Consider the following 57671-nt stretch of genomic DNA (forward strand, 5'->3'; position numbering starts at 1 on the left):
AAATGCTGCTGCGGAAGCTTTTAATGCAAAAATTAAAGCATTTAGGGCTTCATTTCGTGGAGTAGTAGATAAGAGGTTCTTTCTGTATAGATTAGAAAAGGTGTATGCATAAAGGGAAATTAACAAATGTTAATCCCCCCAAGAATTACAACTGAGCCTGTAAACCAGCGCAAAACAGGCATAAAAAAAGAGAGCTACTTTTATGTAACTCTCTGATTTCTAAGTGATCCGCCTGGGGCTCGAACCCAGGACCCCAACATTAAAAGTGTTGTGCTCTACCTGCTGAGCTAGCGAATCAATCCTTTGTTATTGCTATTCTTCCGAATTGCGAGTGCAAAGGTAAGGCTTATTTTTGAATTTGCAAACATTTCCCAAACTTTTTTTCTAAAAAGATAGCTTTTATTCTTCGCTTCTCATTTTACAATTATCTCTTCTATCGGCTGTACTAACTCCTTGTCTAAAGGAAAAGCCTGATATTTTACCTTACTGAAATCAATCTGTTTCATATCAATACAACGAATATTACTATTATATGCTGTACGATAATAGACTTTACGATTTGTCAGATCAATGGCAGAAGTCCATTGAGTAGCACTAGGAATCATAGGCGCATGCCCAGCTGCATGTTCTATACCGATAGGGATATCAAAATTATTCAAAATGTGAAAACTTTGCAATACAGCATCATAGGCAGTAGCACACTGTGGAGCAGTTGCTTTATAAAATGCAGCACGAACAAAACGCGAAGGAGGAGTTACATCTCCGGGGATTCCTTGAAACCCACTACCTGCACCAAATGGAAAGATAGTTACACCACCTAATTGATGTGCCTCTGCCCCACCCGGATAAAGATTCACATAATTGTTTAAATTGGTCATCTGCCAAGGGAAACCGGGCGAATTGGTCAATACACCAATTTCATTCTCATAAAAACAAGGGACACCATCTACAAATTCCAACACAACCTGCCGACCGTTTGCATCGCCTATTCGCCAATGTACTGTGGAACTCGCTCCGGTAGTATCTACAGACACTACACGTATATCCTGCATTGCAGCCTTTATTTCCTCTATTGTCGAAAATTGAGAAAGCATCCACGCTACCAACTGTAAATCGGCCACTGTCCGTGTATTCTGCTTTGCGTCATAAACAGGATAATTTCCGTAATGGGGGAAATAAAACAGTCCTGCTGAAAGTCCTGCTTCATTTAAACCCTCAACAACAAAATCCTTCAATACAATGGAAAGTCCCACAACACCATATCGTGCACGAAACTTTGCCCCATTCATTCCTTTGGGAGTATAGGATATCATTTCATGTCCGCATGGAATTACCACATACTGACTAGGCAGATAGCTATCCCCCCACTCTATAGTGCGCGCCTGTACATAACCACCATCCTTTGCAGTCACCGAAATACCGGTACAAGCCATTACCGGCAATGCACATCCTGTCAATAACAGTGCGCCGATCAATATCTTTTTCATAATAGTAAAAACATTTAGTCTTAAAAATAACAATGTTCTGTGAATTTAGTTCTAACTTTGCATTAGAAACTCAATAGACTACAACAATAAAATGCATCCGATTGTTATAGCCATTGTATGAAATATATTATTTTTGTTTTCATGCTTTTTATAAGCCAAATACCAAAAACTAAAATGGAAAAAACGAGTGAAATATACCTGGCAGGAGGTTGTTTTTGGGGAACCGAACATTTCCTAAAACAAATCAGAGGAGTAAAACACACCGAAGTAGGTTATGCCAATGGTAATACTGCAAGCCCGACTTACAAAGAAGTTTGTACGGATAAAACAGGATTTGCCGAAACTGTGAAGGTTGTGTATAATCCGCGAGAGGTCAGTCTTGAACTGTTACTCAATCTTTATTTTCAAACAATTGACCCTACCAGCATCAATAGGCAGGGACACGACCAAGGCACTCAATACCGTACCGGTATCTATTACACCGATAAAGCTGATTTAACCATCATCCAAAATGCCGTCTGCGAATTGGCCAAAGAGTATTCACGTCCGCTCGCCCTTGAAGTAGAACCTTTGAAGAATTTCTATAATGCTGAAGAATATCATCAGAACTATTTGGATAAGAATCCTGATGGATATTGTCACCTTAATCCTAAACTTTTTGAATTGGCACGACGTGCCAATGCCATCCCTTCCTATAAGAAGCCAAGCGATGCCACCCTGCGCAACAAATTGTCACCTGAACAATACGCTGTCACCCAAAATAATGCAACCGAACCCCCATTTCACAATGAATATTGGGACGAAACACGAGAGGGGATTTATGTCGATATTACTACCGGTGAGCCCTTATTTGTGTCTACCGACAAATTTGATTCCGGCTGCGGATGGCCTAGCTTTACCAAACCTATCGACAATACATTAGTTAAAGAACTGACAGACACTACTCACGAGATGATTCGCACCGAAGTAAGAAGCAAAACCGGTAATGCGCATCTAGGGCATGTTTTTCCGGATGGACCTGCCGATAAAGGCGGCTTGCGTTATTGCATCAATAGTGCATCCCTAAAATTCATCCCTAAGGAAAAAATGGCAGCAGAAGGATACGGACACTATCTAAAGTTACTGAATAAATAAAACCCTCTAACGTATCAAAAAGACTGCAAGGAGGAAGAATTACATATTTTCAGGCATATTCTGACAGGACAAGTATTACCTAAAGATAGAAAAAATATGAAAAGATACAGACCGGTCATATTCATATCCTTTTATATGATTATTCTGATTATCATAGCTGCACAGCTATGGGGAGCAAACGGCTTCCTTCATCCCGCCATTGAGAATATCAACCTTTATGTGCGCGGATTACGCAATACACATGCTCCTCTCTTTCATCAAAGCTATGATAATTACCTGCAATTGTTACCGGGTATTCTCCTGATTGGATTAAAACTAGGTGGGGTAAAAGGAAGATTCGAATGGAAACGACTTCTTATTTTTATCGTGCTCTCCATTATCTTCACCCAACTGGTAGTAAATTCTCTGAAATTAGCATGCGGAGTTTTACGTCCTGACGAGTCCAACTTTTTCTCTTTTCCTTCAGGACACACAGCTACTGCATTCATGACAGCCACTCTACTTTACAAAGAATATGGATTTAAAGGAATATGGGTAAGTTTAGTTGCATACGCTTCTGCTATTGTTACCGGCATGACACGTATTCTCAATAATCGCCATTGGATAATAGATGTGATAGTAGGAGCTGCATTGGGCATTCTATTGACAGAAATGGCATATAGGCTGGTAAAAACAATATTTAAAGACAGAGAACTCATTAACACAGACTATAATCACTGATGTATTAATTATAGAAATAACGCAACAATAATTGAAAATACATGAAAAAACTAATGATAACACTTGGGATGTTTGCAACATTTTGTACAACAGAGGCAAAAGTGACATTACCCGCTCTATTTACAGATAACATGGTACTACAACAAAAGTCAGATATAATCCTTCGCGGGCACTCGACGAACCGAAAAGAGGTTATGGTGATAACCGGCTGGGACAAGCATATCTATATGGCCCAAACAGACAAGCAAGGGAATTGGAAAACAGAAATCTCTACCCCCTCTGCCGGCGGACCCTACGAAATTAGTTTTTGTGATGGAGAAGAACTCACCCTACACAACATCATGATAGGTGAACTTTGGCTCTGTTCGGGACAATCCAATATGGAAATGCCGGTCGGCGACTGGGGAAAAGTATTGAACTATGAAAATGAAATAAGAGAAGCGACTTATCCTGACATACGGTTATTTAAAGTAAAAAAAGAGACATCACTGACACCGAAGGAGGACTTAAGTCCCACACAAGGAGAATGGCAGGAATGCACTCCTCAAAGTGTAAATAGCTTTTCTGCTGTGGGATACTTCTTTGCCCGCCAGTTACAACAGAAGTTAAAAACTCCAATTGGTGTTATAGACTGTTCATGGGGAGGAACTCCTGCTGAAGCATGGACTAGTTATAACGGATTGAAGCACTTACAAGAGTTTGAGCACGAAATGGATATGCTGGAATCTTTGGGATTCCAACCCGAAAAGATTGATGCAGAGTATGCCAAGAAGAGAGAAGCATGGTATCAATCTTTGTATGAGCATGATATGGGATGGTGTGATAACCATCAAGTATGGGCTGAACCTGATTATTCAGACGAGAATTGGAAGGAAATGAATCTACCGGGAAGTTGGGAAAGTAATGGAATAAAAGATTTTGATGGTGTAATGTGGTTCAGAAAGACTGTAGATATTCCTCGCACTTGGTACAGAAAACCGATAACAATCAATTTAGGCAAGATAAGCGATGAAGACATAGTCTATTATAACGGCGTGGAAATTGGACGAGGAAGCAACCGTGACGCCGTGCGCCGGTACACTGTCCCCAAAAAGTTAGTAAAACGGGGAAAAGCTGTTCTCACCATACGTGTGACAAACTATGCCGGAGAAGGGGGACTCATCGGGAAACCGGAAAATATGACAATGACAGTCAAGGGTAAAGATCCTGTCACATTAGCTGGAAATTGGAAGTATTTATCCGGCTTTTCATTGGCTGGTATAGAACCTCTTCCTCCTTCGCCCAAGACCAATCCTCAATACCCCACTACCCTCTTCAATGCAATGGTACACCCCATTACCAAAATTCCTATCCGGGGGGTCATTTGGTATCAGGGAGAAGCCAATGTAGGCCGGGCTGATGAATATGCCGACCTGTTTATGTCATTGATATCTGATTGGCGTGATAAATGGAAACAGCCTGACATGCCTTTCTACTTCGTACAACTGGCTAATTTTCTGAAGAAGGAGGAGATACAACCCGACTCGGAATGGGCTGCATTAAGAGAAGCACAATCAAAAGCCCTTTATCTAAATAACACCGGCATGGCCGTGACCACCGACTTGGGCGAAGCCAATAATATCCATCCCAAAAACAAGCAGGAAGTAGGACTGCGCTTGTCCCAACTTGCCCTGAAACAAACATATAAAAAGAAAAGGATGCCACAATCACCTCTTTTCAAAAGCTATCGTATAGAAGGAAACACAATACGCATCGGTTTTGATAATCCGGGAAAAGGCTTTATGAAACCAGACACCATCAAAGGTTTTATCATTGCAGGTGCAGACCATATATTCTATCCGGCTACAGTAACTATCCAGAAAAAAGAAATAATAGTAGAATCACCCGATGTTCCCCATCCGGTAGCTGTCAGATACAATTGGGCTGACAATCCCGATGGGAATTTATACGGACTATCCGGTTTGCCGACAGCCCCTTTCCGTACAGACAATTGGTAATAAAACCCGGTTATCTCTATTTTTCTATGAAAAAGGATCTTTTTGTTATAATGAATATATCTATATTTGCACTCTATTTTCAAAAAACTAAAAAAAACACATAGCTATGGGAATGGTTATAGGTATAGACGTGGGTGGGAGTACTACCAAAATTATCGGTGTGGACGGAGAAGGAATCAAACATCCGATGATTGTCAAAGCGACAGACCCCATCACCTCTCTATTTGGAGCTTTCGGGAAATATATATATGACAACAACATTAGTTTGAGCGGAATAGAAAAAGTAATGCTCACAGGAGTGGGAAGTGCTTATGTCAACCAACCGCTTTACGGATTGCCTACCGAACATACCGATGAGTTTCTAGCCAATGGATTAGGTGCGCATTATGGTTCGCAGCTGAAAAATCTGATTGTTGTAAGTATGGGCACAGGAACTTCTTTCGTCAAAGTGGAGGACGGAAAGATTCAACATATCGGCGGCATCGGTATCGGTGGAGGAACCATTCAGGGACTATCCAGATTATTGCTAAAGACACACGACATCCACCAAGTGGTAGAAATGGCACAAAAAGGAATAGTGGAAAACATAGATTTACAGATAAAGGATATCTGCAATGCTGCCCTGCCGGGACTTCCATTGAATGCTACTGCATCTACTTTCGGAAAAGCAGACAGTAATTCATCTTTAGAAGATGTAGCGGCAGGAATTATTCACATGGTACTGCAATCCATTGGGCAATCCGTGATACTCGCAGCATTGAACAGTTCCATCAAAGACTTCGTTTTAATAGGCAATCTGGCAAAGCTGCCACAATGCAAAGAAGTTTTTCCCATCATGGAAGACATGTACCAATGCCATTTCCTGATACCGGAATATGCCCAATACAGAACTGCTTTGGGTGCAGCATTGGCATACGTGCATCAAAAAGAAAAGCAATAAGGATGAAGTACGGAGTCAGTAAAAATACATTGCTCATTACTGCCGGCATAATTTGGTTGACAGCCGGCATCAATATATTGCGAATCGGCGTGGAATGCTGGATAAACGATTCGCATTATTGGCTGTTTAAAGCATGCGAAGCTACTCTGGTTTTTCTCCTGTTCTTTGGCTTCATTTTTCGGAAACTATACAGAAAGCACACACATCGCATCAGTCAAAAGAAAAAAAAGAATTGTCCTTTTTCTTTCTTTGATGTCCAAGGATGGATAGTGATGGCGTTTATGATTACAATCGGCATATTGTCACGCCTGTTTCATCTGTTGCCCGAATCTTTCATTGCCGTATTCTATACAGGACTTTCCCTCGCACTAATCGGTACAGGAATCCGATTCATTATTTATTGGTGGAAAAACAAACATTGGCTTCAATAAGCCAGGTTCTTTTACCTCTTTATTTCATTGAAAAGGCTACCTCATTACAGGCAGCCTTTCAAGTTATTTTCTTTCCAACAGGTTTATTATTGAGAGATTAATCAGAATCCTAAATGACTTACATAGAGTAAATGACCTTTCCTCTGAATATTAATATTGTTCTCTCTACACAACCAACCTATTGCAATAGCGACATCAATGGCGCTGAGGTTCATTTTCCGACTAAGTTCCTGAATAGATATTTCACCTCTGTTTTCATTCAGGTTGCGCCAGACTTTGCCGGCATTTTCTCCCACTGTTTCTATTTCCATATATATGTTTTGATTTGCTCTCAATATACACAAAAAACAGCATATAAAAAAGAAAACAGCAACTTTTTCTCATTTAAAATGAGGGTTGCCTAAAACGTGGATAATGCTATCCTTCAATTCGCAGGAGTGAGGTTCGCTCGCCCGAAAACAGTTTACTTTGTGCCTTCGGACAGGCAAACCCTGCCCCTACAGCCCACGATGGGATAGCTCGGTTAGTTTTGACACTCCCTAAGCCTTTTCATTAGCCGGACTAAGCGTGTTCATCCTTTCGATTATACCCGTCCATCAGTCGAATTACTACAGTCTACGGCAATGGACTGTATAGTCCGTTGCCGTAGATTGTACAGTCCATTGCAGCAGACTGTACAATCTATTATAGTGGACTGTAATAATCTTCCGTTTAAAAAGCCTTGGCTGACAGTAAAAAACAGCTTACTCTTGCAGTTGGCTGTATGCTTCTCGTTATCAGGGCACATTGAAGACTTGCACCCGTTAGAATATGTTCGTGCCGAGCATACAACAAATAAAAGCTCTAGGACTCAAAGAATCCTAGAGCTTTTATAAGCGGTGCGCACGAGGCTCGAACTCGTGACCCCATGCGTGACAGGCATGTATTCTAACCAACTGAACTAGCGCACCAATATTTCAAAGATTTGTCTTTCTTTATTTCACCATCTCTCTCGATTGCGGGTGCAAAGGTACGCATTAATTTTTAATCTGCAAGCTTTTCGGTAGAAAATGCACAAAAAAATCAAAGAACTCCCCGACTGATACCTCGTCCGATTTACGATATTGCTATTATTTTAATCTTTTTCTCAAACTTCTTGTTATAAAATGAAGCTAATCTGCAATAATTCGCTATTTTTGCGCACATATCATAGATAAAAACCATCCTTTCTCATATTATGCAGAAACATATTGAATTAAAAGGAATGGTTTATAAAAATAAAACGATGATCTTTTACCGATGAAAATTGCTGTCGTAAAATATAATGCAGGAAATATCTACTCTGTGGACTACGCACTAAAGCGTTTGGGGGTAGAAGCTATCATTACTTCCGATAAGGAAACGCTGATGAGCGCAGATAAAATAATCTTCCCCGGTGTTGGAGAAGCTGCCACAACCATGAATTACCTCCGGCAGCATAAACTGGATGAAGTAATCAAAAATTTGAAACAACCCGTATTGGGCATTTGTTTGGGAATGCAACTCATGTGCCGCCATTCAGAAGAAGGTAATGCAGAATGCTTAGGTATTTTTGATACCGACGTCAAGCTTTTCCACCCGGAACGACATACAGACAAGGTTCCTCACATGGGATGGAATACACTGACAAATGTGAAAAGCGATTTATTCAAGGGATTCACCAAAGAAGAGTTTGTCTATTTCGTACACAGTTTTTATGTCCCGCTAAATGAGTTTACAGCAGCACAAACTACATATATCCTCCCCTATAGTTCGGCATTGCATAAAGATAATTTTTATGCCACACAGTTTCACCCCGAAAAGAGCGGAACAGTGGGAGAACGGATATTGCGGAACTTTTTAGAACTATGATACATTATATTATATACTAAAGAAAAAAGTTATGATAGAATTAATTCCTGCCATCGATATCATTGACGGAAAATGTGTCCGCCTGTCACAAGGAGATTATAACACACAAAAGGTGTATAACGAAAATCCTGTGGAAGTAGCCAAAGAGTTTGAAGCACATGGCATTCACCGTTTGCATGTGGTTGATTTGGACGGAGCCGCTTCGCACCACGTAGTCAATTATCGCGTACTCGACCAAATCGCCAGCCGCACATCGCTTGTCATTGACTTCGGCGGAGGTATCAAAACCGATGAAGATTTAATCATTGCATTTGATAACGGTGCCCAAATGGTGACCCTGGGCAGTGTTGCCGTGAAAAAACCGGAACTATTCAAAAAATGGTTGACTCAATACGGCAACGAAAAAATAATTCTTGGTGCCGACGTGAAAGACAATAAAATATCCATCAACGGATGGAAAGAAGAAAGCCGACAAGAGCTGATGCCTTTCCTGAAAGATTATACAAAGGAAGGAGTATTCAAAGTGCTATGTACCGATATCAGTCGTGACGGTATGCTGGAAGGTCCCTCGATAGAGTTATACAAACAAATCCTTGCTGATTTTCCTGATATGCACCTGATAGCCAGTGGCGGAGTTAGTTGCATCGAGGACATCATTCAATTAGAGATAGCCAAAGTACCTGCAGTAGTGTTCGGCAAAGCTCTTTACGAAGGCAAAATTACCTTGAAAGAGTTGAACCGTTTTATGTAAAGACAAATTATGTTAGCAAAAAGAATTATTCCTTGCCTCGACATCAAGGACGGGCAGACCGTCAAGGGAACCAACTTCGTAAACCTGCGTCAGGCCGGTGACCCTGTTGAATTAGGCCGCGCTTATAGTGAACAAGGGGCTGATGAACTGGTCTTTTTGGATATCACTGCCAGCCACGAGGGTCGCAAGACTTTTACGGACTTGGTGAAAAGAGTGGCAGCCAATATCAGCATTCCGTTTACTGTGGGCGGAGGTATCAACGAACTCAGCGATGTAGACCGCCTGCTGAGCGCCGGAGCCGATAAAGTCTCCATCAACTCATCCGCCATCCGCAATCCCAATCTGATAGACGAGATAGCCAAACATTTCGGTTCGCAAGTTTGTGTAGTAGCTATTGACGCCAAACAGACAGACCAAGGGTGGAAATGTTATCTGAACGGGGGACGAGTAGAGACAGACAAATATCTGTCCGAGTGGGCCCGGGAAGTAAACAACCGGGGAGCAGGAGAAATTCTTTTTACCAGCATGAACCACGACGGAGTAAAGACAGGCTACGCCAACAAAGCACTTGCCACCCTCTCCGACTCACTCACTATTCCTGTTATTGCATCGGGAGGCGCAGGAAAAATGGAACATTTCAAGGATACTTTTATCGAAGGAAAAGCTGATGCGGCACTTGCAGCCAGCGTTTTTCACTTCGGAGAAATCAAAATACCCGAATTAAAACAGTATCTTTGCCAACAAGGAATCAATGTCAGATTATAAAATTAGAATTAAAATATAAAACAAATGGAATTGGATTTTAAGAAAATGAACGGGTTAATTCCTGCCATTATACAAGACGACTACACACAAAAAGTCTTAATGCTGGGCTTCATGAATGAAGAGGCATATAAGAAAACCGTAGAAACAGGAAAAGTAACTTTCTTCAGCCGCACCAAGAACCGTCTTTGGACTAAAGGAGAAGAGAGCGGGAACTTCTTGCAAGTAATCTCTATCAAAGCCGACTGCGACAATGACACTTTATTAATAAAGGTCAGTCCTGCAGGTCCTGTTTGCCATACAGGTACGGATACTTGCTGGGGAGAAGAAAACAAGCAGGACATCATGTTCTTAAAAGAATTACAAGACTTTATTGACAAGCGACATGAAGAAATGCCTGAAGGATCTTACACAACCAGCCTCTTCCAATCGGGCGTAAACAAAATGGCGCAAAAAGTAGGTGAAGAAGCCGTAGAAACCGTTATTGAGGCTTGCAACGGAACCAATGAACGCTTGATATACGAAGGTTCCGATCTGCTGTATCACCTTATCGTTCTCCTGACATCAAAAGGATACCGCATCGAAGATCTGGCACGCGAACTAAAAGAACGTCACAGCGCCAACTGGAAAAAACATTAATGCCTTATGGATGAACCGCTTATTCGATATAAAAACGTAAACATCAATCAACAAGAACTCGGTGTGTTGGAAGATGTAAACCTGGAACTGAACAAAGGTGAATTTGTTTACCTGATCGGAAAAGTAGGTTCCGGCAAAACATCATTGCTAAAAACCATTTACGGCGAGTTGGACATTCAATCGGGCGACGCAGAAGTATTAGGTTACAATATGAGCAATATCAAGCGCAAGCATATCCCCCAACTACGCCGCCGATTGGGAATCGTTTTCCAGGATTTCCAACTGCTGACAGACCGCAATGTACATTCCAATCTCAGTTTTGTGCTACGCGCCACCGGATGGAGCAATAAGATTGCAATAAAAGAACGCATTGATGAAGTGCTGGATCAAGTGGGCATGACGGGCAAAGGTTATAAAATGCCCAATGAGTTATCAGGAGGTGAACAACAACGTATCGTTATCGCCCGTGCCATCCTGAATCGTCCTGAAATCATTCTTGCCGATGAACCGACAGGAAATCTGGATTCTGAGACCGGCCGCCAGATTGTAGAGCTTCTGAAGTCTATTTGCGCATCGGGTTCTGCCATCATGATGACTACCCATAACCTGCATCTGCTGTCTGAATACCCCGGTATCGTTTACCGCTTCGAAAACCATCAAATCAAAGAAGTTACAAACGAATACAGCCGTGCAATAAAAAGAGAAAAAGAACAAGAAACAGAGGAAAAAACAACAAATGTGACCATATAAGCCACAGAATAAATGGATAAATGATAAATATTATCGCTAAAATACTGATTCTTTGCAGTCTTATTCGTATATTTGCACGCTAATTATCAATTATAGGAACAATTAAAATACGAAACGAAAAATGAAAGTTTTAAAGTTTGGAGGTACTTCGGTAGGTTCTGCACAAAGAATGAAAGAAGTAGCCAAATTAATTACTGACGGTGAACAGAAAATCGTTGTCCTCTCGGCAATGTCGGGAACGACAAACACGTTGGTTGAAATTTCGGATTATCTGTATAAGAAGAATCCCGAAGGTGCGAATGAAATCATTAATAAGCTGGAAGCTAAATATAAACAGCATGTTGATGAACTTTATTCTACTGACGAGTATAAACAGAAAACACAGGAATTTATAAAAGCACAGTTCGATTATATTCGTTCGTATACAAAAGATATCTTCACCCTGTTTGAAGAAAAAGTAATTTTGGCACAAGGCGAGTTAATCTCTACCAACATGGTTACCAACTACTTGCAGGAACAAGGCGTGAACGCCGTATTGCTCCCGGCATTGGAATACATGCGTACAGACAAGAACTCCGAACCTGACCCGGTTTACATTAAAGAAAAACTGGCTGCCCAACTGGAAATGCATCCGGGAGCCGAAATTTATATTACCCAAGGTTTTATCTGTCGCAATGCTTACGGTGAAATAGACAACCTGCAACGTGGAGGTAGTGACTATACCGCCTCATTAATCGGTGCGGCTGTCAATGCTTCTGAAATCCAGATTTGGACAGACATCGACGGTATGCATGACAATGACCCGCGTATTGTAGACAAAACAACCCCGGTTCGTCAATTGCATTTTGAGGAAGCTGCTGAGTTGGCTTATTTCGGTGCCAAGATTCTGCACCCCACTTGCGTACAGCCGGCCAAATACGCAAACATTCCGGTACGTCTGCTCAACACGATGGAACCGACAGCTCCGGGAACACTGATTTCAAACGATACGGAAAAAGGTAAGATTAAAGCTGTTGCTGCAAAAGACAACATTACCGCCATTAAGATTAAGTCGGGTCGTATGTTGTTAGCTTACGGTTTCTTGCGCAAAGTATTTGAAATCTTTGAAAGCTATCAGACTTCCATTGATATGATTTGTACTTCGGAAGTAGGTGTTTCCGTATCCATCGATAACACCAAACATCTGAACGAAATCTTGGATGACCTGAAGAAATATGGAACTGTAACTGTAGACCACGATATGTGTATCATTTGCGTAGTAGGTGATTTGGAATGGGAAAACGTAGGCTTTGAAGCAAAAGCGCTTGATGCCATGCGCGACATTCCTGTACGTATGATTTCATTTGGTGGCAGCAATTACAATATTTCTTTCTTAATTCGCAAGGAAGATAAAAATAAGGCCTTACAATCATTAAGCGATCATTTATTCAATAATAAATAATTTCTATCGAAGGGGCGGATTGAATCCGTCCGAATGTATCTCTACTCTGAAAAAGCAGATACTTTCGGGCGAATTTAATTCGCCCCTGCTCAATAATAACAAAATACAATATGAAAGGAACATTCCCCGTAAACAAGTTCAGAGAGTTGGAGACTCCCTTCTACTATTACGACGTCAATGTGCTGCGCGAAACACTGTCGTGCATCAATAAAGAAGCAGGCAAATACAACAACTTCTGCGTGCATTACGCAGTGAAAGCCAATGCCAACCACAAGATTCTGACTATTATCCGTGAAAATGGTTTAGGAGCAGACTGTGTGAGTGGCGGTGAAATCCGTGCAGCCGTCAAAGCAGGGTTCCCTACAAATAAAATCGTATATGCCGGTGTCGGTAAAACTGATTGGGAAATCAATCTGGGACTGGATTATGATATTTTCTGTTTCAATGTAGAATCTGTGCCCGAACTGGAAATCATCAACGAATTAGCCGCCGCTAAAGGCAAAGTAGCCAGAGTAGCTTTCCGGATCAACCCCAATGTAGGTGCACATACTCATGCCAATATCACCACCGGACTGGCAGAGAATAAGTTCGGTATCAGCATGGAAGATATGGACAGAGTTATCGACATGGCAGAAACGCTGCCTAACGTAAAGTTTGTAGGCTTACACTTTCACATCGGTTCTCAGATAGTAGATATGGGCGACTTCGTAGCGCTATGCAACCGTGTGAATGAGTTACAGGAAAAGTTATATGCACGTCAAATCATTGTAGAGCATATTAATGTGGGCGGTGGCTTAGGCATTGATTACTCTCACCCGAACCGTCAACCGATTCCCAACTTTGCCGAGTACTTCTCCACTTATCACAAACATCTGAAACTTCGTCCGCAACAAACTTTGCATTTTGAACTGGGACGTGCCGTTGTAGGACAATGTGGAAGCCTCATCAGTAAAGTGATTTATGTAAAACAAGGAACAAACAAACAATTTGCCATTCTTGATGCAGGCATGACAGACCTGATTCGCCCTGCACTCTACCAAGCATATCATAAGATTGAAAACATCACTTCGGATGAAGCTATCGAAACATACGATGTGGTAGGCCCCATCTGCGAGTCTTCCGACGTATTCGGCAAAGCTATCGACTTGAATAAAGTTCACCGCGGTGATTTGTTTGCTCTTCGCTCGGCAGGTGCTTATGGTGAAATTATGGCTTCGGCTTATAATTGCCGCACATTACCTCAAGCATATACATCGGAAGAATTGGTATAACATCGGAGTGACATCCTATAAAAGATGAACATACAATTAAAGAAAAGGCTGTCTCCTATTTTATTCCGAGACAGCCTTATTCAGTGAATTATGAAGACACAAAAACTCTTTTCCTGTTTATTTATCCTCAGGGATGAAATCTTCTTTAATAAACTCATCATATACCCGACGCGGATGATCGGCTTTAGAAAAGCCATTAGTTCCAAAATTCTGCTCACGAAATTTTTTCAACTTCAAATTATCCTCTGCATATTCCCGTAATGTCTTGGGCTTACCTCCTAACAATGAACTTTCCAAGACCTCACACTCCAATAAATTCTCCTTAGGAGTAATCATGGGCAAAAGCTTCTGTTCCAACAATCCACGATAAGCTCCCACATATTCGCACCAGCATTCATCCCCTACTTGGCATATACGGTAAGTATACTTAGACAAAGCTGTACGGATAAATATTTCATTATCCCCTACCTCTGCTACGGCTTCTAAATTATAAGCTAAGTCTTTAATTTTAATAATTTTCTTTCCTGACTCATCTTCTTTAATCTCCGTAGCCCAAAAATCAGAATGCGTAAGCTGGTCAAGTATATTGGCCAAACTTTCCTTAATCTCAAATTGTATTCTCATAATAATTGCCCGTTAGTCAGGACTTGTTATAGTTAAGTAATCCCAATATAGCAATAATTCTTGAGAAATGTTCATCTGATTAGTCTTTTAACATTAAATTATAATTAAAAAGAAGGAAATGGATAAAAGAAGAATATCTATGCTCTCAAAATCCAATTATTTGCTGTATTTTTGCATGGTTTTAATACAAATCAAGCATGGAACTATTCACCATAGATACAATCTTACCGGCTGCTTCAGGAATCCTGTTTATCACACAGGCTATTTACCATTTGGGATTATATAACAAACTATACATTCACAACAAGGAAACAGTATATACCACTGATGTAAATACCGAAAATCCTCCACTGTCTGTCATCATCGTTGCAAAAGACGCTGCTGATGAATTACAGGAAAACCTTCCATTCATTTTAGAGCAAGATTATCCGGAATTTGAAGTGATTGTGATTTATGACCGCTCGGCAGATGATTGTGACGATACCTTGAAATTACTGGAAGACAAATATCCTAACCTCTATCATACTTTTATCCCCGACAGTGCCCGCTATATCAGCCATAAAAAATTGGGCATTACAATGGGCATCAAAGCCAGCCGTCATGAATGGTTGGTGTTTACCGAACCCAATTGCCGTCCGCAAAGTAATCAATGGCTGAAACAGATGGCACGCAATTTCACACCTGCCACCGAAATCGTTTTAGGATACAGTAACTACGAAAAAGTACCGGGATGGCTGAATAAGAAAATCACTTTCGACACGTTGCTGAACTCTATGCGCTATTTAGGTATGGCCCTATCCGGACATCCCTATATGGGTACAGGACGGAACCTGGCTTATCGGAAAACACTGTACTACAAACAAAAAGGATTTGCCTCCCATCTGAATCTGCAACGCGGAGAGGATGATTTATTCATCAATGAAACGGCCCATGCACACAATACACGAGTCGAGACCGGCTCCGATAGCCTGATGCGAATCGCAATGCCTAAATATAAAAAAATATGGTGTGAAGAGAAGATAAGCTATGCGGCTACCAGTCGGTTGTTCAAGGGAACAGCTCGTTATATCATGGGATTCGAGACTTGCAGCAGACTGTTGTTTTATGCAGCTATCATCGCTACTATAATCATCGGTATTCTTCTCCATCAATGGACCACCTTGGGTATTGCCATTTTGTTGTGGGCAGCACGTTTCGTGATGCAACTGATTGTTTTCAGAAAAACTGCCAAAACTCTTGGTGAACGGAAGTTCTGTGCATTACTCCCTGTATTCGATTTTCTTCAACCCATATGGAATGGGGTATTTAAACTACAACGCAAGCTCAGACGGAAAAATGAGTTTATGAGAAAATAAAAAGAGAATGAAACCAGATATACATTATATTATTAAATAATACGAATATGATCAGATTAAATGTTTTTATCCAAGTAAACGAAAGTAACCGTAATGCTGCCTTAGAAACGGCAAAGGAATTGGTAGCACAATCTTTAAATGACAATGGTTGTATTGCTTATGATGTTTTCGAGAGTGCAACACGCAAAGATGTACTTATGATTTGCGAGACATGGAAAGATGCCGAATCACTGGATGCACACGAAAAAGCAGCACATTTTGTAACCTTGGTTCCTAAATTGCAGGAATTGGGCAACATGAAATTAGAAAAATTTGAATTCTAATTCGAGGGTATCCCCTCCTGAATTCAATCAAACAGTTCCGGGCTTTGGACTTAATAGTGCCAAAGCCCGGATTAATTTTATCCGGCAGGAAATGTGATGCAAACGGTAGTTCCTCCTCCACATAATCACTGCCTGCAAAAGAAACGGAAGAACATTCATTGCGAAATTTAACAGGATTACTCCGATTTCTATCCCCAAACGTTGCCGAACTCTTTTTATTTTAGTATGTTTGCAACTATCGAAATGTACAGTTCCGAAATGTCCATTTCGGAACTGTACATTTCGATAATAGTTAAAACATTGATAATATGAAGTTCTATAACCGAGAAAAAGAAATTAAGTTGCTGGCTAATATACAAGAAGCTGCAGAAGAGAATGCTCAAATGGTAACCCTGATGGGGCGCAGACGAATTGGGAAAACAAAACTTCTATTTCATGCCACTCAAGATACTCCTACCCTATATTTCTTCGTTGCCCGTAAAGCCGAGCCATTATTGTGCCGTGACTTTATAGATGAAATAACTTCAGTACTCCGGTTACCCATTTATGGTGAAATTCAAGACTTCAAAACTATATTCCAACTGCTAATGGACTATTCTAAAACAATGAAATTCAATTTAGTCATTGATGAATTTCAGGAATTTTATACAATCAATCCATCTGTTTACAGCGATATGCAGCATCTTTGGGATAGAAATAAAGATGACAGTCACATTTGTTTATTCCTATGCGGTTCCATCTATTCATTAATGCATCGAATTTTTGAAGGCAATCATGAACCGTTATTCGGCAGAGCCACCCAACAGATTTTCCTGAAGCCTTTTAGCACCATCACACTCAAACAAATATTATCAGAGAATAACCCCGGATACACTTCCGAGGATTTATTAGCATTCTATACCTTCACCGGTGGAGTAGCAAAATATGTAGAATTATTCGTTGATAACAAAGCTTTGACACATCATAAAATGATAAAGTTGATGTGTCAGGAAAATTCTCCTTTCCTTTCAGAAGGCAAGAATATATTAATCGAAGAATTTGGCAAAGAGTACACCATCTATTTCTCTATCTTATCATGCATAGCCAATGGCTTCACAGCTAGGACAGCCATAGAAAGCTATTTACAACGTGAAATTGGAGGATACCTAACCCGTTTGGAAAACGATTTCAATATCATAAAGAAACGCATTCCCATGTTCAGCAAAGCAGAAAGCCGCAATGTACGATACGAAATAGAAGACAATTTTCTCCGCTTCTGGTTCCGTTTTTTCTATAAATATATTCGCTATATCGAGGCGGGTGCATTAGAGAAACTACAGGAAATCATCATAAGGGACTATCCTACCTTCAGTGGTCATGCTCTGGAAGAATATTTTAAGTGCAGATTTCGCGAGAAAGGCGAATTTACCGCTTTGGGAGGTTATTGGAATAGAAAGGGAGAGGATGAAATCGACCTGATCGTTTTAGATGAAATTGAAAAAAAGGCAGTTGTTGCAGAAATCAAGCGGAACAGACAGAATATCAAGATGGATGCATTGATGCTGAAAGGGGCTTCCATTCAAAAAGAGCTAAATGGGTATTCTGTGGAATATCGTGGACTGAGCATGGAGGATATGTAGAGTAAGTTTACTTTCTATCGAAATGTACATCGTATGGTATTAGTGGATAAAAGTGTACCCACACAACACTTTTATCCGGATAACAACAATAAAGTCGTTTATTCAATGAAATCCAATCGGTAGAAAAAGAACTGACTTCACCCAAATAATTTTGTGAAGACACTCCTGAATATGCTGTGATCGCAGCCTGTCACTTTTAGACATGGGGCTACATTCCAACTTTTCATTTCCTGTAGGAAAAGTAAAATTTATGGACATCCGTCCCCTCGCTTTCTATGAGTTTTTGAACACTTGCGAGAAAATCAGTGGCAGTTAATATCTCCTTTTCATGAAAAACATATTGACATGCTCCGCATTATTTATATGTAGGAGGAATGCCCGAAGTAGTCCAAACCTATATTGACACCAAAGATTTCATCCAAGTACGCAAAACCCAACACAACATCGTCTATTCCTATCAGGTTGATTTCTCTAAACATGCGCCCTACGAAACAGTGCCACGCATCATAAAAAATCCATATTCTTAAAAAATAAAAGACAGCATAAGAGAGCTTACTCAAAATACTGCCTTATATTATTTATTTGCTAAATATATAGAACCAATTACTTACGTTCTAAAGTATAATACACAAACGCCCACTCTCCTTCATCATCACAAAAAATATCATCCTCCCATGCGATAACCATTTTATGCGGAGTTAAGGACTCAATTGTAACTCTATCATTAGAAGAGGTCACAAATTGAGAATTGTTTATTATAATCTTTTCACCATTATAGTAATATATTCCATCTACATCTTTGCTAAAAACTCTTGGCTCGCTTACTCCTAAAGTTGGTGATGCTTCATATACCACTTTACTCCAATCTATTTTTCCATCAACATAATCATAATATACTTCATGTGTTACATACCAAGTACCTTCCAATAGAGATAAATCTAGTTTTTCACTGTTTTCATCATCGCCACAAGCTATAAAATTCACACACATAATCATAGCTATCAAAAGCATTCCTATAAACTTCAATAACTTCATTTTGATTCAATTTTTTTAATAAAAAACATTCTTATTTATTTCTCACTGACAAAGTCAGGCCATGCCATATCGGTACGCCAATAATTATAATCTTCATCCTCATGTACTAAGATGAAATAATTAAGAGCATCTTTTAAAATAGAAGTATATTGCCCCCCATCACACAAAATTGTTTCACTCAATTCCCCTGATCCATTAAATGTACAGCAGTCTATACATGTTCCCCAATCCAAATCACCAACAAGATTGATTTCCATATTGACTGGAGCCTGTTTCAAATAATAACAATAGACAATATAAGTTCCTGTATGATTATAGCCAGCAATACCACCTACTGTCAAAAAAGGCGGATTAAGATTACTAAGCTTAATGGTTCCACTATTATAACAATTAACAATTTCGCCACAATTATATCCCACAATACCACCCGACGAAGACCATACCTCTCGTATAGAGCCTTTATTATAACTATTCCAAATTTCACTACCTTCTCCATTTCGACCAACTATTCCCCCCACGCAATCATCACCGGATAATTTACCTCGATTACAACAATTAAATATTTTAGAAGCGTCTATACATCCTGCAATACCACCAACATGGCTTCCCGATATTAGTTCCACTTCATTAGAGCAATTATAAATGCGGCTTGACTTTGCATATCCAACAATGCCACCAATCTTTTCTTTACCAATAATTGTGGATTGCGAAACAGATACTCCTTTAATAGTGCTTCCATCAATATAGCCAAATAATCCAACATTCTTGTCTTGAGAAATATTTAGTCCAATAATCATCTTTCCATTGCCATCCCAATTAGCAGAAAAAGCCCTTCCTTCCTGCCCTATTGGAGTATAAACCAAATTATTAAAATTCAAATTGGCTAACAATTTGAAATAACAACCTTTATAAGTCTTACCACTGTTCACATCTTGTGCCAGTTTAGCCATTTGGCTACATTGTGTAATTAAATAAGGGTTGTCTTCCGTTCCTTTCCCTTCAGCATAAGCCATAGTAGCAATATCACCATTCCAAATATCATCATTTGCATTGCTCCCATTTTGAGCAATTACCACTTCAGCCGTTAAGTTTTTATTTTTAAGAGAAAGTATTACTGTACGTTTCTGAAAACTAATGTTGGGATCTATACCAACAATTATTCTCTTATTGTTCTTATCATACGTCACAATATTACTGACAGATGCCCAAGTCTCTGACAAAGAAGTTTCAGGAATCCTGTTCACTTGAACATCAATATTGACAAGACCACCCTGGCTACCAATCCTGTACTCTTTCTGATTTACAACCAGTACATTTGATTGCATTTGTTTAATCGTTACTATTTCTGAAACTCCACTAGATATTCCATTAAAAACGATTGTCCCTTCCCGATTATAACCAGTCGCATTCTCTTTTATGGAAAAACTTAGAATTTCTTTTCTTAACGATCTAGATTGATTGGCAACAATCCAATCTGATGCAATTTCTGAGACTGAATAACTATACTCAATATTAGTCTGTAAAACAATGTCAAGAGTACCGCCGTCTGCACTAATTGAATATTCATTTTCCGACAACAATATAGCATCTTTCTGTACCTGCCGGATACACAACGTATCACTGACATTACTATTCTTCTTATCCAGAAATACAATTTCCGCCTCACGTCCGTCATAAGTTTCATTCGGACTTACAGTATAATATAAGGTATGACTAGAAACAGAACGCGCATTGGCAACCGTTATCCAATCTACATCAGGCATCTTCACTTCAAATTCACAGTTGCTCTTTATCTCCACAGCAACAATTTCCCCTCTATCGCTTACACACACATCGCTTTCTGTAAGAAGGATGATGCCACCTCCAGTCTGATAAACATTAATAACTTCAGTCACAGCACCACCGTGTATCATAATTTTTCCTTCTCTCTTTTCATATTCCTCACTTGCTGCAATTTCAAAAGAAAGGATAGAACTGCTCAATCCTCGCCCTGCATCCTTCTGGCTAATCCAACCTTTATACTCATCAGGAATCACCACCTCATAAGAGATATTCGATTTCACTTCCACATGAATAGTACCGCCCTCTTGACCGACCTCAAATCTGTCGGTAGTAAGGGTCAAGGCATCTTTCTGCTTTTGAGTGACCACTACAGTCTTCATCAACTCTCCGACTTGAATAGTCAGCACCACATTCCTGTCATCATAACCTTCATTAGCCTCCACATATACCTGTACCGAAATATCACCAGCCTGTCCGCTTGTCTGCGATACAGTACACCAACGACTACCATTTACGGTATTCGCGACATAAATAGTCCAATCTTTATTCGTAGAAAAATGAAGAGACTTATTGCCTCCATCAGAACCAAAGTTCATAGCATCCTCAAAATAAATTTCACTACCTGCTCCTGGAAGAATTTCAGGAGCCACTTCACCTTCGGAACATGCTGTTAGAATACATGTCACCAATACAGCCAAACACACATAAAAATGTTTCATAGCATTACTTCTGTCTTCCAGGTTCCGAGAAGACCTCTAATTATAAACGGAAAACGTGGAACCACACGTACCATCATCCGTTCCGGAGGCCCTAGGAAAACCTTGAACTCAGATAAATGGACAGTAGTCCCACGCTGGAATCCAGCGTAGGAAACATACTGCGCCATTCTTGAGTTCACTTGAAAATTTCCTAGGTTTCCCGGAACAAGAATCAGCACTTACGTTTCTTACAATTTCTTTTCTAATAAATATAGAGTACAAACTCTTTTGTATTCACTTTGTGACAAAAGTATAAAAAATAAGCATGAGACAAAAATATTTAGACTTAGTTTTTTAATATATTTTCATTAAAGATAAAAGTGACAGGATAGGCTTGGTCAAACCTAAATTATAAATCATGCATTGTTGGATGCCATGTACTTTATGGAAACATTAGACAAATAGACACGAGACAATATGCATTAGCACGAACCAATGTGTTTCCCTATTGAAACAACCTGTTTCAATTGTACAAACACTTCGTTTCATGCTGTCGAACAACCTGTTTCAACCGCATGAAACACGTCACACGAACGTACATGATAGCAAACGGAAAAGGACGTATTTGTATAGGGAAACAGATATAAATGATACGTTTTAAGCCAAAGCTGAGAAATGTGCTCTCACCCTTTGAGCATTTCTCACCCCCATCTCTCACACCCTAAAACGCCTGTGCATCGTTGTTTAGGAATAAGGGTGAGAGCAGTGAGAGATAAAAATCAATTTTACGATTACTCAAACCGTATAGACCGTGCCGGATGAATGCGTGTTATCAAATAAGACGGTCCGATAAGCATCAGCACCGATACCAACAAGGTACAAACATTCAGCAACAAATAAATCCAAATATTAAATTCAATAGGAACTCGATTTACATAATAAGTGGCAGGGTCTAGCTTGAAAATATGGAATTGGGATTGCAACAGGCAAAACGATACTCCTATGATATTCCCCCATAACATTCCTTTTCCGATTAGAAAAACAGAAAAACTGAGAAATACCTTACGGATAGCAAGGTTGTCTGCTCCCAATGCCTTCAGGATGCCTATCATATTAGTACGCTCTAATATAATAATGAGTAAGCCCGAAATCATCGTGAAACCTGCTACTCCGGTCATCAGTATCAGTATAACCCACACATTCATATCCAACAAATCGAGCCACGCGAATATCTGCGGATTGGCCTCTTCCACCGTCTGAGTGTAATAGGTTCCGCCATATTCATCCACTTGTGTATCCACCCGTTCACGAATCTCCTCTTTTACGCTGTTCATTGAACCTAAATCGGCCACTTCCAACTCCAGTCCGCTCACTTGCTCCGGTTTCCAGTTATTCAAACGGTTCACCGTATAGAGGTCGGTTATCAGGAACAAATCATCGTATGCAGAAAAATTGGTCTGGTAAATTCCGGCAACGGAAAGACGACGTGCGCGCACGTTCTCTCCTTCTATATAATAGGTATATAGTTTATCGTCCATCTTCAAGTGAAGCTTGTCGGCAATGCTACGCGATACCAATACCTTATTGGTGGAAGCCGTGTCGGAGAAAACCGGAATTTCACCCTCCAGCAAATGCTGTTTCAAAAAGTCCCAATCGTAGTCACCAGCAACTCCCTTCAGCACCATCCCCTGAAAGCTGTCGTCGGTCATAATCATACCGGGCTTGGTAGAATAACGCTGTACATGCTTTACCCCTTTTGTAGCATAAAGCACATTCAGCAAGCTGTCATTGACTACAATAGGAATGGTCTCGAAAGATTTCCGGGCATCAAAGTTAGTAATCATAATATCAGAACCCAAACCTATCACTTTATCGCGCACTTCATGTTTGAAACCGATTACAACGGCTACAGACACAATCATCACGGCCAGCCCGATGGCTATGCCCAACATGGCAATGCGGACAGCAGGTTTAGACACCTCTTTTCCACCCTCATTGCTACGATATACTCGCTTGGCAATAAAGAGTTTCCAGTTCATATTACTCTTCTACTCTTCCAGGATAAGCCTCTAATGCCTTTCGCAAGACAAAAAGTGCACGAACCAAATCTTCTTTCTTCAGCACATATGCGATACGCACTTCATTGCGCCCTGCTCCCGGAGTAGTATAGAATCCGGCAGCAGGAGCCATCATTACTGTCTCGCCTTCGTAATTGAACTCGGACAAACACCATGCGCAAAACTTTTCACTATCGTCTACCGGTAGCTTGGCTACAGTGTAGAAAGCTCCCATGGGAATGGGTGAATAAACACCGGGGATGCGGTTTAGTCCGTCAATCAGGCATTTACGGCGCTCCACATATTCATCATAAGTTTCGCGTGCGTATTCTTCCGGCTCATCCAAAGAAGCTTCAGCAGCAATCTGACCAATCAAGGGAGGACTTAAACGCGCCTGACAAAATTTCATTACGGCTCCGCGCACTTCAGGATTCTTTGTTATGAGCGCCCCGATGCGGATGCCACACTCGGAATAACGCTTGGACACAGAATCTATCAGCACGACGTTCTGCTCGATACCTTCCAAATGACAAGCAGATATATAAGGTGAACCGGTATAAATAAACTCACGGTATACCTCATCAGAAAACAGATAAAGATCATACTTCTTCACCATATCACGAATCTGATTCATTTCACGACGCGTGTACAAATAACCGGTAGGATTATTTGGATTACATATCAGGATAGCCTTGGTACGCTCGTTTATCAATTCTTCGAACTTCTCCACCTTGGGTAGTGAAAAACCTTCCTCAATGGTGGTAGTCACTGTGCGAATTACAGCACCGGCAGAAATGGCAAACGCCATATAGTTGGCATAAGCCGGTTCGGGTACTATAATTTCATCTCCCGGATTAAGGCAACTCATAAAGGCAAAAAGCACGGCCTCCGATCCTCCCGTAGTGATGATGATATCATCGGCATTAAGATTGATATCGTATTTTTTGTAATACCCCACCAGTTTCTCACGATAACTGCGGTATCCCTGACTGGGGCTGTATTCCAAGACAGTACGGTCTATATTGCGAATCGCATCAAGGGCCGCTCGCGGAGTAGGCAGGTCAGGCTGACCGATATTCAAGTGATATACATGAATTCCTCTCTGTTTGGCAGCATCTGCCAGCGGTGCCAATTTACGAATCGGCGAAGCAGGCATTTCAGTTCCTCTGACGGATATTGTTGGCATAATGTTATAAAATTATTTAATCTGAATGCAAAGATAGAGTTTAGCTTCCAACCACGCAAACAAAAGGTTGGTTAATATTTTAAAGAGATGTTTTTATGATTTAAATAAATAGCCGTATTTTTTCAACTCCACCACATTAATTACAAAGAAAAGAATATCTTTGCACAAATCAATCTAAAAACTCAAAAAGACACGTATGAAAAATACACATTCTTCTTCCAAACGTTTGGAATCATTAGATGCGCTCCGCGGATTCGACCTCTTTTTTCTTGTTGCATTAGGCCCTCTCATGCACTCATTGGCACGGACAGCCAATGTGGAGTGGCTCAATGAGTCTATGTGGGTATTCAGTCATGTCTCTTGGGAAGGGTTTTCTCCATGGGATTTGATTATGCCGCTTTTCCTCTTTATGTCGGGCATTTCGATGCCGTTTTCTTTGTCGCGCTATAAATCCATATCCGACAAGCGACCTTTATTGCGACGGTTGGCAAAACGTATATTGCTGCTGTGGATATTCGGTATGATGTGCCAAGGCAATCTGCTGGCACTTGACCCTAACACGATTTATCTTTATTCGAATACTTTACAAGCCATTGCTACCGGTTATCTTATTACGGCATTGCTTTTCCTTTTCACAAGCCGCAGAACACAAATTATCACTGCGGTGGTGTTACTGCTGGTATATTGGACAGCCATGCAGTTCATTACGGTAGACGGATACGGAGGCGGGAATTACACCCCGCAAGGCAATCTGGCCGAATGGATAGACAACACGGTGCTGGGACGGTTTCGTGACACGGCACAAGTGATAGACGGAAAAGTGGTCGTTGCCGATTGGTACCACTATACATGGATATTGAGCAGTCTCAATTTCGGTGTGACTGTCCTTACCGGATTATTTGCCGGCTATATTGCCAAAGATAAAATAGAAGAAAAGAAAAAATTGAAACTCTACTTCGGTACAGGGATCACTATGGTCATTGCAGGTTGGTTGTGGAATTTCCAAATGCCGGTTATCAAAACTATTTGGACAAGCTCAATGGTATTGGTCAGTAGCGGCTACTGTTTTCTGCTCATGGGACTTTTCTATTATTGGATTGATTACAAAGGACACCGTTCGGGCATCACATGGCTGAAAGTGTACGGCATGAACTCTATTGTTGCCTATATGCTGGCTAATGTAGTCAACTTCAGATGTATCGGCGAGTCTTTGTTTTATGGATTGGAACAATATATGGGAAGCTATTATTCGTTCCTGATGACGCTGTGGAATATCGGTGCAGTTTATGTCATTATATGGTTTATGTATAAGCGGGGAATTTTTCTGAAGGTTTAAAAGGAGACATATTTATCTGCTTTCTTAATGAAATCAGACCATCAGACATTTTCTTTGGGAGAACAAATGTTTTTCCCAAAGAAAATGAAGAACCGGTTCGTACCTTATTCAGTCTGTGCGATATCGTCTTTTACTATTTTATCCATTTCTTTCAGGCATTTTTTTCTTTCTTCCTTGTCATGAGGTACGTCACTCTTTTCATCATAAGGATTTTCTGCTTTATCCGTCATCTCTTCACTCCAGTCTTCAAACATATTTGTGGCCGGTTGGCCCGACAATGTCACATTCTCTTCTGCAATGGGAACATTTCTTTCAATTACTTTTGCCATAGTCTAATCTATTTATTATTTACCATACTACAAGTGAAAAGAAAAATGGTTTAAGGATTTAATTATTTAACATATTGCTAAGAAGGTTTTTATACAGCAAATTAATTAAAGAGATGTTATCTTTAAGCGCTTTTTTAGGGTTATTAAAAAAAAACACGTATGTTTGTTCCTATAAAACAAAGCAAAATATCAAATGAATCTATACCTGATAACATTTCAATCCGGCCTAAACAAAATGGAATCTGTATACGATTGCCATAAAGATTTATTTGTGGAAATCGAAAAATATTTCACCCTCCACCTGATACATTATAAAGAGGTAGAAACGATTCCGGAAGACGCATACAAAATGGCTTTTATAGCCTCTGGAGGGGTGGAAAAAACAGTTACCCAACACTTTGACCTGCTTCCTTACCCCATTACGCTGCTTACAGACGGACTGCAAAACTCATTGGCAGCTTCGCTCGAAATAGCGACTTGGATGCGTAACAAAGGAATGAAAGCACGTATTATTCACGGTAGCCCGATGCACATGGTTAAGCAGATATTATCCCATCATCAGGCTTTTGCTGCCAAACGTGAAATAAAAGGAAAAAGAATCGGCGTTATCGGATACCCTTCATCATGGCTTGTTGCCAGCAATGTAGATTATTTATTGGCAAAACGACGTTGGGGGATTGAGTATATCGATATCCCGATGGAAGAAATATATTGTTTATATTATCAAATTACCGATGATGATATCGGCTATAAGGCATCTGTATTGGTCAAACAAGCAGTAGCCTGCCGTGAAGCAACTCCCGAAGATTTTCTAAAAGCAATGAGGCTTTACAAAGCCGTCAGAATCATTTGTGAGAAGAAGCATCTCGATGCAGTCACTCTCTCCTGTTTTTCATTGATAGAGAAATTGGGAACCACCGGCTGTCTGGCACTCTCTTTATTGAACGACGAAGGGATTCCTGCCGGTTGTGAAGGTGATTTGCAATCCATCTTTACCATGCTCATCGCCAAAGTGCTGACCAATCAAACCGGTTTTATGGCAAACCCGTCATTTATCAATGAAGAACAAAACGAACTAGTTGTGGCACACTGTACTATCGCTACCAAAATGACCGACAGGTTTATTATCCGCAACCATTTTGAGAGTGAAACAGGCGTGGCCATTCAGGGAATCCTGCATGAAGGGGAAATCACTGTACTGAAATGCGGAGGAGAATGTTTGGATGAATATTTTGTATCACGCGGACAATTAACAGAGAATACCAACTACATCAATGCCTGCCGCACACAAATACGCATCCGTCTGGGAAAACCTGTTGATTATTTCACACGTAATCCATTAGGCAACCACCACATTGTTTTGATGGGTGACCACGAGCAAGTGATACACGAATTCATGCAATTAAACAGTTGTAAACAAATAGAATAAAAAATGAAAGTAACAGAGCCGATTAGTATCGGCACCAATAATGAAGGGAAAAAGATATTTATAAAACGACCTTGTAAAAAGTTTGCCGACATTGCTGCCTATCAGGAAGCCTTTGCCGCGGAAGCTACGCAAGGAATGGGTTGGGCTCACCCCAACTTATTAAATTATATTAGTCTGCAAATGGATGAGCAAGGGTGGTACATCACTTTTGAATACACACCGGCCGTCCCCCTCAACAGAGCATTGTTAGATGGTGTGTTACAAATTAATACAGTGACTGAGTTCAAGCAAATCATGAATCAACTGATGGATGCCGTTGCTTATCTTCACTCTCGGAATATCTGCCATCTTGATCTCCGCCCCGAGAATATTTTTATTACTAAAGGGACGCATGATGTGCTTTTGGCAAATCCAGCCAATATATACGTATCATATACTCCTTCTTTTTTTATCTTTAAAGAAAAATATGCAGCACCGGAACTCTTTAAAGAAAACACCGTTCCTACACTCGCGTGTGATATTTATTCGCTTGGCAAGGTCATGGAGTACCTTTACAGTTACTCCCATCTGAGCCCCGGTATCCGGCACATCATTTTTAAAGCCACCCACCCCGAACCCACCAAACGATATACCAATGTAGAGGAAATGAAGAAAGCCTTTGGCGCTTCCCGTTACATTGACCGGTCGGTACAGGTTATAAAGGGAATTGCTGCCGTTACCGTCATTCTGCTTGCTTACTATGGATTACGGGAAGAACCGGCCGACAAGGAAACATTACAATTTATAGAGGAGGTAAAACACATCAACCGTCAGACATTGGAAACAACCGACAACAGAAACAGAAGCTACAGCATCCCACTTCCTTCAGATTCCATACGCCCGCTCCCCACCGACACGTTGGAATTCAATCCCGAAGAACATCGCAAACTGGCAGAAAGAATATTCAAAAAAGAGTTTCGGCGGAGAGCTGAGAATATCATATCCGCTATGTACACACCTCAGAAAATGAATATCAGTGAAAAAGCATTTCAGGAACAAAGCCTTGACGGTTTCAGCCGGTTAAATAAGATACAAAGAGAGTTAAGCGAACAATTTAACATGAACCCTATCCTCACTACCCGCCTCTCCTCTGAAATTATTTCGGAATTGACAACCGAAAGTATGAAGAAATTAAAGCAAATGGAGGACGAAGACTAAATAAAATAGTATCTTTGTGTCCTATTTTAATTTTTAATAAAACATTAAACTCTTATGATGCATACATGGTTTGAATGCAAGATACGTTACGAAAAAGTCATGGAAAATGGCATGAACAAAAAAGTAACAGAGCCTTATTTAGTTGATGCGCTGAGCTTTACCGAAGCAGAGGCACGCATCATCGAAGAAATAACACCGTTTATCAGCGGTGAGTTTACAGTGTCGGACATCAAGCGTGCCAACTATAGCGAACTATTCTTCTGCGAAGAAGATGCTGCCGACCGCTGGTTTAAATGTAAGCTATTCTTCATCACGCTGGACGAGAAAAGCGGAGCCGAAAAGAAAACGTCTACACAGGTACTTGTTCAGGCTGCTGATTTGCGTGACGCAGTGAAGAAGCTGGACGAAGGCATGAAAGGAACCATGGCCGATTACGTTATCGCATCCGTTGCCGAAACAGCCCTCATGGATGTTTATCCTTATGACGGAGAGCCAAACGTCAAACCGGAGTTTCCCGACGCAGGAAAAACCGAATAAAGATTATTCAGACAGACCAAATTATAGATTATATATGAGCATTCAAGCAAATTTAAAAGAAGTTCTGGCCGACCTCCCATCCGGTGTCCGCCTGGTAGCCGTATCCAAGTTTCATCCCAATGAGGCGATTGAAGAAGCATACACTGCCGGACAACGTATCTTCGGCGAGAGCAAAGTGCAGGAAATGACTCAGAAATATGAAACGCTGCCCAAAGATATTGAATGGCATTTCATCGGCCACCTGCAAACAAATAAAATCAAGTATATGGCTCCATACGTAGCCATGATACACGGCATTGATTCTTATAAATTGTTGGTTGAAGTCAACAAGCAAGCCCAAAAGTGCAGCCGTGTCATTCCATGCCTGCTACAAATCCATATCGCCGAAGAAGAGACCAAGTTCGGTTTCAGCTTTGATGAATGTAGGGAAATGCTCCAAAAAGGAGATTGGAAAGAACTGCATCATATCCAAATCAGCGGCGTCATGGGTATGGCAACCAATATCGATGACACAGAACAAATTAAGAAAGAATTTTGTTCCTTAAATACATTCTTCAAAGAAATAAAACGAACCTATTTTACTGATACAGAGAGTTTCAAGGAAATATCAATGGGTATGTCGCACGACTATCCCATCGCTATCCGGGAAGGAAGCACGATGGTCAGAGTAGGCAGCAAAATCTTTGGAGAGCGAAACTATTAAAACTACTATTTTATGACTCAATTAAAGACCTCTTTTGCCGGATTGTCTTTACGCAATCCTGTTATTATCAGCAGTTCCAGTCTGACTAACAGTGCTGAAAAAAACAAAAAGTTAGAATTGGCCGGTGCCGGAGCCATCGTGTTGAAATCTGTTTTTGAAGAACAAATCATGATGCAGGCTCATCACATGGCTACTTATGATTCTCCCGAAGCAGGAGATTACCTGAGTACCTATGTTCGTTCGCATGCCATCAAAGAATATATTGACCTGATTCAAGAGACCAAACGCCTCTGTACCATTCCCATCATTGCCAGTATCAACTGTTTCAGCAGCTCGGAATGGACAGACTTCGCACGTACCATGCAAGATGCCGGTGCCGATGCTCTGGAATTGAATATTCTCTCGCTGCAAACCGAAAAGGAATATCAATACGGGGCGTTCGAGCAACGACACATCGATATCCTGAGTAGCGTAAAAAAGCATGTATCCATTCCTGTCATCATCAAACTGGGAACTAACCTTACCAACCCCATTGCGCTAATCAACCAACTTTATGCCAATGGAGCTGCAGCAGTAGTGTTATTCAATCGTTTCTACCAGCCCGACATCAATATCGAAACCAAGAGTTATTCTTCGGGGGAAGTGTTCAGCCATCCTTCGGACCTGGCAAACGGTTTGCGCTGGACAGCTATTGCTTCAGCACAAGTACCACAAATTGATTATGCCATTTCGGGTGGTGTACACGATGGCAAAGCGATGGTAAAAGCAATTCTGGCAGGTGCTTCGGCTGTAGAAGTATGTAGTGTTATCTATCAGAAAGGCGAAAATTTCATAGAATCCATGACCGAAGAATTAAGTGAATGGATGAAAAAACAAGGATATAACACCATCAGCGAATTCAAAAGTGAAATGAATGCTTTGTCTACCGGTGAAAGTAATCCTTTCGAACGTACTCAGTTTATGAAGTATTTCAGTAGCAAAGAATAACAAAATCTCTTCGTATAAAGGGGTGTGTCAGAACGTGGATAATGCTGTCGTTTAGTTCGTAGGGACGAGGCCTGCTCGCCCAAAACAGTTTGCTTTGTGTCTTTGAGCAGGTAAACCCTGCCCCTACAGCTGACAATTGGATAGCCCGGTTTAGTTTTGACACACCCTCTTTTTCCTTTCCTCTGTTTTACTAAAATTGCTTCCCTTTTAGTTTGTATCCTTATAATAAAAGCTTATATTTGCACATTTGATTAAATAATGTGCAAATATAAACCAACGAAAAGAACATTATGGAGCAGAGTTTTATTGCCTTCCTGGAAGACAGCATACAGAAAAACTGGGATTTAGATGCCCTCACCGACTATAAAGGAGCCACATTGCAATATAAAGATGTTGCCCGCAAAATAGAGAAACTACATATTATTTTTGAACTGAGCGGCATCAAGAAAGGTGATAAAATAGCCGTCTGCGGTCGCAACAGTTCGCATTGGGGCGTTACTTTCCTGGCCACCATCACATACGGAGCCGTCATCGTTCCTATCCTTCACGAATTCAAGGCCGACAATATTCATAACATCGTCAATCATTCCGAAGCACGCCTCTTATTAGTAGGCGATATGGTATGGGAGAATCTGAATGAAAATGCAATGCCTCTGCTTGAAGGCGTATTGCTGATGAATGATTTTACTCTATTGGTATCTCGCAGCGAACGGCTCGACTATGCCCGCGATCATCTGAATGAACTGTTCGGAAAGAAGTTTCCTCGCAATTTCAGACGCGAACACGTAAGTTACCGTCGCGATAAACCCGAAGAGTTGGCAGTCATCAATTATACTTCCGGAACTACCAGCTATTCTAAGGGAGTCATGATTCCCTATCGCGCCCTCTGGTCGAACACCCAGTTTGCTTTTGATGTACTGACCATGAAGCCCGGTGACAAACTGGTATCTATGCTTCCAATGGCGCATATGTATGGATTGGCATTCGAGTTCCTGTATGAATTCTGTGTCGGTTGCCATATCTATTTCCTCACCCGCATGCCCAGTCCGAAAATTATCTTTCAGGCATTTGCTGATATCAAGCCCAACCTCGTGGTGGCTGTTCCTTTGATTATTGAAAAGATTATTAAGAAGAACGTGCTCCCCAAACTGGAAAGCCCGGCCATGAAAATACTGTTGAAAGTTCCTATTATCAATGATAAGATTAAGGCTACCGTACGCGAACAGATGATACAGGCATTTGGCGGCAATTTCTATCAAATCATTGTAGGCGGAGCAGCTTTCAATCAGGAAATAGAACAATTCTTAAAGAGCATTGATTTTCCCTATACCGTCGGTTATGGAATGACCGAATGTGCCCCTATCATCTGTTATGAAGATTGGAAACGCTTTAAAACCGGTTCTTGCGGCAAAGCTGCTCCACGTATGGAAGTGAAAATAGTAAGTCCTGACCCTGAAAATATTGTAGGAGAAATTATCTGCAAGGGACCGAACGTAATGCTAGGATATTATAAAAACCCCGAAGCCACCGCCGAAGTCATAGACAAGGAGGGCTGGTTGCACACCGGTGACTTAGGTATTATGGACGCAGAGGGTAATATCACCATCAAAGGACGCAGCAAGAACATGCTACTCGGTGCCTCAGGTCAGAATATTTACCCCGAAGAAATAGAAGATAAGCTCAACAATATGCCGTTCGTAGCCGAAAGTATTATTATTCAGCAAACAGATGGTAAACTGGCAGCTTTAATATATCCTGATTTTGATGATGCTTTTGCGCATGGAATGAATAATGATGCCATTACACAAGCCATGGAAGAGAACCGGATAGCACTCAATGCCGAACTTCCCGCCTATTCTCAAATCACCCGCGTAAAGATTTACCCTGAAGAGTTTGAAAAAACGCCCAAGAAGAGCATTAAACGTTTTCTTTATCAAGAAGTGAAATAAAGACAGAACATACATTTCATCGTCCCATGGCCGTAAGGAGCTCTCCTCACAATCCATGGGACGATAATATTTGGTACATTTACACATTATATCAATAGACGCATTCGTTTTTTTTGATTAAATTTGTGCGCAAATAACCAAACAATATGAAAATAAAAAAACGTATCGCAGCAATTATCTTATTAGGATGTTGCGCAGGGCTCACAACTCCTGCCATTGCTCAAAAAAAGAACAAACTTAAAAAAGGGCCTAACATTTCCCTTAATATTTCCGCCAAAAAAGACAGTATAAAAACGACCTATCTGAATTTGGGTTTGCTCACTAATATCTATCGCCTGCAAGGTGTGGGCATCAATGCCATATCCAGTGTGGTGCAAAGTGACATGACAGGATTTCAAGTCTCCGGCCTGGCAAGCATCACCGGTCGTCATGCATCGGGTATACAGCTCGGCGGTATTGCCAATGTAGCAGGTGCAAATGCCAATGGAGTCATGCTCAGCGGTTTGATGAACGTGGCAGGAAACCGTGCAAACGGCATACAGATTTCAGGATTGGGGAATATAGCCGGAAATACTTCACGCGGTGTAACCATCGGTGGATTAATGAATCTTGCCGATGATCAGGCACAAGGTTTACAAATAGCCGGACTTGCCAACATTGCCGGAAAGTCGCAAAGCGGTATAGCCATTGGCGGTTTGATGAACGTATCGGCCGAGAAAACGGACGGAGCACAGATTTCGAGTATACTGAATATCAGCGGAGGAACAGCAAGAGGAGCACAAATAGCAGCAATAGGCAATGTGGGTATCAATGTCAATGGTATGCAACTTTCTGCCATCAGTAATATTGCCGCTGCAAAAATAAAAGGACTGCAACTCTGCGGAGCCGTGAATATTGCTGTTGAAACAAAGAATGCATTGCAAGTATCGGGTATTACCAATGTATGTCAGGGCAAACTGAGCGGGATACAATTTGCTCCCGGCAACTATGCCGGTGAAGTAAGTGGTGCCCAAATCGGCCTGCTCAATCTTTGCGGCGGTCATGTGAAAGGTGTACAGATTGGCATTATCAATCACAGCAAAGATACTACCGCACATAAAATCGGATTAGTGAACATCAACCCCAAAACCCGCATCCAGCTGATGTTGTTCGGTGGTAACACCAGTAAAATGAATGCCGCCGTCCGCTTCAAGAACCGCACCACTTATACCCTGCTTGGTATCGGTACACACTACCTTGACCTGAACGATAAGTTCTCGGGATGTGTATTCTACCGTGCCGGACTTCACTACCCCATCGCCGGAAATTTGGAAATCAGTGGTGACCTTGGTTACTTCCACATAGAAAACTTTGAAAACGAAGATGCCGAAACTCCCGAACGTATGTATTCTTTGCAGGCACGTGTCAACTTAGAGTACAAGATAAGACCCAAGTTCAGCATATTTGCTTCGGGCGGATACGGTATGACACGATATTACGACAAGAATAAGTTCTATGAGAAGAAGCCTATCATTGAAATAGGCGTCGTTCTATTCTAACAGAGTGCTATAAATGTCCGGAGACATCCGGCTTACATCCTAAATCCTAACGAAATGAAAATCCAACAAATTGCATTAGTCTGTCTTTTGGCTTTAAGCAATGGCATCGGGGCGGCACAAGTACTTCACCACCCCGACTCCATTTATACTTTCACCGACCCTCACATGCAGAAAAAGTATCCGTGGCGTGCTGCTGCCGAAACAGTCGGCATGAATGTGGGAGTATGGGCATTCGACCGGTATGTGATGAACGAAGATTTTGCGAAAATCAGTATCAACAGTATCCGTCGTAATATCAAACACGGCTTTGTGTGGGACAATGACCAGTTCTCTACCAATCTGTTTGCACACCCTTATCACGGTAATCTCTACTTCAACGCTGCCCGCAGCAACGGATTGAACTTTTGGGAATCGGCACCGTACGCTTTTGCCGGAAGTCTGATGTGGGAAGTTGCAGCCGAAGTAGAACCACCCGCCATCAATGACCTGATAGCAACCACCATTGGGGGTATTGCACTTGGCGAAATGACACACCGCCTGTCTTCATTGGTGTTGGATGACTCTAAGCGTGGGTTCGGGCGATTTACCCGTGAATTCTTGGGAACTCTGATCTGTCCCATGCGTGGCATCAACCGCATGATAACCGGTGACATGTGGAAAGTGAAACGTTCTCATTACAAATATCATGATTACGAACGCATCCCTATCCAATTCTCTATCAGTGCCGGTGACCGCTACCTGGCAGATAACAATTACCTTTTTCGCGGAGAGCACAATCCCTATTTGGAATTTCGAGCAGTCTACGGCAACCCTTTCGATAAAATAAATGATGCTCCTTATGATTATTTCACTGCTACAGCCACACTGGGGCTTTCTCCCAACCAACCGCTTATCAGCAAAATTAATCTTTTAGGAAAATTATGGGGAGTTCCGTTGAAAACCAGTACCGGCATGGAAATGATGTTTGGCGTCTTCCAGCATTTCAATTATTTCGATTCAGAAGAAATCATTAACGGTTCGGGGCGCATTCCGTATAAAATATCGGAAGCTGCCAGTGTGGGCCCCGGCATCATCTATAAATTTCCACGCATGAACAGTCTCGTCAATTTGGAACAAAGTGTATTTCTGAGTGCTATCCTGCTGGGTGGCAGCCTGACCGACTATTATAATGTTATCGACCGTAATTACAATATGGGTAGCGGTTATAGCGTAAAAAACAAAACCCTTCTTGACTTCGGACGCTACGGACAGTTTGCACTCAACCTGCATCTCTACCAGATTTTCACCTGGAAAGGATACGAGCACAAAGACCTCGAAAATACCAATCCGCTCTATCTGAACGCACAGGGAGACAAAGGAAACGTAATGCTGGCTGTAGTCAATCCACTTATCGAACTGAACTTAAGCCGCCACTTTAAAGCAAACATGGAAATCTCTTATTTCTACCGACATACACACTACACGTATCACAAAGATGTACAATACAAAACCTTCGAAACGCGTGTAGGACTATTATACCAATTCTAAGCAGTTAAAGCAATGACGAACGGACACGACTCAGTGTTTCGGGCGTCATTTGCAACAAAGAAGCAATGTATACCAACGGAGCTCTTTTTAAAATCTCAGGATGCAGACGAAGCAATTTATTATACCGTTCATGAGCCGGCTCAAATCGAAGTGCATCAGCTTTAATCTGCGATTCTATCAATGAATGCTCTATGAATTTGCGATAAAGCTGTTCGATATCATCATATTTAGAAGCAAGTTCCTCTATCTGAGCCTTGGGAAGCTCCCACACCACAGAAGGTTCCAAAGTCTCTACCATCAGACGTGTAGGTTCTTGCTTAAAATAACTTTCAATACAAATAATCATTCCGTTTTCATAGCCGATATGTTCGGTCAGATCTTTATCATATTTATAGTAAAACTGTCTGAGCAATCCTTTTTCAATAAACAACATAGCCTTGCACACTTCTCCTGCCTTCAACACAATTTCCCCTTTACGGTACTTCTTACACACCACAATCTCAGCCAATGCATGTACACTCTCCCTACTCAACGGGCAATTAACTTCGGCTATTTTACGGGCTATTTCTATATTTGTTGTCATGTGTCTTCTCTTTACGGATTTTGTGCAAAATTACAAAAAAAGTTGGATGAAAAATGATAAAGCTTAAAATTAAGTCGGCTTTGTTCTACCAAATAGTTTTTTTTATATACTTTTGAAACAAAATAGTAATTGACCCTTTTTATGCAACTATCAGACAGTTTTGTCATATTGAGTCAGACAGTGGCACAAAGCCTCATCGTCCAATCCGATCGGACCAACGATTCAGTCAAATCAGAAAGAAATCAGGGTTTTAAAACAAGATGTTTAATAGGGAAAAAACAACATAATTAAAAACTAAATGAAGAAAATACAACTATTTTTATTACAGGGCTTGTTATCATCTGTTCCCTTATATACCCTTACTGCACAAACCACGACTCCATCCACTCATTATGCAGTAGAAACAGGTATTGTTGCCGGACATGGCGATTACAGTCCATTTTGGTTTACAGCCAATCGGCAGGGTTTATCCTCTGTAAAAACAGAAAACGGATATCTGCGCGCCGGAATTTTCCATTCACAGGCATTGGGTAGACATTTTACATGGAAAGCCGGACTGGATTTAGCCACTGCCTATAACTATACTTCTTCTTTCGTTGTTCAGCAAGCCTATGCCGACCTGAGTTACCGATGGCTGAATCTCAGTATCGGAAGCAAAGAACGTACACCGGAATTAAGAAACCCGAAATTGAGTACCGGAGGACTGGTAGAATCGAACAGTGCCCGCCCCGTACCGCAGGTACGTATCGAAATACCTCAATACATATCTGTTCCCGGAACGAATCATTGGCTGCACATCAAAGGTCATCTTGCCTACGGAACTTTCACAGACAACAACTGGCAAGAAGACTTTGCCCGCTCCGGAAATCTATACACCAAGGATGTGCTTTATCATAGCAAATCTTTCTTTATGAAAGTAGGGAAAAAAGAATCCTTCCCACTGGAGTTTGAGGCAGGTCTGCAAATGGCGGCCCAGTTCGGTGGAAAACAATATGTAGAAGGACAGAAAGAACCCATTATGAAAATGCCGTCAGATTTTATGGACTTTATCCGCGTATTGATTCCGATGAGCGGAAGTGACAATGCCATGGAAGGTGAGCAGATAAACAAGTATGGTAACCACGTGGGCAGTTGGAATATCGGACTTACCGGCTATGTACAGGATTGGAGAATCAAAGCGTACTATGAACATTTCTTTGAGGACGAATCACAAATGTTTTTTGGTTACGGTCCCTGGAAAGACGGACTACTGGAAGTAGAAGTCACCCTGCCGGAAAATCAATTCATTGATGCCCTTGTATATGAATGTATGGGCAGCAAAAACCAGACAGGACCTATCTTCTACGAAGGTTTCCGGGGAGAATTTGAACAAGTCAGTGCAAAAGATAATTATTATAACCACTATATTTATCAGGCATGGCAGCATTGGGGTATGGCTATGGGAAATCCGTTGTTTACCGGTCCTGTCTACAATAAAGACGGTAGAATAATGTTTGCCAACAACCGTATAAATGCACATCATCTGGGCATTAGCGGCACTCCCGGCAAGGAATGGGCGTATCGGCTACTGCTCACCTACTCCAGAAACTGGGGAACGTACGACAATCCGTTTGATGATGTGAAGAAGCAATTCAGCTCACTGCTGGAAGTCACCTATTCACCCGTAAAATGGAATGGATGGAGCTTCAGCATTTCAGGAGCTATGGACAGAGGTAATTTACTAGGAAACAATTCGGGCGGCATGCTTGTCATCCGCAAAACAGGCTTAATAAAATAAGGACTATGAAACAAATCATATTATGTGTATGCTTACTGCTCGGTGTATTATGCAGTTGTGACAAGAAGCCCATCAACGGAAAATTGGACGGCAGATGGCAATTAATGACAATAGAATACAATGACGGAAGCATCAAAGAATGCGAACGTATCTATTGCAGTATCCAGCTCCATTTAGTAGAACTGATGGATAAGGGCACCACTCCCCTGACATTGATAGGACACTTTTCCTCTGCTGACGGAGTAATGATGGGTGAGTTTAAATATCAGGATAATATGGAGGCTACCGTTACAGAAGAGGATTTGAACAGGTTTGGGCTGAATTCTTCCGTCACACATTTCGAAGTGGAAAAAGCAACCGGCAGCAAAATGATTCTGAAATCAGACTATGCCCGACTCACCTATCGGAAGTTTTAAAGCAGACGGCATAAATAAAAAAGCGAAGCTCCCGTGAATGGCGGTGCTTCGCTTTTCCTTTTTAAAACAACATGATACTTCAAAATAACAATGCTTAATTAACGTCTTGGCTGTATATCCAATTTCACCGGATGCAACATATTTTCAGGACTCAGAATGGTATCCAATTCCTCCTTATTTAAAATTCCATGTTCCAACACCAGGTCATAAACACTCTTGCCTGTTGCCATCGCTTCTTTGGCAATCTTAGTTGAGTTCTTATAACCGATAACAGGATTCAAAGCTGTTACTACCCCGATACTGTGATGCACATTCATTTTGCAATGCTCTTCATTGGCCGTGATACCTTCGATGCAACGTGTACGCAATGTCTCCATACCGTTTATCATCAAGTCGACAGACTCGAAACAGCATTGGGCCATAACAGGTTCCATCGCATTCAGTTCCATCTGAGCAGCTTCGCCTGACATGGTTACACACAATTCGTTACCAATTACTTTATAGCAAATCTGGTTCATCACTTCGGGAATAACCGGATTCACCTTACCCGGCATAATGGAAGAGCCCGGTTGCATGGCCGGCAGATTGATTTCTCCCAATCCGCAACGCGGACCACTGGCAAGCAAACGCAGGTCATTACATATCTTATTCATTTTCACGGCCACTCTTTTCAAAGCTGATGCATAACCCACCAAGCATGATGTGTCCGAGGTCGCTCCAACCAAATCGGCAGACAGTTTGAAATGGAATCCTGTGATCCGGCTCAATGCCTCCACACATTTCTCTGCATAACCCGGTTCGGCACAAATACCTGTACCAATGGCAGTAGCTCCCATATTGACAGTCAGAAAATCCTCGGCAGCTTGGTTAAGGTGCAGAATTTCATCTTTCAATATGCTTGCAAAACCATTGAATGTTTGTCCCAAAGTCATAGGTACAGCATCTTCCAGCTGTGTACGTCCCATCTTAATGACATGAGCAAATTCTTCTCCTTTCTTGCGGAATGCTCCGATAACAGATTCCAAATAGGGAAGGAAACGAAGATTTTCATAATACATACCGATATGGATGGCAGTAGGGTAAGCATCATTGGTAGACTGTGAACAGTTTACATGATCATTGGGAGAACAATATTGATATTCTCCACGCTTGTGTCCCATAATTTCCAATGCACGATTGGCTATTACTTCATTGGCATTCATATTGGTTGTCGTGCCCGCACCACCTTGAATCATGTCTACAGGAAACTGTTCGTGATGTTCACCGTTCAAGATTTCCTGGCAAGCCTGCACAATGGCATCTTTTTGTTCTTCAGTAAGCAGGCCCAACTCATAGTTAGCCATTGCAGCAGCCATCTTAGTAATGGCAAGGCCGTTGATAAACAACGGATATTCATTAAGGTGGAATTTACTGATAGGAAAATTTTCAATACCTCTAAGCGTTTGCACGCCATACAAGGCAGCGGCCGGAATTTCACGGGCACCGATTAAGTCACTTTCCACACGGGTTTCTTCTGTAAGTTTTGTTTCCATGATTAGGTTGTTTTAATATGTTATTTCTTTATCATACAGCAAAGGTATAAACTAACATTTTGATATCAAAATGTATTCTGATATAAATTTATAGTTTTATTTTTGCCATCATAACGCAATATACACGCCAACAAAATATCATAATGATAGTTCAACGCATTATATTCTCTTATGGGTTATTAAAAGAAATACAGATATCGCCCCCCTAAGTTATCTCATCGGTCGGACTAAGCCTTTTCATCCTTCAGGCTAAGTCTTTTTATACGTCGGGCTATTACGTCCTGCTGTAGTGGAACGTACGTCCTGCGGCAATGGAACGTACGTCCTACTGCAATGGGACGTATGTCCTACTGTAGTGGGACGTAGTAATCTTCCGCTTAAAAGACCTTAGCTGACCGTAGGAAATTACTTAATCCTCCGCAAGGAAACAAAAAAAAGGCATCCGTAATCATACGGATACCTTTCCCTTGTTTTTTATGCTCTATCTCCTTGGTTATTTTACTTTAATTCTATCAAATCCTTCGCCAAACACACCGATAACGGCACTCTGTGAAACAAAAGCATTCGGATCAATATCTTTAATCAAACGGAAAATAGTAGTCGATTCACGTTTCTTTGCCAGCACAAACATCATTTTAACGCCTGCGCCTGTATAACAACCTACACCATCAATGAAAGTCACTCCACGGTGCAAATCTTTATTGATGCGGTGACCTATTTCTTCATGTTTCTTTGAAATGATAAAGAACTGCACAGACTGACGAGCACTGTTCACCACCTGGTCAAGCACAAAGCTGCATATATATAAGGTTGCAAAACCATATACCACCTTTTCCCAATCGTGCAATACGAGGTAACTGGAAGAGATTATCACCATATCCGTCATCAATATCACGCGTCCTAAGGTAATATCACGATATTTATTAATAATAGCGGCAACAATATCCGTTCCTCCGGAGCTTCCGTTAGCCGAAAATGCCACTCCAATACCACCGCCACAGAAAGAAGCACCGATAACACACGCCATAAAAGGCTGGTCATGCAATAAATGCAGCCCTGCTGTTGCTCCTTGAATAATAGGAAGAATGGTCGTCATGGTAAATACGGCAAAAACAGTTTTTACACTGAACTTCCATCCCAAAATAATCAGGGAGGCTACCAACAATGCACCATTTATGGCAAAATAAGTATACTGTACATTCACACCGGTTGCCCAATATACAATAGAAGCAATACCCGGCACACCACCTGTCGTGATGTCGTTAGGCAACAAAAAGACGGTCCACCCGATACTATACATCAGCATACCGAGAGCTATCATCATATAATCTCTCATTTCTCTGATGATTCGTTGTTTACGCGTCGTAATAAAGACTGACTCCATGTGATTTTTTTCTTTATATTATAAATTTTCGGCAAAAGTACAAAAAGATTAAATCACTTCGTTCGAAAAAGGATAATTTTTCATGCGAAAAAGAAATTTAGAATATTTCTCCTTCTCTTATTCAAATGCAAAAAAACGAACGGCATTATAATTTATTTATTTAACCACATGATTAATTACAAATTAAAACATCACACAAGGAATACCATCCCAATTTGTCATATTCTATCAAACGAGCCATAAAATAGAAAGTCAAACGGTATAAATAAAATCAGAAAGACACACCTTTGCTTAAAATCAAAAATAAATGTAATTTTGCCGTCAATCGGACCTATATTAGAAAAACAGTTCCTTATTTCCGAAACGTATGATACATTCGTCTCGCTGTCGTTGACGAACAGGAGGAGTTTGAAGAAGCCATGAAGAGAATCGGAAAATGGATATTATAATCAATAAGATAACAAAAAAACAATACAGGATACAATACTTGCCATTATTAACTTTAAAGGTAAAGAGTCGTGAAAGAAAACTTTAAAAAAGCAGTGTTGCTATTGGGCATGTCAATAACCATACCCACAGTCAGCATTGCACAAGAAAATATTGAAACAGACATCAGTGCCGACCTGGTCAGTGGGTATATATGGCGCGGACAAGATTTGGGTAATGTAAGTATCCAACCAACTCTATCTGTATCTTACAAAGGATTTTCGTTGAGTGCATGGGGCAGTGTAGGGTTTGAAGGGAAAGACACCAAAGAACTTGACCTCACACTAGGATATACGATCGGCGGATTCAGCATTTCCGTCACCGACTATTGGTTTGACGGTGGGTCGGGATACTTCCACTATGGTTCCGACAATACAAATCATACTTTTGAAGCACAAGTCGGATATGACTTCGGTTTTCTGGCTGTCAATTGGTATACAAATTTTGCCGGATATGATGGTGTAAACAATGAAGGCAGCAGAGCTTATGCCTCTTATGTTTCCGTCACTGCTCCTTTCAAATTGGGAGGTTTGGACTGGACAGCCGAGATATGCGCCACTCCGTGGGCCAATGATTTCTATAATGCATCCGAAGAACTTCATTGCAATGGTTCAAATGGCTTTGCCGTAAGTGACATCAGTCTGCAAGCCGGCAAAGATGTAAAGATAACCCGGTCTTTCTCTGTGCCGGTTTTCGCTAAGTTGACGTGGAATCCCAGAACAGAAGGTACTTATTTTGTATTCGGATTAAATTTCTAAAAGTAAGATGTTTTAGTAGAAATGAGTAAATACAAAAGAGGCTGTCCTCAAAGGTAAATGATAGCTCTACTGTTTTTTTGAGGGGGACAGTCCCTTCACGCAGAAAGTCCATAAATAGAAGGCTTCCGGGTCCCGTTATATGTGAAAGGAGATTATCTTCCCACAAGAACCCGGCCGTTTCGGAAAGCCCACGGTTTTAAACCGAACCCTGAAGCTTCCATTATGGCAGTATTCCGTTTACAGGCAAGGCACTTTAACAAACTCCGCTTCGGGAAAATGCTTCTCCATATAATGCCTTATATAGTTCTCCGTATCTTCCTGTATTATCTTGTCCTCCCCTTCGGGATAAAGATTATACATCACCGTATGGAGACTGATGCCTCTGCGCTCTATGGCCTCAAAGCTGAGCAGAGTGTGGTTCACACTCCCCAGGCGACCTGAGGTGACAAACACCAACGGGTAGCCGGAGTGTTGAATATAATCAATGGTAAGACAGTCCGGCGTAAGCGGAACCATAAGCCCTCCCGCCCCTTCCACCAGCACGGCATCAAAGCGTTCACTCAGCACACTTGTGGCGTGATTTATCTTATCGAAATCCACGGCACGGTTGTCGATGCGCGATGCCAAGTCGGGCGAGGCAGGATAAGAGAATATCTCAGGCTTCGTCCACCCCTGTTCATCTTCGGGCAGGTATTCCAACCCCATCAGACGGCGATGAAGCTCGATGTCTTCGGAATAGCCGGCGGGATTGCCCGTTTGTATGAATTTCTGTGTTATCACGTTTATTCCCTTCTCTCGCCACACTCGTGCAAGGTAGGCGGTGGCATAGCTCTTACCGATGTTGGTGTCTATGCCGCTGACAAAATATACATTCTTTTTCATTATTTTATCTGTTTACTATATCAAGGTTTCTTTCGGGCGATGATGTAAAGGGGATGATAAGTCAGCGTGACGGCGTTACCACAACTGAACAGCTTCGCATACTTATCACAAAACTCCTGCAAATCCCCTTTGGTCCATGCCTGCCGGCAGACAGCTGTCACCCCCGTATGCTTGAGATGATAAAGCACATCGAGCGGAGTAGCGAATGTCAGGCGGATGCGCTCCTCGCCGGCAGTGACTATATTATAATGCATGGACAAGGACTTTTTCAGCTCCTCCAAAGAATAATAATGCAATCCGCTTCCTGTGACGGCGGCTATCTCTTTCAGGTTCTCTTTGCCGAACGTGCTGAACGCGAAATATCCGTGGCCGGACAGCAAGGCATTGCAACGCTTGAAAAACAGTTCGGGCGAGACGAACCACTGAAGGGCGGAACAGGAAACTATCAGGTCTTGCCCCGAAGGAAAAGACAGCTGCTCCGCATCTCCGGGGATAAAAGTCACCTGCCTGTCCGACAGCAAGTCGGCAAAGCAAGTGCTCATCTCGTGGCATATATCATTCAATATCAGCTTTTCAGGATGAAAGGTGCGGAGCAACGGACGGGTCAGGAACCCGGTTCCGCTGCCTATCTCAAGCACATGCCGCGGACGTGCCGGCAGGTAATGTGCCAACATATCGTTCAGGCGACCGGCTATCTGTTTCTGCGCCGTGGCCTCACGGTTATAACTTTCTATGGCACGTGAGAACCGGCGCGTTATCAATTGTTTATTTATCATATTCTTTTACTGTTTTGTTTATCGGAAGGCTGCATTATCGACACACGATATCTTGTAAAAACACATCGGAATAATGAGCCATGTCTTCTTCCTCTGCCGGCACACGGAGTTCGCTCCACGCTTTCCTTTGGCAAGCCGGAACAAAAATCAAATCGCCCTTACCTATCACGGCCTTACTCCAGCAGAAACGGGCAGGTGCAAGGCATTCTGCCTGCTTTGCTATCAGAAGAAGCTCTTCTTTCACTTCATCCGTAGAACGTCCGGGACTTCTAGTAAGGAAGTCTTCCAAAAGTACGGCGGAACCGCACATCCGGCGAAAGAATTTTCGCAGCGTAACGTCATTCAGCCCTTTCAATGTTCCTTCATAAATAGCGTTGGGAATGCCTCTGGAGTCATCGACAGGGGTCATTGTCCCGTTCACCGCCACACTTTCTGTAATGGGAAGACAAGAACGGTCCAAAACTTGGGAAGCGGCCCACACTCCCATCGACCAACCTACCACACGGATGTCTTCGTACCCCTCCGGCAATGAGAAATCGAAGTCGAGTGAACGGTAATCGTAGCAGACAAGCAAGTCCCTGTCCGCGGGGTGATAGTGCAAAAAAGGCCGTTCGTCCATTCCCCATCCGGCAAAAAAGAGTGTCAATGAAGGCAAATGGCGTTGTTCTATAAAATATTGTTTCATTTCATCGTTTTCCTATCGTTGTTATCAGTTTGCTTATCTCGTCTTCGGTAAGTGCCGCCGTCAGCGAAAAGCGAATGCGCGAAGTGCCTTCGGGCACCGTAGGCGGACGGACGGGAAGGGCGTAAAAGCCCTTGCGCTGCAACTCCTCGGCCTTCCAGACAGTTGCCCCGCTTTCTCCTATGGTCAGCGGAATAATATGGCTGGTGGAAGGACATTCATATCCGGCGGCGAGCAATCCTTCTTTCAGCTGAAAAGAGAGGCGCTGCAAGTGTTGCCTCCTGTCGCGGAACTGTGCCAGGCGTTCAATGATAAAGTACGTCCACATCAGATTGACAGGCGGCAGGGCAGTCGTAAAGATAAGTGTACGCATCTTGTTGACCAGATAATCATGCACCGTTCTGGAGCAGACCACATATCCGCCGACCGAGGCCAACGCCTTGCCGAACGTTCCGCACAGAAAGTCAATCTCGCCGATGCATCCCTGCTCTTCGGCACAACCCAGCCCGTGTTCTCCTCTCACCCCGACAGCATGCGCTTCGTCCACATAAAGCAAGACACGGTCATACTGTCGTTTCAGCCTCACCAACCGATTGAGGTCTGCCTCGTCACCATCCATGCTGAAAATGCTTTCTGTCACTACAATCACCTTTTCATATTCGGCATGATGCGCAGACAACAATTGTTCCAGTTGTTCATAATTATTATGCCGGTAACGGATGCACTTTGCACTCGAAAGGCGAATGCCGTCAATAAGGCTGGCATGCACCAGCTTATCGGCAAGAATCAGCGTACGGACATTGCTCACAGCAGGCAGGATGCCCGCGTTCATGTGATAGCCGCTGCTAAAGACCAACGCACTTTCTCTCCCGAAAAGCTCGGCCAGCCGTTCCTCCAGGCGGGTGTATATATCAAAATTACCGGTCAGCAAACGGGAAGAGGAAGCCGAAGGGAGGAAGCTGTCGGGAGTAAAGGTCTGCAAAAAGCCGGCACGCAGGTCGGCATCTGTTGCCAACCCCAAGTAATCGTTGGAAGAGAGGTTCAACATGACGTTGCCATCTGCCTCCACCTCCCTGCCACGATGATGAGTGGCGGGCAGTCTGCGCAGATTGTTTTTACTCTTCAAGCAGTCAAGCTCTTGTTCCAATTCTTCAAATAAACTCATATTTTTCTAAACTTGTGTCATTTCTTTTTTTCATAGAGCCCTTACAGCTCTCCTACTATCTTCACCAGCGCATGAGTCAGTCTGCTCAGCTCTTCAGGTTGGATGATAAAAGGCGGCATGATGTACACCAATTTTCCAAAAGGACGTACCCACACTCCTTCTTCCACAAAGCGCTTCTGCATGTAAGCCATGTCCACGGGCTCCTTCACTTCGATAACCCCGATGGCTCCCAATACGCGCACATCCGCCACTTGCGGCAATTCTCCGGCCGGTGCCAGCTCCCGTTTCAGCTGTTCTTCTATCGCCTTCACTTTTTGTTCCCATCCGCAGGAAAGCAACAGCTCTGTCGAGGCCCGAGCAATGGCACATGCCAAGGGGTTTCCCATGAAGGTGGGACCGTGCATGAACGCACCCGGATAGCCGTTCGATATGACATCAGCCACTTCGTTATCGGTAAGCACGGCCGAAAATGTCATATAGCCTCCGGTAAGAGCCTTACCTATACACATAATGTCGGGCTGCACGCCGGCATGTTCCCATGCAAAAAGTTTCCCGGTCCTTCCGAAGCCGGTCGCTATTTCATCAAATATCAGCAACAGATGATATTCCTTACACAATTTCTCTGCCTGCCGCAGGTATTCGGGATGATAGAAACGCATGCCTCCGGCTCCCTGCACCACCGGTTCCAGAATCAATGCCGCCAGTTCTTCGTGATGTTCTTCCAATAGCTGTCGGAGAGGCAACATATCTTCTTCTTTCCATTCTCCTCCGAAACGAGAACGAGGAGACGGTGCAAAATAGCGGACAGGCAATGCCGAACCAAAAATGCTATGCATTCCGGTCACGGGGTCACACACCGACATGGCGTTCCATGTGTCCCCATGATAACCGGAACGTATCGTAACAAAATTATTCTTGCTCTTCTTGCCTTGTGCATACCAATACTGCACAGCCATCTTCAGCGCCACTTCCACGGCCACCGAGCCGGAGTCGGCATAAAAAATCTTCTGCATGCGCGGTGGCGCAATCTTCAATAATAGTTTGCCCAGCTCGATGGCCGGTTCGTGTGTCAACCCACCGAACATCACATGACTCATCCGGTCTATCTGTTCCCGTGCGGCACGGTTCAGTACGGGATGATTGTATCCATGCACCATGCACCACCATGAGGACATTCCTTCTATCAGCTTCCTGCCGTCCTCCAGCTCTATGTACACTCCTTCCGCCCGTTTCACCCGGTAAGTGGGAAGCGGATTGACGGTCGATGTGTAAGGATGCCATAAATGCTCTTTATCAAAATTGTCCATATCGTTTTTATTATAAAGTATAACCGGCTGCTTCTATCAATTTCCTGTCGTCCGATACTTTAGACCCCAGGGTGGTTAATAAATCGCCGACTATCGCCGAATTGATTCCAATGTGCAATGCCTGCCCTATCGCCTCCGGGCTTAGTTGCGAACGCCCCCCTGCAAAACGAAGGTAGGCCGTGGGATTAATAAAGCGGAACAGGGCTATCGTGGTCAGAATTTCTTCTTCCGCCAAACGGGGCGCGTGTTCCAAAGGAGTGCCCGCAATGGGTTGAAGCAGATTGATAGGAATAGACTGCACTTCCAACTGCCGCAAGAGGAAAGCAAGTTCGATGCGTTGCCGCATCGTTTCACCCATACCGATAATACCTCCGCTGCACACATCCATCCCCACCCGGCGCGCGGCACACAGGGTTTCTATCTTTTCTTGCTGGGTATGGGTGGAGCAGAGCGATGGAAAGAAAGAAGGGGCAGTCTCCAGATTGCAGTGATAACGGGTAACTCCCACTTCGTGCAATCTGCGTAGCTCTTCCTCGGTAAGCAATCCCAGTGACGCACACAGTTTAATATCGGAACATGAAGCAATATATTCAAATGTTTCACATAATTGTTGCATATCTTGCTTGCCGGGTTTTCGTCCGCTAGTGACCAATGAGAAGCGGGCTATCCCCTGAACTTCATTGTATAGTGCCTGCCGCTTACATTCCGCTTTATCCACCAAGCCATAAACTTCCGTCTCAGTCCGGTAGTATGCCGACTGCGCACACCATTTACAATTCTCGGGACAACGTCCGGACTTGGCATTAATGATGGAACACATATCAAAATGACCTGAAGCCATCTCCCGGGTTATCACGGAAGCAGCCTCATAAAGCTCTTCCTTATCAGCTTCCCCGGCTAGCCATTCTGCCTCTTCAACGGTTATCTTTTCACCGCTTAATACTTTGTTTTTAAGTTTGTTCAGCATCGTTTCTACTTCTGTTAATGACATAAAAAAAGCCGGAGAGAACGCATTTCACGTTCTTCCGGCCATATAGATATAAAAGACAATAACTCTCCACCAATCGCACAACGCAACCGGTTTACAGTTATTATCTCAAGAATAATCAATGAAAGTATCCTGTCCGCCACCTCCCTATCGGGGGCTTTGTCGTCTTCCTCATCCACTCGGTCCGGACGGCATAGCACGGACAATAGACATACGCCGGGCTGCTTTTTCAAAGAAGCCTCAACGATTCCTTTTCTCAGATTGCCGATTGCCACAGTCTTCCCCAAACTGCAAAATATGGCATACCCTTTCCTGCACCATCGGCGGAAACGTATGATTTGCGATTTAGATATTTGTTTGTTCATGTGGCATTACTTTAATAACAGTGCGGCAAAGATATACAAAAGGGAAACACAAGCCAAATAAAAAGAAGGTGTGTCAAGAACTGAAATGGTCTATCACTTTAGTCTTGACACACCCTCATTATCATAATCAATAAGCCAATACCTATTCTTCTTTCTTCGGAGCCGCTTTTTTGGCAGGTGCCTTCTTAGCGGCCGGCTTCTTGGCAACGGCCTTTTTGGATGGTGTTTTTTCCGCTTCAGCGGCTATCTTTGCTTCGGCTTTTGCCAATTTAGCTTGCAATCTTTCAACCTCCTTATTCAATGCCACCAATTCTTCACCTTGATTCTTGATGGTGGTAAGCAACGAGTTCAGCTCTTCATTATCCATATCAACCGGATATAATGAGTTTACACGGCTGATAAAATCACCCAATATATTCATATAGTTGGTGAAAGCATCGTATGGAGAATCATAGATACCGCGGTTAATACTAATGCCCGTATTCTTGCTGGTCATGAAACGGAAGTTGTTACTTGCCTGCAAGTAATCCCAATCCTGCTTGATACGACGGTCATTACACAAGTGCACACGCTCTGCCACACTATATAATTTATTGAATGCTTCACGCTGCATCACATTACCCAACCATGGACTGATATCGCGTTCTTCGTCTGTCCATGACATTGGATAAGGAACGTCTATCTGGTCTACAGATTTCAGTTTGGTAACGATTTCTGTTGGAGTAGAGAAAGTAATGCCTCTTTCTTTTGCACATATTGGCAATGCTTTCAGGAATTCCAAAATATTGGATGACAATGACTGTGCCATACCCAATGCGGAAAGTTCCATAAATATATTGATAACTTGTTCTTCTTCGGGTAATGCTGCAATCCAATCTACATATTTATCTGCAAACAAAGGATATTCGCTCCAGTCAGAGTTAGAGAACCGTAAACTGATATCATCAGACAATTTGAAGTCACGGAGCAACAACTTCAAGTTCGGATTCATGGCACAATGATACAGATAATGAGAACTCTTCCAACCCAAAATATGCTTAGCACCTTCAGTCAACATTCCCTTGAAGCCCATATCGGCTATAATTGAACCGATTTCATTTGAGTAAATCAAACTAGAGTTACGGAATACCTTTGGTGTTTGGTTGAAAATTTGCTTAACCTTTACGCGCATGCGTTCCACTTCTTCACGGAAGCAGTCTTCATTTGCCAATGAAGAAAGACCATGTGAATAAGGCTCGCAGAGGAATTCACAGCAACCTGTATCGTTCAACTGATGCAACAGTTCGATAACTATCGGAGCATGAATTTCCAATTGTTCCAATGCTACTCCCGAAATAGAGAGTGCTACCTTGAATGCGCCTCCATTGGCTCTTGCCATTTCAATCAACGTATTCAGCGCAGGAACATACGAACGCTCAACTACTTCGTTGATGCCTTGTTCGTTGGCATAGTCATCATAATAATAGTGGTCGGTGCCTATCTCGAAGAAACGATAACGTTTCAAATGGATGATTTGATGTATCTCAAAGTAAAGACAGATTGTTTTCATATCTAGTGTGATTTTTATTATTTACCATAGTTTTTTAATACTTCCTCATAAAGAGCACGGATACGCAATCCGACTTTTTCCCATGTAATGCCATCCACTTCCTTTTTACCTTCTTCTTGCAAGTAATTAAAGAGAGACGGATAAGTACAGAGTGCATAGATGGCATCTGCCATCGCATGTATATCCCAATAGTCTGTTTTTATCACATTGGTTAGGATTTCGCCACAACCGGACTGCTTGGATATAATAGAAGGAGTACCACACTGCATAGCTTCAAGAGGAGCAATACCGAACGGTTCGGAAACCGAAGGCATCACAAACACGTCACTTTGTTTATAGGTTTCATAAACCTGACGTCCGCGCTGAAATCCCGGAAAATGGAAACGGTCTGCTATACCACGTTCCGCCACCATATTTATCATCGCATTAAGCATATCGCCCGAACCTGCCATCACAAAACGAATATTACGAGTACGTTTAAGTACTAACGCCGCTGCTTCTACAAAATACTCAGGCCCCTTCTGCATAGTGATACGTCCGAGAAAAGTAACAACTTTTTCTTTTGAATGATCCGGGCGTGGAATATCCTGATATTCTTGTGACAATGGATAAACCGCATTGTGCATGGCAAAGCATTTACGCGGGTCTTGATGATACTGATGTATAACAGTCTGACGAGTCAACTCGGATACACACATGATACAATCCGCATGATCCATACCATTTTTCTCCATGGCATAAACCGTAGGGTTCACTTTGCCACGAGAACGGTCGAAATCAGTGGCATGCACATGAATACACAAAGGCTTTCCACTGACCATTTTGGCATGTACACCGGCAGGATAAGTCAGCCAGTCATGAGCATGGATAATATCAAATTCTTGTTGGCGTGCCACTACACCGGCAATAACAGAGAAGTTATTGATTTCTTCATGCAGATTCGACGGATAACCACCACCAAATTCCATACAGCCCAAGTCATTGACGTGCATATAAGAAAAATCAGCGTAAATATGGTCACGGAAAGCGTAATACTGTTCCGGTGTCATATAAGACGGCAAACGCTCTTTGAGATAATCATAATTCACATCGCGCCATACAATAGGCACTTGGTTCATTCCTATGATATTTAAGAACTGCTCTTCCTCGCCACAAGGTTTCGGCATACAAAAAGTAGTTTCCACATCACCCTGCAAGCTCAATCCTTTCGTTATACCATAAGAAGCTACGGCAAGACCACCATATATTTTGGGAGGAAATTCCCATCCAAACATTAATACTTTCATACAGGCTCCTCCTTTTAATAATTGTATTTACTTAATAAATATAACACTCGTAAGATTTCTGCCACATTCATAGCAAACGACACAGCTCCACGTCCTTTGAAAGGCGGATTACCGTCAAACAATTCGGGGATGGAGCCAATGCAATGAGAAACCATTTCATCTTCATAACCTATCAATTGACGTTCTATGAATCCCAAAGCACTCATCTTATAAATACGGAGATAAGCCTCGAAATAGAATCCTGCCAACCACGGCCATGCAGTTCCCTGATGATAAGCATAATCACGCTGCATCTGCGGACCTACATAGTTGGGGTTATAACCACCACTCTTCGGACTGAGCGAACGAAGTCCTTTCGGTGTCAATAATTCTTTGGTCACCACATCCAATACTCCCTTCTTTTGACGGGCATCCAACGGAGAGTAATCAAAGGCTACGGTAAATATCATATTAGGACGCACACTCCAATCCATCATATTACCATCCACATAATCAAGAAGATAGCCATATTCATTCAAGAAAGTATCTATAAATGATTTACCGGTCTGCTCGGCTAAAGTTTGTAACGTTTCAGCCAAATTATTGTTTCCTGTTTCACCTACTAGTTCACCGACAAAACAAAGCGCATTATACCATAATGCATTTATCTCCACAATATATCCTGTACGCGGAATTACCGGATGTCCGTTAACGGTAGAATTCATCCAAGTAATGGCTTTCTCCGTTCCGTTAGCATAAAGCAATCCATTGGAATGGAGGAAAAGGTTAGGATGGTTTTCCCTACGCAGATATTCCATTATTTCTTCCAACAACTGACCATACTTCTCACGACATTTGTCGCGTGAAACCATTTTGGCATATTGCTGTATACACCATACGGCCCAAAGTAATACGTCAGGATGCTCCATCTCATATATCTTCAGGTCATTCGGTTCATCATTAATAAAATCATGAATCGCTTTGCGGGCAGTTTCCATCACACTCTCAAACTTAGCCACTTCATCAATAGCCAATGTCAGCCCCGGAAGAGCAATAAACATATCACGGGCGCGGCATTTAAACCAGGGATAGCCGGCAAGAATATAAGACTCCTCGTTTTGTTTGTTGAGGAATTGATGAGCTGCATTTATCAGGCAATGCTGAAAATTATCACGCGGGGTGCGTTCTTCCATTTCCTCTTCAAAGGTCTTCTTCAACGTTCGTGTACTTGCTTCCGAAACACCTCCCGAAAATACAACGCTTTCACCCTTCTTGATATCTACTTCAAAATACCCCGGAACATAGAGATCCTCATTAAAGTCGTAACCTCTTTCTTGTTCTTTCGGATACTCTATACCACGATACCAGTCAGGCTGGAAATGAAACTCATTCTTTTTATTAAGCTGCATAAAGAGTTCGGGATATCCCGCATACATACATGTCTTTATACCATTATCCACTTCCTGATAATCACGACTTGCCTGCGCATTTTCATGTGTATATTGGCGGACACTACGGAAAGCCAAAAAAGGACGAAGACGGAGAGTAGTGGCAGAATGAGCTTCGACTAAGGTGTAGCGAATCAGAATTCTATTTTCGTGATGTACAAACAGTTTTTCTTTTTTCAGCACCACACCACCCACACGATACCAGGTTGTTGGTACTTTCTCACACTCAAATTCGCGAATATATTTGTGTCCGCGAGGGCTGTAGTTATTGCCCTGATACTTATGAAGCCCCAAATTGAATTCAGCGCCATGCTGTACTACCGTTTCATCCAAAGACGATAGTAATACATGATTCTCATCATCAATCTCCGGTACCGGAATGACAAGCAATCCATGATATTTTCTCGTATTGCAATCAACAATGGTTGTACAATGGTAGGCTCCCGAACGGTTTGTGCGAAGGATTTCTTTCGGAAGTGATTCCTCCAGGTTCGTCATAAGAGTCTTGTCAAATCGTAAGTAACTCATAGTTGTTATATTAAGGTTATAAATTATTCTGTTTTTTATCTGCAATATATGTTTCTATTTTTATGCAATGCTCAAAATTAGTGATTTTATGGATAAACCAAAATTAAATAGCAAAATATTTTTCTTTTTTTCCCTATTTATCATTCGTATTACAAAGAAACACCTATATATGTGACAAAATGAAACCTTTAACTTTTTCTAAGAAAGACAAAAACAGAAGGCTTTTATTATATTGAGACAACCTTAACGAAAATATACTATGCAATAGGAAGTGCTTTTTTCATATTGTAGCGATAAGCTAAACATGCCAATATAAAATACCCCACACATTGCATCCATAAAATGATGTACTGTTGACTAATCCCTGACATATCGGCTCCCATCGAGTTTATTTTCACGAAAGCCAAAGTACCCGGTGCAGCAGGAATCAAATAATGTGTCCATTGCCAATACCACGGCATTAATTCCAGCGGATAAGAAACCCCTGAAAGAAATATCAACCCGACAGAAAAAAAGGCTATCATTAACAAAGGCGCATCACTGTCACTGAAAAACACCGAACATGCCAATGCAAAGAAACTGGTTGCTATAATATAAGGTATCATCAACTGAATAATAAGTATAGGGTGCGCCAAATGAGGTAATTGAAACAACAAAGGCAGTAACCCCAACAGAAAGACTGAAAAAAAGGCATAAAACAATACATACACTGAAGTCTTTCCCAAAACAATGGATGCCATACGTGAAAACGACAAGTCTACCCTGTGGTTCTCATTATTATCTCCACCGCCAAGCGAAGTAAAAAAACGAAAAGCAGTTGTCTCTTCTCTTCCGTGAAGAGACATACGAGATACGGATTCTTCACGTTCTTTACCGCTCAGCATACTGATAACCATTACCAAAGTCTGAAATATCACGACCATCAGTACAGCCGGAATCAAATAAGTGCCATATCCATCGGTGTAATTATACAGTGCCATACCCACTACATCAATTGAACTTGTCCGGATAATCGGTTGTATATCTTTCTGAGGGAGAAAAACAACCTGATTGGGGCGAACCTCATCATTTACCGCCAACATTGCCCCGGCCGATGCTTCTTGCATGGAAGCATAATAAAGAAAAGCCGTGGTAGTGCTATACATTACATAAACAGCCTCTTCACCACGCCCCACCCGACCATCAAAATCTTCGGGTATATAAACAATTCCCACTACCTCCCTCTGCTTCATCAACTTTTTGGCAGCTTGCAAATCAGCATTATTTGTCAGTACTTGGGCCTGCGGAGTGGCATCCAGCAAGCGCGAGTAATGACGGCTCAAAGGTGTCTGACTCATATCGACTACAGCCACCGGCGCATTACGTACCACATTGGGAGCATACATATAATTGTATAGCAAACCATATAAAAAAATACCACCGCTTAATACCATTAAGATAGAATAACGGGTACACATCACACGGAATTCCCGCACGGAAACAGCAAGTATATTATTCAATATTGTCATATTTTCTACTAATTAAAGAACGTTTTAAATGTGGCAACAACAGCAACGGCAACAGCAAAAAGAGTAACAACGCCACTACATTAGTCCACATATAAGCATATCCGTAATTACCATAGAGTAAAGTCTGTCCTATTTCAATAAAATGACGAACAGGAAACAGATAAGAAGCATAATACACCGGTGCATACATGTGCGGTACGGGAAATGTGACTCCTGAAAGAGTAGCTCCCAACGAACCCACCATTGACACAACGCTGATAATGATACTCAATGCCGGAAATAGGGAAAAAAGAAATACAGCCAATGCCTGTGTAGAAAGTACGAACAATGCTGAAGTAAGATTCAGTGGCCAGAATCCGCAATCCATCGGTATATCGAATATGCCAAAGTAAATATAATTAGCAAAGATACTCATTGCTATAAAGATAATCGTATACGGCAAAAGCTTCCCTATAATGGCTATCAACATATTCCCGCCAGCAGTCTGCAGCCACTCAAAAGAGGTACCGAATTTCCCTTCGCTACCAATGGCATAAGTAGTGACTAGTAACAATAGTACTTGCAGAAACACGAAGAAAAAAGGATGAGTCAGATATACAGAATAGTCCATATCAGGATTGAATAACGGATGATTTTGAGTAGTAACAGGCAATAAGAAAGATTTGATTTCTCCTTCGCCTACTCCCAACGCCACTGCATGAGTTACAATAGGGCTAACCGATATATTCTTTAATAAGCTTTGGAAAGCACCATGTATTTCGCTACCCACACTCAACAATGCATAATGATAATAATAGGTCAGAGCCACTTCCTTGCCATCCATTACCTTAGCTTCAAAGCCAACAGGAATACTCAGATATCCATAAATATTTTTCTTTTGCACATCAGCACGCGCCTCTGTCTCATTGGCATAATATTGAGTGACACGAAAAGTCGGATCTACCTTAACCATACGAATGATTTGCCGGGAAGTAACCGTATTATCACCATCCACGACACCAATGGGAAGATTCTCCATTTGTCCGTCACCAAAAATTGTTCCCATAAAAAAAAGCGAAAACAACGGAAGTACAATACACGCCACAAAGTAAATGCGACGTGACAACATACGGTCTATTTCCCTCTTGATAACTGCTATTAAAACTGACTGCCCCATCGAAATAGTCCTCATTTCAATTCATTCAAATTCACAAGTACGGACATACCCGGCCTTAAGCCATCCACCGGTTGCAGAGGCAGAGCATGAATCTCAAACGTTTTCATATCATAAGTTCCCGTCTGCTTGGTAGAACGCCAAGTAGCAAAACTACCCAACGGACTAATGTAATATATCTTAAACTCAATATTCTCAACTTTCAGTGCCGGCACATTTCCCCTAAAGGTTTCATTCATGCGAAAATAATGCATGTAATCCTCACGTACATTGAGCACCACATGACAATCATCCAACACCACCAAACTCATAATAGGAGTTCCTGCTCCGACCAGCTCTCCACGTTTAGGATAAATAGTCGAAATTTGTCCGTTCTCAGGGGCAGTGAGGCGGGCATCCATCAACAAGGCTTGTACCTCATTTACAGTGCTCCGAGCAGCATCCACCAATGAACGCGCACTCTCCTTATCCTCTTTCTGAGCTCCATCTTTCACTAACAAATATTGTTGATGTGCAGCACGTTCAGCTGCCACAGCCGCTTTATACACAGCCTCTACTTCATCTTTACGCTGACTGGTCACCACACTGTCACGATACAAATTCTGTATACGGTCATAAGTCACTTTTGCCAATTGAAGGTCACTTTTAGATTTATTCCAAAGTTCTTCTACCGAACGCACTATTTGCTCACGCGTACCATCATCTATCTTTTTGTT

General features: G+C 42.0%; 49 protein-coding genes, 2 tRNA genes and 2 pseudogenes (1 of these 53 only partly in view). 28 read left to right on the forward strand and 25 right to left on the reverse strand.

Annotated elements, in window-relative coordinates; genetic code table 11:
• Positions 1-112, forward strand: a pseudogene (locus tag HMPREF1534_RS21475) (ISAon1 family transposase); the annotation flags it as partial.
• A gap of 112 nt (positions 113-224) precedes the next feature.
• On the opposite strand, the gene HMPREF1534_RS11815 reads toward HMPREF1534_RS21475, so the two are convergent.
• Together HMPREF1534_RS11815 and HMPREF1534_RS11810 are read right to left on the reverse strand one after the other, a co-directional pair.
• A tRNA-Lys gene (locus tag HMPREF1534_RS11815) sits at positions 225-297 on the reverse strand.
• Positions 298-413: 116 nt separating this feature from the next.
• Positions 414-1487, reverse strand: a complete 1074-nt coding sequence (locus HMPREF1534_RS11810; protein ID WP_005939081.1) for a linear amide C-N hydrolase — start codon at positions 1485-1487, stop codon at positions 414-416.
• 174 nt (positions 1488-1661) lie between these two features.
• Here HMPREF1534_RS11810 and msrB point away from each other — a divergent pair, with 174 nt between their 5' ends.
• From msrB to HMPREF1534_RS11785, 5 genes are all read left to right on the forward strand, one after another.
• On the forward strand, positions 1662-2621 hold the full coding sequence (gene msrB, locus HMPREF1534_RS11805) for a peptide-methionine (R)-S-oxide reductase MsrB (protein WP_005939083.1): 960 nt from the start codon (positions 1662-1664) through the stop codon (positions 2619-2621).
• Positions 2622-2717: 96 nt separating this feature from the next.
• Positions 2718-3341 (forward strand): phosphatase PAP2 family protein, encoded by a 624-nt coding sequence (locus tag HMPREF1534_RS11800; RefSeq protein WP_005939087.1) that lies wholly within the window; start codon positions 2718-2720, stop codon positions 3339-3341.
• A gap of 41 nt (positions 3342-3382) precedes the next feature.
• Entirely contained in the window at positions 3383-5338 is a 1956-nt protein-coding gene (locus HMPREF1534_RS11795) for a sialate O-acetylesterase (RefSeq protein WP_005939090.1), read from the forward strand.
• A 106-nt stretch (positions 5339-5444) separates the two neighbouring features.
• Positions 5445-6278: a type II pantothenate kinase gene (gene coaW, locus HMPREF1534_RS11790; protein WP_005939092.1), complete on the forward strand. Its 834-nt coding sequence runs from the start codon at positions 5445-5447 to the stop codon at positions 6276-6278.
• Positions 6279-6280: 2 nt separating this feature from the next.
• Entirely contained in the window at positions 6281-6709 is a 429-nt protein-coding gene (locus HMPREF1534_RS11785; RefSeq protein WP_005939095.1) for a hypothetical protein, read from the forward strand.
• Positions 6710-6810: 101 nt separating this feature from the next.
• Here the strand turns inward: HMPREF1534_RS11785 and HMPREF1534_RS11780 are convergent, their stop codons facing one another.
• Positions 6811-7020, reverse strand: coding sequence for a winged helix-turn-helix domain-containing protein (locus tag HMPREF1534_RS11780; RefSeq protein WP_005939098.1), 210 nt, complete (start codon positions 7018-7020; stop codon positions 6811-6813).
• 565 nt (positions 7021-7585) lie between these two features.
• A tRNA-Asp gene (locus tag HMPREF1534_RS11775) sits at positions 7586-7659 on the reverse strand.
• 328 nt (positions 7660-7987) lie between these two features.
• Between HMPREF1534_RS11775 and hisH the strand changes: the two genes are divergently transcribed.
• From hisH to lysA, 7 genes are all read left to right on the forward strand, one after another.
• Entirely contained in the window at positions 7988-8578 is a 591-nt protein-coding gene (hisH, locus tag HMPREF1534_RS11770; RefSeq protein WP_005939101.1) for an imidazole glycerol phosphate synthase subunit HisH, read from the forward strand.
• A gap of 31 nt (positions 8579-8609) precedes the next feature.
• Entirely contained in the window at positions 8610-9329 is a 720-nt protein-coding gene (gene hisA / locus HMPREF1534_RS11765; RefSeq protein WP_005939104.1) for a 1-(5-phosphoribosyl)-5-[(5-phosphoribosylamino)methylideneamino]imidazole-4-carboxamide isomerase, read from the forward strand.
• A gap of 9 nt (positions 9330-9338) precedes the next feature.
• The gene (gene hisF / locus HMPREF1534_RS11760) at positions 9339-10094 is read left to right on the forward strand and encodes an imidazole glycerol phosphate synthase subunit HisF (RefSeq protein WP_005939107.1); all 756 of its coding nucleotides are present in this window, start codon (positions 9339-9341) and stop codon (positions 10092-10094) included.
• A gap of 24 nt (positions 10095-10118) precedes the next feature.
• On the forward strand, positions 10119-10730 hold the full coding sequence (hisIE, locus tag HMPREF1534_RS11755; RefSeq protein WP_005939110.1) for a bifunctional phosphoribosyl-AMP cyclohydrolase/phosphoribosyl-ATP diphosphatase HisIE: 612 nt from the start codon (positions 10119-10121) through the stop codon (positions 10728-10730).
• Positions 10731-10736: 6 nt separating this feature from the next.
• The gene (locus HMPREF1534_RS11750; RefSeq protein ID WP_005939111.1) at positions 10737-11480 is read left to right on the forward strand and encodes a cell division ATP-binding protein FtsE; all 744 of its coding nucleotides are present in this window, start codon (positions 10737-10739) and stop codon (positions 11478-11480) included.
• A gap of 121 nt (positions 11481-11601) precedes the next feature.
• Complete coding sequence (locus HMPREF1534_RS11745) at positions 11602-12921, forward strand: aspartate kinase (RefSeq protein ID WP_005939113.1); 1320 nt, start codon at positions 11602-11604, stop codon at positions 12919-12921.
• Between the two features lie 110 nt (positions 12922-13031).
• Complete coding sequence (lysA, locus tag HMPREF1534_RS11740; protein ID WP_005939114.1) at positions 13032-14192, forward strand: diaminopimelate decarboxylase; 1161 nt, start codon at positions 13032-13034, stop codon at positions 14190-14192.
• A 117-nt stretch (positions 14193-14309) separates the two neighbouring features.
• On the opposite strand, the gene HMPREF1534_RS11735 is transcribed toward lysA, so the two are convergent.
• On the reverse strand, positions 14310-14816 hold the full coding sequence (locus HMPREF1534_RS11735) for a hypothetical protein (protein ID WP_005939116.1): 507 nt from the start codon (positions 14814-14816) through the stop codon (positions 14310-14312).
• Between the two features lie 197 nt (positions 14817-15013).
• On the opposite strand from HMPREF1534_RS11735, the gene HMPREF1534_RS11730 reads away from it, so the two are divergent.
• From HMPREF1534_RS11730 to HMPREF1534_RS11720, 3 genes are all read left to right on the forward strand, one after another.
• On the forward strand, positions 15014-16171 hold the full coding sequence (locus tag HMPREF1534_RS11730; protein ID WP_005939118.1) for a glycosyltransferase: 1158 nt from the start codon (positions 15014-15016) through the stop codon (positions 16169-16171).
• Between the two features lie 47 nt (positions 16172-16218).
• Complete coding sequence (locus tag HMPREF1534_RS11725; RefSeq protein WP_005939121.1) at positions 16219-16494, forward strand: putative quinol monooxygenase; 276 nt, start codon at positions 16219-16221, stop codon at positions 16492-16494.
• Positions 16495-16802: 308 nt separating this feature from the next.
• Complete coding sequence (locus HMPREF1534_RS11720; RefSeq protein WP_005939124.1) at positions 16803-18113, forward strand: ATP-binding protein; 1311 nt, start codon at positions 16803-16805, stop codon at positions 18111-18113.
• A 603-nt stretch (positions 18114-18716) separates the two neighbouring features.
• On the opposite strand, the gene HMPREF1534_RS11715 is transcribed toward HMPREF1534_RS11720, so the two are convergent.
• From HMPREF1534_RS11715 to HMPREF1534_RS11700, 4 genes are all read right to left on the reverse strand, one after another.
• Positions 18717-19148, reverse strand: a complete 432-nt coding sequence (locus HMPREF1534_RS11715; RefSeq protein WP_005939127.1) for a hypothetical protein — start codon at positions 19146-19148, stop codon at positions 18717-18719.
• A 35-nt stretch (positions 19149-19183) separates the two neighbouring features.
• Positions 19184-21649 carry a BACON domain-containing protein gene (locus HMPREF1534_RS11710; protein ID WP_005939129.1) on the reverse strand — a complete coding sequence of 822 codons (2466 nt, stop codon included), beginning with the start codon at positions 21647-21649 and terminating at the stop codon, positions 19184-19186.
• Positions 21650-22419: 770 nt separating this feature from the next.
• On the reverse strand, positions 22420-23667 hold the full coding sequence (locus HMPREF1534_RS11705) for an ABC transporter permease (RefSeq protein WP_005939132.1): 1248 nt from the start codon (positions 23665-23667) through the stop codon (positions 22420-22422).
• 1 nt (position 23668) lies between these two features.
• Entirely contained in the window at positions 23669-24871 is a 1203-nt protein-coding gene (locus HMPREF1534_RS11700) for a pyridoxal phosphate-dependent aminotransferase (protein ID WP_005939135.1), read from the reverse strand.
• A gap of 196 nt (positions 24872-25067) precedes the next feature.
• Between HMPREF1534_RS11700 and HMPREF1534_RS11695 the strand changes: the two genes are divergently transcribed.
• Positions 25068-26207 (forward strand): acyltransferase family protein, encoded by a 1140-nt coding sequence (locus HMPREF1534_RS11695; protein WP_005939138.1) that lies wholly within the window; start codon positions 25068-25070, stop codon positions 26205-26207.
• Between the two features lie 104 nt (positions 26208-26311).
• Here HMPREF1534_RS11695 and HMPREF1534_RS11690 read toward each other — a convergent pair whose 3' ends face one another.
• Entirely contained in the window at positions 26312-26536 is a 225-nt protein-coding gene (locus HMPREF1534_RS11690) for a hypothetical protein (protein WP_005939141.1), read from the reverse strand.
• Between the two features lie 193 nt (positions 26537-26729).
• Here HMPREF1534_RS11690 and HMPREF1534_RS11685 point away from each other — a divergent pair, with 193 nt between their 5' ends.
• The 8 genes from HMPREF1534_RS11685 to HMPREF1534_RS11650 all read left to right on the forward strand — a co-directional run bounded on the left by HMPREF1534_RS11685 (position 26730) and on the right by HMPREF1534_RS11650 (position 36403).
• Complete coding sequence (locus tag HMPREF1534_RS11685) at positions 26730-27965, forward strand: hypothetical protein (protein ID WP_005939144.1); 1236 nt, start codon at positions 26730-26732, stop codon at positions 27963-27965.
• Between the two features lie 3 nt (positions 27966-27968).
• Complete coding sequence (locus HMPREF1534_RS11680) at positions 27969-29162, forward strand: protein kinase domain-containing protein (RefSeq protein ID WP_005939146.1); 1194 nt, start codon at positions 27969-27971, stop codon at positions 29160-29162.
• Positions 29163-29216: 54 nt separating this feature from the next.
• Positions 29217-29699, forward strand: a complete 483-nt coding sequence (locus tag HMPREF1534_RS11675; RefSeq protein ID WP_005939148.1) for a DUF4494 domain-containing protein — start codon at positions 29217-29219, stop codon at positions 29697-29699.
• 34 nt (positions 29700-29733) lie between these two features.
• Complete coding sequence (locus tag HMPREF1534_RS11670) at positions 29734-30402, forward strand: YggS family pyridoxal phosphate-dependent enzyme (protein ID WP_005939150.1); 669 nt, start codon at positions 29734-29736, stop codon at positions 30400-30402.
• 12 nt (positions 30403-30414) lie between these two features.
• Complete coding sequence (locus HMPREF1534_RS11665; protein WP_005939152.1) at positions 30415-31389, forward strand: dihydroorotate dehydrogenase-like protein; 975 nt, start codon at positions 30415-30417, stop codon at positions 31387-31389.
• A 290-nt stretch (positions 31390-31679) separates the two neighbouring features.
• On the forward strand, positions 31680-33338 hold the full coding sequence (locus HMPREF1534_RS11660; RefSeq protein ID WP_005939154.1) for an AMP-binding protein: 1659 nt from the start codon (positions 31680-31682) through the stop codon (positions 33336-33338).
• Between the two features lie 146 nt (positions 33339-33484).
• The gene (locus tag HMPREF1534_RS11655; RefSeq protein ID WP_005939156.1) at positions 33485-34876 is read left to right on the forward strand and encodes a hypothetical protein; all 1392 of its coding nucleotides are present in this window, start codon (positions 33485-33487) and stop codon (positions 34874-34876) included.
• A gap of 54 nt (positions 34877-34930) precedes the next feature.
• A complete protein-coding gene (locus HMPREF1534_RS11650; protein ID WP_005939159.1) occupies positions 34931-36403 on the forward strand; it encodes a DUF3943 domain-containing protein in 1473 nt (490 codons plus the stop codon).
• A gap of 4 nt (positions 36404-36407) precedes the next feature.
• Here HMPREF1534_RS11650 and HMPREF1534_RS11645 read toward each other — a convergent pair whose 3' ends face one another.
• Positions 36408-36986: a Crp/Fnr family transcriptional regulator gene (locus HMPREF1534_RS11645; protein WP_005939161.1), complete on the reverse strand. Its 579-nt coding sequence runs from the start codon at positions 36984-36986 to the stop codon at positions 36408-36410.
• A 298-nt stretch (positions 36987-37284) separates the two neighbouring features.
• Between HMPREF1534_RS11645 and HMPREF1534_RS11640 the strand changes: the two genes are divergently transcribed.
• Positions 37285-38763: a capsule assembly Wzi family protein gene (locus HMPREF1534_RS11640; protein WP_005939166.1), complete on the forward strand. Its 1479-nt coding sequence runs from the start codon at positions 37285-37287 to the stop codon at positions 38761-38763.
• Positions 38764-38768: 5 nt separating this feature from the next.
• Positions 38769-39179, forward strand: coding sequence for a lipocalin-like domain-containing protein (locus tag HMPREF1534_RS11635; RefSeq protein ID WP_005939169.1), 411 nt, complete (start codon positions 38769-38771; stop codon positions 39177-39179).
• A 98-nt stretch (positions 39180-39277) separates the two neighbouring features.
• Here the strand turns inward: HMPREF1534_RS11635 and HMPREF1534_RS11630 are convergent, their stop codons facing one another.
• Positions 39278-40711, reverse strand: a complete 1434-nt coding sequence (locus HMPREF1534_RS11630; RefSeq protein WP_005939171.1) for an aspartate ammonia-lyase — start codon at positions 40709-40711, stop codon at positions 39278-39280.
• 493 nt (positions 40712-41204) lie between these two features.
• Complete coding sequence (locus tag HMPREF1534_RS11625; RefSeq protein WP_005939173.1) at positions 41205-42095, reverse strand: YitT family protein; 891 nt, start codon at positions 42093-42095, stop codon at positions 41205-41207.
• Positions 42096-42652: 557 nt separating this feature from the next.
• Between HMPREF1534_RS11625 and HMPREF1534_RS11620 the strand changes: the two genes are divergently transcribed.
• Positions 42653-43339 (forward strand): hypothetical protein, encoded by a 687-nt coding sequence (locus tag HMPREF1534_RS11620; RefSeq protein ID WP_372588036.1) that lies wholly within the window; start codon positions 42653-42655, stop codon positions 43337-43339.
• Positions 43340-43576: 237 nt separating this feature from the next.
• On the opposite strand, the gene bioD is transcribed toward HMPREF1534_RS11620, so the two are convergent.
• From bioD to HMPREF1534_RS11555, 12 genes and pseudogenes are all read right to left on the reverse strand, one after another.
• Positions 43577-44221, reverse strand: coding sequence for a dethiobiotin synthase (bioD, locus tag HMPREF1534_RS11615; RefSeq protein ID WP_005939176.1), 645 nt, complete (start codon positions 44219-44221; stop codon positions 43577-43579).
• Between the two features lie 20 nt (positions 44222-44241).
• Positions 44242-44997: a malonyl-ACP O-methyltransferase BioC gene (bioC, locus tag HMPREF1534_RS11610; protein WP_005939178.1), complete on the reverse strand. Its 756-nt coding sequence runs from the start codon at positions 44995-44997 to the stop codon at positions 44242-44244.
• A gap of 34 nt (positions 44998-45031) precedes the next feature.
• Entirely contained in the window at positions 45032-45682 is a 651-nt protein-coding gene (locus tag HMPREF1534_RS11605; protein WP_005939180.1) for a DUF452 family protein, read from the reverse strand.
• Between the two features lies 1 nt (position 45683).
• The gene (locus tag HMPREF1534_RS11600) at positions 45684-46844 is read right to left on the reverse strand and encodes an 8-amino-7-oxononanoate synthase (RefSeq protein ID WP_005939183.1); all 1161 of its coding nucleotides are present in this window, start codon (positions 46842-46844) and stop codon (positions 45684-45686) included.
• Between the two features lie 41 nt (positions 46845-46885).
• Positions 46886-49142, reverse strand: a pseudogene (gene bioA / locus HMPREF1534_RS20925) (adenosylmethionine--8-amino-7-oxononanoate transaminase).
• Positions 49133-49504, reverse strand: coding sequence for a hypothetical protein (locus HMPREF1534_RS11585; RefSeq protein WP_005939190.1), 372 nt, complete (start codon positions 49502-49504; stop codon positions 49133-49135). Before HMPREF1534_RS11585 ends, bioA begins: the two are co-directional and overlap by 10 nt.
• 142 nt (positions 49505-49646) lie before the next feature.
• On the reverse strand, positions 49647-51053 hold the full coding sequence (locus HMPREF1534_RS11580) for a glycoside hydrolase family 57 protein (protein WP_005939192.1): 1407 nt from the start codon (positions 51051-51053) through the stop codon (positions 49647-49649).
• Positions 51054-51070: 17 nt separating this feature from the next.
• Complete coding sequence (locus HMPREF1534_RS11575; protein ID WP_005939194.1) at positions 51071-52339, reverse strand: glycosyltransferase; 1269 nt, start codon at positions 52337-52339, stop codon at positions 51071-51073.
• A gap of 14 nt (positions 52340-52353) precedes the next feature.
• Positions 52354-54294 carry a glycogen debranching enzyme N-terminal domain-containing protein gene (locus HMPREF1534_RS11570; RefSeq protein ID WP_005939196.1) on the reverse strand — a complete coding sequence of 647 codons (1941 nt, stop codon included), beginning with the start codon at positions 54292-54294 and terminating at the stop codon, positions 52354-52356.
• A 257-nt stretch (positions 54295-54551) separates the two neighbouring features.
• Complete coding sequence (locus HMPREF1534_RS11565; protein ID WP_005939199.1) at positions 54552-55802, reverse strand: ABC transporter permease; 1251 nt, start codon at positions 55800-55802, stop codon at positions 54552-54554.
• Entirely contained in the window at positions 55786-56958 is a 1173-nt protein-coding gene (locus tag HMPREF1534_RS11560) for an ABC transporter permease (RefSeq protein WP_018452694.1), read from the reverse strand. The genes HMPREF1534_RS11565 and HMPREF1534_RS11560 overlap by 17 nt, the downstream gene beginning before the upstream one ends.
• Before the next feature lie 11 nt (positions 56959-56969).
• Positions 56970-57671, reverse strand: the 3' portion of a protein-coding gene (locus HMPREF1534_RS11555) for an HlyD family secretion protein (RefSeq protein WP_005939205.1). Its footprint extends 294 nt past the window's final position; 702 of the gene's 996 nt are visible here — the last part of the coding sequence; its start codon lies beyond the right edge, outside the window; its stop codon occupies positions 56970-56972.

The sequence above is a fragment of the Phocaeicola massiliensis B84634 = Timone 84634 = DSM 17679 = JCM 13223 genome (assembly GCF_000382445.1).
Lineage (GTDB): Bacteria > Bacteroidota > Bacteroidia > Bacteroidales > Bacteroidaceae > Phocaeicola > Phocaeicola massiliensis.

Excerpts from the sequence above, each read along its gene's own strand:
- HMPREF1534_RS11810 (WP_005939081.1), bottom strand. The coding sequence starts at position 1,487 with ATGAAAAAGATATTGATCGGCGCACTGTTATTGACAGGATGTGCATTG.
- msrB (WP_005939083.1), top strand. The coding sequence starts at position 1,662 with ATGGAAAAAACGAGTGAAATATACCTGGCAGGAGGTTGTTTTTGGGGA.
- HMPREF1534_RS11800 (WP_005939087.1), top strand. The coding sequence starts at position 2,718 with ATGAAAAGATACAGACCGGTCATATTCATATCCTTTTATATGATTATT.
- HMPREF1534_RS11795 (WP_005939090.1), top strand. The coding sequence starts at position 3,383 with ATGAAAAAACTAATGATAACACTTGGGATGTTTGCAACATTTTGTACA.
- coaW (WP_005939092.1), top strand. The coding sequence starts at position 5,445 with ATGGGAATGGTTATAGGTATAGACGTGGGTGGGAGTACTACCAAAATT.
- HMPREF1534_RS11785 (WP_005939095.1), top strand. The coding sequence starts at position 6,281 with ATGAAGTACGGAGTCAGTAAAAATACATTGCTCATTACTGCCGGCATA.
- HMPREF1534_RS11780 (WP_005939098.1), bottom strand. The coding sequence starts at position 7,020 with ATGGAAATAGAAACAGTGGGAGAAAATGCCGGCAAAGTCTGGCGCAAC.
- hisH (WP_005939101.1), top strand. The coding sequence starts at position 7,988 with ATGAAAATTGCTGTCGTAAAATATAATGCAGGAAATATCTACTCTGTG.
- hisA (WP_005939104.1), top strand. The coding sequence starts at position 8,610 with ATGATAGAATTAATTCCTGCCATCGATATCATTGACGGAAAATGTGTC.
- hisF (WP_005939107.1), top strand. The coding sequence starts at position 9,339 with ATGTTAGCAAAAAGAATTATTCCTTGCCTCGACATCAAGGACGGGCAG.
- hisIE (WP_005939110.1), top strand. The coding sequence starts at position 10,119 with ATGGAATTGGATTTTAAGAAAATGAACGGGTTAATTCCTGCCATTATA.
- HMPREF1534_RS11750 (WP_005939111.1), top strand. The coding sequence starts at position 10,737 with ATGGATGAACCGCTTATTCGATATAAAAACGTAAACATCAATCAACAA.
- HMPREF1534_RS11745 (WP_005939113.1), top strand. The coding sequence starts at position 11,602 with ATGAAAGTTTTAAAGTTTGGAGGTACTTCGGTAGGTTCTGCACAAAGA.
- lysA (WP_005939114.1), top strand. The coding sequence starts at position 13,032 with ATGAAAGGAACATTCCCCGTAAACAAGTTCAGAGAGTTGGAGACTCCC.
- HMPREF1534_RS11735 (WP_005939116.1), bottom strand. The coding sequence starts at position 14,816 with ATGAGAATACAATTTGAGATTAAGGAAAGTTTGGCCAATATACTTGAC.
- HMPREF1534_RS11730 (WP_005939118.1), top strand. The coding sequence starts at position 15,014 with ATGGAACTATTCACCATAGATACAATCTTACCGGCTGCTTCAGGAATC.
- HMPREF1534_RS11725 (WP_005939121.1), top strand. The coding sequence starts at position 16,219 with ATGATCAGATTAAATGTTTTTATCCAAGTAAACGAAAGTAACCGTAAT.
- HMPREF1534_RS11720 (WP_005939124.1), top strand. The coding sequence starts at position 16,803 with ATGAAGTTCTATAACCGAGAAAAAGAAATTAAGTTGCTGGCTAATATA.
- HMPREF1534_RS11715 (WP_005939127.1), bottom strand. The coding sequence starts at position 19,148 with ATGAAGTTATTGAAGTTTATAGGAATGCTTTTGATAGCTATGATTATG.
- HMPREF1534_RS11710 (WP_005939129.1), bottom strand. The coding sequence starts at position 21,649 with ATGAAACATTTTTATGTGTGTTTGGCTGTATTGGTGACATGTATTCTA.
- HMPREF1534_RS11705 (WP_005939132.1), bottom strand. The coding sequence starts at position 23,667 with ATGAACTGGAAACTCTTTATTGCCAAGCGAGTATATCGTAGCAATGAG.
- HMPREF1534_RS11700 (WP_005939135.1), bottom strand. The coding sequence starts at position 24,871 with ATGCCAACAATATCCGTCAGAGGAACTGAAATGCCTGCTTCGCCGATT.
- HMPREF1534_RS11695 (WP_005939138.1), top strand. The coding sequence starts at position 25,068 with ATGAAAAATACACATTCTTCTTCCAAACGTTTGGAATCATTAGATGCG.
- HMPREF1534_RS11690 (WP_005939141.1), bottom strand. The coding sequence starts at position 26,536 with ATGGCAAAAGTAATTGAAAGAAATGTTCCCATTGCAGAAGAGAATGTG.
- HMPREF1534_RS11685 (WP_005939144.1), top strand. The coding sequence starts at position 26,730 with ATGAATCTATACCTGATAACATTTCAATCCGGCCTAAACAAAATGGAA.
- HMPREF1534_RS11680 (WP_005939146.1), top strand. The coding sequence starts at position 27,969 with ATGAAAGTAACAGAGCCGATTAGTATCGGCACCAATAATGAAGGGAAA.
- HMPREF1534_RS11675 (WP_005939148.1), top strand. The coding sequence starts at position 29,217 with ATGATGCATACATGGTTTGAATGCAAGATACGTTACGAAAAAGTCATG.
- HMPREF1534_RS11670 (WP_005939150.1), top strand. The coding sequence starts at position 29,734 with ATGAGCATTCAAGCAAATTTAAAAGAAGTTCTGGCCGACCTCCCATCC.
- HMPREF1534_RS11665 (WP_005939152.1), top strand. The coding sequence starts at position 30,415 with ATGACTCAATTAAAGACCTCTTTTGCCGGATTGTCTTTACGCAATCCT.
- HMPREF1534_RS11660 (WP_005939154.1), top strand. The coding sequence starts at position 31,680 with ATGGAGCAGAGTTTTATTGCCTTCCTGGAAGACAGCATACAGAAAAAC.
- HMPREF1534_RS11655 (WP_005939156.1), top strand. The coding sequence starts at position 33,485 with ATGAAAATAAAAAAACGTATCGCAGCAATTATCTTATTAGGATGTTGC.
- HMPREF1534_RS11650 (WP_005939159.1), top strand. The coding sequence starts at position 34,931 with ATGAAAATCCAACAAATTGCATTAGTCTGTCTTTTGGCTTTAAGCAAT.
- HMPREF1534_RS11645 (WP_005939161.1), bottom strand. The coding sequence starts at position 36,986 with ATGACAACAAATATAGAAATAGCCCGTAAAATAGCCGAAGTTAATTGC.
- HMPREF1534_RS11640 (WP_005939166.1), top strand. The coding sequence starts at position 37,285 with ATGAAGAAAATACAACTATTTTTATTACAGGGCTTGTTATCATCTGTT.
- HMPREF1534_RS11635 (WP_005939169.1), top strand. The coding sequence starts at position 38,769 with ATGAAACAAATCATATTATGTGTATGCTTACTGCTCGGTGTATTATGC.
- HMPREF1534_RS11630 (WP_005939171.1), bottom strand. The coding sequence starts at position 40,711 with ATGGAAACAAAACTTACAGAAGAAACCCGTGTGGAAAGTGACTTAATC.
- HMPREF1534_RS11625 (WP_005939173.1), bottom strand. The coding sequence starts at position 42,095 with ATGGAGTCAGTCTTTATTACGACGCGTAAACAACGAATCATCAGAGAA.
- HMPREF1534_RS11620 (WP_372588036.1), top strand. The coding sequence starts at position 42,653 with ATGTCAATAACCATACCCACAGTCAGCATTGCACAAGAAAATATTGAA.
- bioD (WP_005939176.1), bottom strand. The coding sequence starts at position 44,221 with ATGAAAAAGAATGTATATTTTGTCAGCGGCATAGACACCAACATCGGT.
- bioC (WP_005939178.1), bottom strand. The coding sequence starts at position 44,997 with ATGATAAATAAACAATTGATAACGCGCCGGTTCTCACGTGCCATAGAA.
- HMPREF1534_RS11605 (WP_005939180.1), bottom strand. The coding sequence starts at position 45,682 with ATGAAACAATATTTTATAGAACAACGCCATTTGCCTTCATTGACACTC.
- HMPREF1534_RS11600 (WP_005939183.1), bottom strand. The coding sequence starts at position 46,844 with ATGAGTTTATTTGAAGAATTGGAACAAGAGCTTGACTGCTTGAAGAGT.
- HMPREF1534_RS11585 (WP_005939190.1), bottom strand. The coding sequence starts at position 49,504 with ATGAACAAACAAATATCTAAATCGCAAATCATACGTTTCCGCCGATGG.
- HMPREF1534_RS11580 (WP_005939192.1), bottom strand. The coding sequence starts at position 51,053 with ATGAAAACAATCTGTCTTTACTTTGAGATACATCAAATCATCCATTTG.
- HMPREF1534_RS11575 (WP_005939194.1), bottom strand. The coding sequence starts at position 52,339 with ATGAAAGTATTAATGTTTGGATGGGAATTTCCTCCCAAAATATATGGT.
- HMPREF1534_RS11570 (WP_005939196.1), bottom strand. The coding sequence starts at position 54,294 with ATGAGTTACTTACGATTTGACAAGACTCTTATGACGAACCTGGAGGAA.
- HMPREF1534_RS11565 (WP_005939199.1), bottom strand. The coding sequence starts at position 55,802 with ATGACAATATTGAATAATATACTTGCTGTTTCCGTGCGGGAATTCCGT.
- HMPREF1534_RS11560 (WP_018452694.1), bottom strand. The coding sequence starts at position 56,958 with ATGGGGCAGTCAGTTTTAATAGCAGTTATCAAGAGGGAAATAGACCGT.